The organism is Morganella psychrotolerans, assembly GCF_001676055.1.
Classification (GTDB): domain Bacteria; phylum Pseudomonadota; class Gammaproteobacteria; order Enterobacterales; family Enterobacteriaceae; genus Morganella; species Morganella psychrotolerans_B.
In genome coordinates this window covers 1-57671 of record NZ_LZEX01000011.1, presented here as the reverse complement: position 1 = coordinate 57671, position 57671 = coordinate 1, and the positions used below count along the sequence as shown (strand labels likewise).

The 57671-nt window shown below is 49.0% G+C and carries 49 protein-coding genes, 4 pseudogenes and 1 riboswitch; of the genes and pseudogenes, 25 read left to right on the top strand and 28 right to left on the bottom strand.

What is annotated here, in order from left to right; all coding sequences use genetic code 11:
* Positions 1–464 precede the first annotated feature (464 nt).
* On the bottom strand, positions 465–1835 hold the full coding sequence (gene cpxA, locus AYY17_RS08450) for an envelope stress sensor histidine kinase CpxA (protein WP_067422948.1): 1371 nt from the start codon (positions 1833–1835) through the stop codon (positions 465–467).
* Positions 1832–2533, bottom strand: coding sequence for an envelope stress response regulator transcription factor CpxR (cpxR, locus tag AYY17_RS08445; RefSeq protein ID WP_067422943.1), 702 nt, complete (start codon positions 2531–2533; stop codon positions 1832–1834). The genes cpxA and cpxR overlap by 4 nt, the downstream gene beginning before the upstream one ends.
* A 154-nt stretch (positions 2534–2687) precedes the next feature.
* On the opposite strand from cpxR, the gene AYY17_RS08440 reads away from it, so the two are divergent.
* The 4 genes and pseudogenes from AYY17_RS08440 to pfkA all read left to right on the top strand — a co-directional run bounded on the left by AYY17_RS08440 (position 2688) and on the right by pfkA (position 5387).
* Positions 2688–3197, top strand: a complete 510-nt coding sequence (locus AYY17_RS08440; RefSeq protein WP_067422941.1) for a Spy/CpxP family protein refolding chaperone — start codon at positions 2688–2690, stop codon at positions 3195–3197.
* A 305-nt stretch (positions 3198–3502) separates the two neighbouring features.
* A pseudogene (locus tag AYY17_RS21530) lies at positions 3503–3577 on the top strand (type II toxin-antitoxin system HicA family toxin); the annotation flags it as partial.
* Positions 3578–3602: 25 nt separating this feature from the next.
* Positions 3603–4013, top strand: a complete 411-nt coding sequence (locus tag AYY17_RS08435; protein WP_067422939.1) for a type II toxin-antitoxin system HicB family antitoxin — start codon at positions 3603–3605, stop codon at positions 4011–4013.
* Between the two features lie 396 nt (positions 4014–4409).
* Positions 4410–5387 carry a 6-phosphofructokinase gene (gene pfkA, locus AYY17_RS08430; protein WP_067400951.1) on the top strand — a complete coding sequence of 326 codons (978 nt, stop codon included), beginning with the start codon at positions 4410–4412 and terminating at the stop codon, positions 5385–5387.
* 408 nt (positions 5388–5795) lie between these two features.
* Here the strand turns inward: pfkA and tpiA are convergent, their stop codons facing one another.
* Both tpiA and AYY17_RS08420 read right to left on the bottom strand, forming a co-directional pair.
* Positions 5796–6566, bottom strand: coding sequence for a triose-phosphate isomerase (gene tpiA / locus AYY17_RS08425; RefSeq protein ID WP_082981337.1), 771 nt, complete (start codon positions 6564–6566; stop codon positions 5796–5798).
* Between the two features lie 133 nt (positions 6567–6699).
* Positions 6700–7320, bottom strand: coding sequence for a DUF1454 family protein (locus tag AYY17_RS08420; protein WP_067422936.1), 621 nt, complete (start codon positions 7318–7320; stop codon positions 6700–6702).
* 117 nt (positions 7321–7437) lie between these two features.
* Here AYY17_RS08420 and AYY17_RS08415 point away from each other — a divergent pair, with 117 nt between their 5' ends.
* A complete protein-coding gene (locus AYY17_RS08415) occupies positions 7438–7866 on the top strand; it encodes a DUF805 domain-containing protein (protein ID WP_067400941.1) in 429 nt (142 codons plus the stop codon).
* A gap of 57 nt (positions 7867–7923) precedes the next feature.
* On the opposite strand, the gene fpr is transcribed toward AYY17_RS08415, so the two are convergent.
* Entirely contained in the window at positions 7924–8673 is a 750-nt protein-coding gene (gene fpr / locus AYY17_RS08410) for a ferredoxin--NADP(+) reductase (RefSeq protein WP_067422934.1), read from the bottom strand.
* Positions 8674–9038: 365 nt separating this feature from the next.
* Between fpr and emrD the strand changes: the two are divergent.
* Positions 9039–10225 (top strand): annotated as a pseudogene (emrD, locus tag AYY17_RS08405) (multidrug efflux MFS transporter EmrD).
* 89 nt (positions 10226–10314) lie between these two features.
* Here emrD and glpQ read toward each other — a convergent pair.
* From glpQ to AYY17_RS08385, 4 genes are all read right to left on the bottom strand, one after another.
* The gene (gene glpQ / locus AYY17_RS08400) at positions 10315–11388 is read right to left on the bottom strand and encodes a glycerophosphodiester phosphodiesterase (RefSeq protein WP_067422932.1); all 1074 of its coding nucleotides are present in this window, start codon (positions 11386–11388) and stop codon (positions 10315–10317) included.
* A 44-nt stretch (positions 11389–11432) separates the two neighbouring features.
* The gene (gene glpT / locus AYY17_RS08395) at positions 11433–12785 is read right to left on the bottom strand and encodes a glycerol-3-phosphate transporter (protein ID WP_067422930.1); all 1353 of its coding nucleotides are present in this window, start codon (positions 12783–12785) and stop codon (positions 11433–11435) included.
* Positions 12786–13165: 380 nt separating this feature from the next.
* Positions 13166–14671, bottom strand: coding sequence for a glycerol kinase GlpK (gene glpK / locus AYY17_RS08390; RefSeq protein WP_067422928.1), 1506 nt, complete (start codon positions 14669–14671; stop codon positions 13166–13168).
* Positions 14672–14749: 78 nt separating this feature from the next.
* Positions 14750–15568: an MIP/aquaporin family protein gene (locus AYY17_RS08385; RefSeq protein ID WP_067422926.1), complete on the bottom strand. Its 819-nt coding sequence runs from the start codon at positions 15566–15568 to the stop codon at positions 14750–14752.
* A 314-nt stretch (positions 15569–15882) separates the two neighbouring features.
* On the opposite strand from AYY17_RS08385, the gene zapB reads away from it, so the two are divergent.
* On the top strand, positions 15883–16125 hold the full coding sequence (gene zapB / locus AYY17_RS08380; protein WP_067369231.1) for a cell division protein ZapB: 243 nt from the start codon (positions 15883–15885) through the stop codon (positions 16123–16125).
* A 234-nt stretch (positions 16126–16359) separates the two neighbouring features.
* Here the strand turns inward: zapB and rraA are convergent, their stop codons facing one another.
* The 7 genes from rraA to priA form a co-directional block, all read right to left on the bottom strand.
* A complete protein-coding gene (rraA, locus tag AYY17_RS08375; RefSeq protein ID WP_067422924.1) occupies positions 16360–16908 on the bottom strand; it encodes a ribonuclease E activity regulator RraA in 549 nt (182 codons plus the stop codon).
* A gap of 128 nt (positions 16909–17036) precedes the next feature.
* Entirely contained in the window at positions 17037–17966 is a 930-nt protein-coding gene (locus AYY17_RS08370) for a 1,4-dihydroxy-2-naphthoate polyprenyltransferase (RefSeq protein WP_067422922.1), read from the bottom strand.
* 158 nt (positions 17967–18124) lie between these two features.
* Positions 18125–19459 (bottom strand): HslU--HslV peptidase ATPase subunit, encoded by a 1335-nt coding sequence (hslU, locus tag AYY17_RS08365; protein WP_067400928.1) that lies wholly within the window; start codon positions 19457–19459, stop codon positions 18125–18127.
* Positions 19460–19470: 11 nt separating this feature from the next.
* On the bottom strand, positions 19471–20001 hold the full coding sequence (gene hslV / locus AYY17_RS08360) for an ATP-dependent protease subunit HslV (RefSeq protein WP_067369243.1): 531 nt from the start codon (positions 19999–20001) through the stop codon (positions 19471–19473).
* A 101-nt stretch (positions 20002–20102) separates the two neighbouring features.
* A complete protein-coding gene (gene ftsN, locus AYY17_RS08355; protein WP_067422920.1) occupies positions 20103–20906 on the bottom strand; it encodes a cell division protein FtsN in 804 nt (267 codons plus the stop codon).
* Positions 20907–20994: 88 nt separating this feature from the next.
* Positions 20995–22020 (bottom strand): DNA-binding transcriptional regulator CytR, encoded by a 1026-nt coding sequence (cytR, locus tag AYY17_RS08350; protein WP_067422918.1) that lies wholly within the window; start codon positions 22018–22020, stop codon positions 20995–20997.
* 380 nt (positions 22021–22400) lie between these two features.
* Positions 22401–24602, bottom strand: a complete 2202-nt coding sequence (gene priA / locus AYY17_RS08345) for a primosomal protein N' (RefSeq protein WP_067422916.1) — start codon at positions 24600–24602, stop codon at positions 22401–22403.
* Here priA and AYY17_RS08340 point away from each other — a divergent pair.
* Positions 24601–24879, top strand: a complete 279-nt coding sequence (locus AYY17_RS08340; protein WP_067422914.1) for a hypothetical protein — start codon at positions 24601–24603, stop codon at positions 24877–24879. The genes priA and AYY17_RS08340 overlap by 2 nt on opposite strands.
* A gap of 27 nt (positions 24880–24906) precedes the next feature.
* Complete coding sequence (gene rpmE / locus AYY17_RS08335; protein ID WP_067422912.1) at positions 24907–25122, top strand: 50S ribosomal protein L31; 216 nt, start codon at positions 24907–24909, stop codon at positions 25120–25122.
* A gap of 120 nt (positions 25123–25242) precedes the next feature.
* Here rpmE and metJ read toward each other — a convergent pair whose 3' ends face one another.
* Positions 25243–25560 carry a met regulon transcriptional regulator MetJ gene (gene metJ, locus AYY17_RS08330; protein WP_004236602.1) on the bottom strand — a complete coding sequence of 106 codons (318 nt, stop codon included), beginning with the start codon at positions 25558–25560 and terminating at the stop codon, positions 25243–25245.
* Between the two features lie 195 nt (positions 25561–25755).
* Between metJ and metB the strand changes: the two genes are divergently transcribed.
* From metB to AYY17_RS08300, 5 genes are all read left to right on the top strand, one after another.
* Positions 25756–26916: a cystathionine gamma-synthase gene (metB, locus tag AYY17_RS08325; protein WP_067422911.1), complete on the top strand. Its 1161-nt coding sequence runs from the start codon at positions 25756–25758 to the stop codon at positions 26914–26916.
* An 8-nt stretch (positions 26917–26924) separates the two neighbouring features.
* The gene (locus AYY17_RS08320) at positions 26925–29363 is read left to right on the top strand and encodes a bifunctional aspartate kinase/homoserine dehydrogenase II (RefSeq protein ID WP_067422908.1); all 2439 of its coding nucleotides are present in this window, start codon (positions 26925–26927) and stop codon (positions 29361–29363) included.
* A gap of 750 nt (positions 29364–30113) precedes the next feature.
* The gene (gene ppc / locus AYY17_RS08310; RefSeq protein ID WP_067422903.1) at positions 30114–32747 is read left to right on the top strand and encodes a phosphoenolpyruvate carboxylase; all 2634 of its coding nucleotides are present in this window, start codon (positions 30114–30116) and stop codon (positions 32745–32747) included.
* 174 nt (positions 32748–32921) lie between these two features.
* Positions 32922–33257 (top strand): carboxymuconolactone decarboxylase family protein, encoded by a 336-nt coding sequence (locus AYY17_RS08305; protein ID WP_067422901.1) that lies wholly within the window; start codon positions 32922–32924, stop codon positions 33255–33257.
* A 156-nt stretch (positions 33258–33413) separates the two neighbouring features.
* The gene (locus AYY17_RS08300; RefSeq protein WP_067422899.1) at positions 33414–33989 is read left to right on the top strand and encodes a hypothetical protein; all 576 of its coding nucleotides are present in this window, start codon (positions 33414–33416) and stop codon (positions 33987–33989) included.
* A 156-nt stretch (positions 33990–34145) separates the two neighbouring features.
* On the opposite strand, the gene AYY17_RS08295 is transcribed toward AYY17_RS08300, so the two are convergent.
* From AYY17_RS08295 to argE, 3 genes are all read right to left on the bottom strand, one after another.
* Positions 34146–36122, bottom strand: a complete 1977-nt coding sequence (locus tag AYY17_RS08295; protein WP_067422897.1) for an autotransporter outer membrane beta-barrel domain-containing protein — start codon at positions 36120–36122, stop codon at positions 34146–34148.
* A 300-nt stretch (positions 36123–36422) separates the two neighbouring features.
* A complete protein-coding gene (gene metF, locus AYY17_RS08290; protein WP_067422895.1) occupies positions 36423–37325 on the bottom strand; it encodes a methylenetetrahydrofolate reductase in 903 nt (300 codons plus the stop codon).
* A 276-nt stretch (positions 37326–37601) separates the two neighbouring features.
* Positions 37602–38762 carry an acetylornithine deacetylase gene (gene argE, locus AYY17_RS08285; protein ID WP_067422894.1) on the bottom strand — a complete coding sequence of 387 codons (1161 nt, stop codon included), beginning with the start codon at positions 38760–38762 and terminating at the stop codon, positions 37602–37604.
* A gap of 97 nt (positions 38763–38859) precedes the next feature.
* Here argE and argC point away from each other — a divergent pair, with 97 nt between their 5' ends.
* From argC to argH, 4 genes and pseudogenes are all read left to right on the top strand, one after another.
* Complete coding sequence (gene argC, locus AYY17_RS08280; protein ID WP_067422892.1) at positions 38860–39870, top strand: N-acetyl-gamma-glutamyl-phosphate reductase; 1011 nt, start codon at positions 38860–38862, stop codon at positions 39868–39870.
* 42 nt (positions 39871–39912) lie between these two features.
* A pseudogene (gene argB, locus AYY17_RS08275) lies at positions 39913–40685 on the top strand (acetylglutamate kinase).
* Positions 40686–40734: 49 nt separating this feature from the next.
* The gene (locus AYY17_RS08270; protein ID WP_067400905.1) at positions 40735–41958 is read left to right on the top strand and encodes an argininosuccinate synthase; all 1224 of its coding nucleotides are present in this window, start codon (positions 40735–40737) and stop codon (positions 41956–41958) included.
* 147 nt (positions 41959–42105) lie between these two features.
* A complete protein-coding gene (gene argH, locus AYY17_RS08265; protein WP_067422889.1) occupies positions 42106–43485 on the top strand; it encodes an argininosuccinate lyase in 1380 nt (459 codons plus the stop codon).
* A gap of 53 nt (positions 43486–43538) precedes the next feature.
* Here the strand turns inward: argH and AYY17_RS08260 are convergent, their stop codons facing one another.
* Positions 43539–43769, bottom strand: coding sequence for a helix-turn-helix domain-containing protein (locus AYY17_RS08260; RefSeq protein WP_067422887.1), 231 nt, complete (start codon positions 43767–43769; stop codon positions 43539–43541).
* 204 nt (positions 43770–43973) lie between these two features.
* Between AYY17_RS08260 and AYY17_RS08255 the strand changes: the two genes are divergently transcribed.
* From AYY17_RS08255 to oxyR, 3 genes are all read left to right on the top strand, one after another.
* Entirely contained in the window at positions 43974–44750 is a 777-nt protein-coding gene (locus AYY17_RS08255; RefSeq protein WP_067422885.1) for a helix-turn-helix transcriptional regulator, read from the top strand.
* 82 nt (positions 44751–44832) lie between these two features.
* Entirely contained in the window at positions 44833–46041 is a 1209-nt protein-coding gene (locus AYY17_RS08250; RefSeq protein ID WP_067422883.1) for an MFS transporter, read from the top strand.
* A 111-nt stretch (positions 46042–46152) separates the two neighbouring features.
* Positions 46153–47064 (top strand): DNA-binding transcriptional regulator OxyR, encoded by a 912-nt coding sequence (gene oxyR, locus AYY17_RS08245; protein WP_067422882.1) that lies wholly within the window; start codon positions 46153–46155, stop codon positions 47062–47064.
* Here oxyR and sthA read toward each other — a convergent pair.
* On the bottom strand, positions 47061–48461 hold the full coding sequence (gene sthA, locus AYY17_RS08240; RefSeq protein WP_067422959.1) for a Si-specific NAD(P)(+) transhydrogenase: 1401 nt from the start codon (positions 48459–48461) through the stop codon (positions 47061–47063). The genes oxyR and sthA overlap by 4 nt on opposite strands.
* Before the next feature lie 203 nt (positions 48462–48664).
* Here sthA and fabR point away from each other — a divergent pair, with 203 nt between their 5' ends.
* Both fabR and AYY17_RS08230 read left to right on the top strand, forming a co-directional pair.
* Positions 48665–49321, top strand: coding sequence for an HTH-type transcriptional repressor FabR (gene fabR, locus AYY17_RS08235; protein WP_067422880.1), 657 nt, complete (start codon positions 48665–48667; stop codon positions 49319–49321).
* A 19-nt stretch (positions 49322–49340) separates the two neighbouring features.
* The gene (locus AYY17_RS08230; RefSeq protein ID WP_067422878.1) at positions 49341–49715 is read left to right on the top strand and encodes a YijD family membrane protein; all 375 of its coding nucleotides are present in this window, start codon (positions 49341–49343) and stop codon (positions 49713–49715) included.
* A gap of 96 nt (positions 49716–49811) precedes the next feature.
* Here AYY17_RS08230 and AYY17_RS08225 read toward each other — a convergent pair whose 3' ends face one another.
* The 6 genes from AYY17_RS08225 to trmA form a co-directional block, all read right to left on the bottom strand.
* Positions 49812–50456 carry an energy-coupling factor ABC transporter ATP-binding protein gene (locus AYY17_RS08225; protein ID WP_067422876.1) on the bottom strand — a complete coding sequence of 215 codons (645 nt, stop codon included), beginning with the start codon at positions 50454–50456 and terminating at the stop codon, positions 49812–49814.
* On the bottom strand, positions 50371–51087 hold the full coding sequence (locus AYY17_RS08220) for an energy-coupling factor transporter transmembrane component T family protein (RefSeq protein WP_067422874.1): 717 nt from the start codon (positions 51085–51087) through the stop codon (positions 50371–50373). Before AYY17_RS08220 ends, AYY17_RS08225 begins: the two co-directional genes overlap by 86 nt.
* A complete protein-coding gene (gene cbiM, locus AYY17_RS08215; protein WP_067422871.1) occupies positions 51080–51712 on the bottom strand; it encodes a cobalt transporter CbiM in 633 nt (210 codons plus the stop codon). Before cbiM ends, AYY17_RS08220 begins: the two co-directional genes overlap by 8 nt.
* Before the next feature lie 13 nt (positions 51713–51725).
* Positions 51726–52187, bottom strand: coding sequence for a DUF4198 domain-containing protein (locus tag AYY17_RS08210; RefSeq protein WP_235843682.1), 462 nt, complete (start codon positions 52185–52187; stop codon positions 51726–51728).
* Between the two features lie 51 nt (positions 52188–52238).
* A complete protein-coding gene (locus AYY17_RS08205) occupies positions 52239–52928 on the bottom strand; it encodes a DUF4198 domain-containing protein (protein WP_067422868.1) in 690 nt (229 codons plus the stop codon).
* A gap of 437 nt (positions 52929–53365) precedes the next feature.
* Positions 53366–54463, bottom strand: coding sequence for a tRNA (uridine(54)-C5)-methyltransferase TrmA (gene trmA / locus AYY17_RS08200; RefSeq protein WP_067422866.1), 1098 nt, complete (start codon positions 54461–54463; stop codon positions 53366–53368).
* Positions 54464–54568: 105 nt separating this feature from the next.
* Positions 54569–54747, top strand: a riboswitch (cobalamin riboswitch).
* A gap of 62 nt (positions 54748–54809) precedes the next feature.
* Between trmA and btuB the strand changes: the two are divergent.
* A pseudogene (gene btuB / locus AYY17_RS08195) lies at positions 54810–56698 on the top strand (TonB-dependent vitamin B12 receptor BtuB).
* Entirely contained in the window at positions 56643–57509 is an 867-nt protein-coding gene (gene murI, locus AYY17_RS08190) for a glutamate racemase (RefSeq protein ID WP_067422865.1), read from the top strand. Before btuB ends, murI begins: the two are co-directional and overlap by 56 nt.
* The last annotated feature ends 162 nt before the right edge of the window (positions 57510–57671 follow it).

Below are 57671 nucleotides of genomic sequence, written 5' to 3'. Positions count from 1 at the left end.
ACTGGGTTACGGCTCCCAGAGTGCGCTATTGCGAGTTTATCTTACTGATATCATTGAATAATTTCGTCAGTAAGTGATGTGTTGTTCTGTAACGCACTGATTTACAGATAATTCTCATAAATGGTGTGGATTGAATCATCAGCAACATTTATATTTGCCGCAAAGGCTAGTCTTATTAGGCGTTCAGGTCAAGCATGATAGCACTCGTTCTTCTTTCATTAAACGCACGTTATCCGGTTTAAAGTAATAATATTTTTCATTAATATTGCTTTTTTTGTGATAGGAGATGAAAAAACGTTATTTTTATTTAAGACTATGGATTATTGCTTTTTCTAATCGGTACATGAGCATTCATAGTGGAAACGTTTTTATTGAATATTTACAGGATATTGTTACTCAGGAAAGCATCACCGGAACCGCTGTTCCGGTGATGCTGTTTTTTATTCAACCTTTTCTGATTGCTCTCAGCGTGGATGCAGTGGCAGCCAGATCTCCAGCCGCAGACCGCCGAGCGGGCTGTCATTGGCTATTACTTTGCCGTTGTGCTGGCTGATGGCGGTGCTGACTATCGCCAGTCCCAGTCCGGTTCCGCCGGATTCGCGGTCGCGGGCTTCGTCGGTGCGGTAGAATGGACGGAAGATATGTTCGCGATCTTCCGGGCTGACGCCCGGACCATCGTCATCCACCACAATGGTTATTCCCTGAGTATCCGCACTGAATGCGACCTGAATGCGCTGATTGGAGTAACGCAGTGCATTGCGGACGATATTTTCAAAAGCGCTGCCGAGTGCGGAAGGATTACAGTAAATGGTCCATGGCCCCGGCGGTGAGGTTATCTCCAGCGTTTTATGGCGTTGTTCTGCCTCAAACTTCGCATTATCGAGAATATCATCCCATAACTCATTGGCTTTAATGTTCTGGCGCAGCAGCTCGTTTTTGTGCTGACTGCGGGAGAGCACCAGCAAATCGTTTATCATGCCGTCCAGGCGCTGTGTTTCGGTTTCAATGCGCTGAAGCTCTTTGTTCTCACCGTGCCGGCGGCGCAGTAATGCGGTCGCGAGTTGCAGGCGGGTGAGCGGGGTGCGCAGCTCATGGGAAATATCGGATATCAGCCGTTGCTGTGCATTCACCATGCGTTCCAGCGCACTTATCATCTGGTTAAAGCTGTTGCCGGCAGCAAGAAATTCCTGCGGGCCGGATTCCAGTTCCGGATGCTGGCGCAGATTGCCTTTGGCAACATCATCTGCGGCGTTTTTCAGTTTACGTGCCGGTTTTGCCAGGCTCCAGGCGAGCCAGAGCAGTAATGGCGAGCTGATAAGCATGGTGGCGGCGAGTAACAGGAACGGGCGATCAATCAGGAAATTGATAAAATCAGACTGTGCGGTGTTTGCAGGGCGGATAAGGTAGAGCTGATAGCGGTCTTCGCCGTCACGGACTTCAAATGGCCCGAGAAGCTCAATGCGCCCGTAACGTTTCTTTTTCGGGTTGTCAGTGTTGTCTGACTGTCCCATAAAGTTGCGGATAACCTGGGAGTCATTACGGATAGGCCCGATGATGCGCCCCTCTGTGGTGACAATAATCAGGCGTTTGTCCGGCGGGGTCCATTTCACCAGTGCGCGGGTCAGCCGCCGCCACCAGAGCAGGTCATTCGCAGGATCCTGAGCGAGATCGGATTCAATATGCTGTTGCAGCATCATTCCCTGGCGGTACTCTGCCTCCTGAAGAGGCATGAGTTGCCGGGAATCGAGTTTTGGCACCATCAGCACCAGTAATAACACCAGAGCGAGGGTGAACCAGAAAATCGCGAAAATCCGCGCAGTCAGGCTGCTTATCATGTTGCGGATACCATCAGATAGCCGCGTCCGCGTAAGGTTTTAAACCACGGCAGCCCGTCGGTGCGCTCCGGTAGTTTACGGCGCAGGTTTGAGATGTGCATATCAATGGCGCGGTCAAACGGAGTCAGGCGTTTGCCCAGCACTTCCTGGCTGAGGTGTTCACGGCTGACAACCTGTCCCAGATGCTGTGCCAACAGATAAAGCAGAGTGAACTCGGTACCGGTCAGGTCGAGTACTTCATCAGCAAAGCTCGCTTCCTGGCGTCCCGGGTTGAGTTGCAGTTTATCAACCATCACAACAGATGAGTTGCTGCCGGTATCATTTTGTTGCTGTTCACTCCAGTTGGAGCGGCGCAGGATTGCGCGGATACGGGCGACCAGCTCCCGGTCGTTAAACGGTTTCGGCAGATAGTCATCTGCGCCCAGTTCCAACCCCAGAACGCGGTCTAAATCACTGCCGCGTGCCGTCAGCATAATCACCGGTGTCTGGAAATTCTGGCGTAACTCTTTCAGGGTTTCGATACCGTTTTTACGCGGCATCATAATATCGAGCAATAACAGATCTATGGAATCATCAATAAGGGTCAGAGCCTGCTCGCCGTCATGTGCAATGACAACGTTGAACCCTTCCATATCGAGTAACTCTTTTAACAGCGACGTTAATTCGCGGTCATCATCAACAAGCAGTATCTTATTCATTATTTACGTCCTCCACGAGCAAAATACGACAACAAACGTTTCTATTCCATGACTTTACGTTCTTTTACATGCTCTGACGCATGTTTGCAGCCGGGTGCGTATAGTTAATTCCAACGAGTCAGGTGACACAGGCTCAGAAGTTTAAGGAGTCGATATGGGTAAGATAGCAACAATCACTTTAGCGTCAATCTTTGTGATGCATACTGCGCCGGTTTTTGCGCAGAATACAGAAAGTGATAGCCGGGAAAACGCCGCCCAGTGTCACAGTCAGTATAAAGGTATAACGACATCAGGGGGAGATGGTTATACCTCTATGTTGACCGGCATCCGGTTAACGGAAGAACAACGGATGCAGTTGCGGGATTTGATGGAAAATTACCGCGACCAGTTACACAACGTTCGTAATCTTGCTGAAGATGATATCGCGCTTTATGAACTGGTGAAAGCCACACAGTTTGATGAGGCAGCAGTCAGGTCACAACTGGAAAAAGAGATGCGTAAGCGGTTGGATTATCAGGTTGAGATGATTCGGGTTCATCATCAGATGTACCAGTTACTCAACCCGGAGCAGAAATTGCAGCTTGATGCGACATTTGAGCCGGAAGGTATTCATGCTCAATCAGTACCCCCTGCCGTTACATCAGCGCAGAATACCGCGCAATGAATTTGTCGGAATGAATTTGTCAGAGTAGTGAAGTGTAGTGAGTCGTAGAGCAGTTAAGTAGCACCCAAGAAGTTTTTCCTTGCCATAGACACCATCCCTGTCTTTTGCGCCCCTCGATGAGGGGCTTTTTTTTTTGTCTGAATAAATCCAATAAAATCAATTTTATATGTTTTTTGGGCGGTGGTGGCTCGTATGTAATGTACCGAATGCGGACGGAGTGTGGACACTTTAACCGTTCGTTGAACCCCGAAATATTGCATTTTGGGGTTATTGGAGTTATTATGATTGTTATCAGAACACAACAGGTTACAATACCTCACCCCAAAAAAGATTTACCGGTTGGTACGGTAAAAAGTATCAGAAAACAAGCGGGAATTTAATCTGCTTTATCCGGGAGGCTCAATTATGTTTTATCCTATTGCTATTGAAGCTGGTGACGATAAGCACGCTTATGGTGTGATCATTCCTGATTTACCTGGTTGCTTCTCCGCAGGTGATACCCTGGACGAAGCTATCATTAATGCTAAAGACGCGATTACGGGTCACATCGAATTATTGGTTGAACTGGGTCAGGATATTCCTGCTGTTTCCATGGTCGAAATTCTGGCAAAGAATCCGGATTTTGCCGGTTATACCTGGGCTTTGGTTGATGTGGATTTAACCCGTTTGCTCGGAGGCTCTGAAAAAATTAATGTTACTTTGCCTAAATCGCTGATTGACCGGATTGACCGTTGTGTCGCCACTCATCCGGAGTTTAAAAGTCGTTCCGGCTTTTTGGCACAAGCCGCGCTTGAGCGTATAACGATAACGCGTTAATACATTACATGAAATAAAACTCTGCAAAGGCAGGGTTTTATTTCAAACAATACATAACCGCCTGCGAACTCAATTATCCCCTTATTTACACCGCACCATTTGTGAAATAAATGTTGTAATAACGCTAATTGTTTTTTGTTTTTCGGGTATCCTTAACGGATTATCGGAGTGACGTGTTTATCTGCTTTCCGGTGTCTCAAAATGACAAAAAAATACGCAAAAGCAGGTGCATCCGATAATGTCTTATTTTACTATAAGATTAGGTGAATCAATTCAGCTTTGTGTTATCACACGATACTATGATAATGAATTCCCGAAGCCCTGCCGGGGTGCGTGGTACTATGCCGGTGAGGTTTTTCAGATTAGCAACTATTGCATCTACAATCAGAGGTCATCATGAGCAAGAAGATCAAACGAATCGGTGTGCTGACAAGTGGTGGCGATGCGCCGGGTATGAATGCCGCTATCCGGGGTGTTGTCCGCGCCGCACTGTCAGAAGAGCTGGAAGTTATCGGTATTTATGACGGCTATCTCGGGCTGTATGAAAACCGGATGAAAAAGCTCGACCGTTTCAGTGTCTCTGATGTTATCAACCGTGGCGGAACATTTCTGGGTTCGGCGCGTTTTCCCGAATTTCGTGATGACAAAGTCCGCGAAACAGCCATTGAAAATATGCGCAAAAATGGTATCGATGCATTAGTCGTCATCGGCGGGGATGGTTCTTACCTCGGCGCTAAAAAACTGACAGAAGCTGGTTTTCCGTGCATCGGGCTGCCAGGTACTATTGATAATGACGTAGCGGGAACGGATTACACCATCGGCTATTTCACCGCACTGGAAACGGTTGTGGAAGCAATCGACCGCCTGCGTGATACCTCAACGTCCCACAAACGTATTTCTATTGTGGAAGTGATGGGACGCTATTGCGGTGACCTGACTCTTTCAGCTGCAATCGCCGGGGGGTGTGAATTTATTGTTCTGCCGTCGAATGAAGTGGAATACAGCCGCGATGAGCTGATCGCTGAAATTAAAGCGGGGATTGATAAAGGCAAGCGCCATGCGATTGTGGCAATCACCGAACACGTAACCGATGTGTATGAACTGGCCCGCCAGATTGAGGCAGAAACACATCACGAAACCCGCGCCACAGTTCTGGGGCATATCCAGCGCGGTGGTTCACCGGTCGCGTATGACAGAATTCTGGCGTCCCGTATGGGCGCATACTCTATTCAGTTGCTGCTGGAAGGTTACGGCGGGCGCTGTGTGGGTATTCAGAATGAGAAAATGGTTCATCACGATATTATTGATGCGGTGATGAATATGAAGCGGGTGTTCAAGAAAGATTGGTATGAGACTGCCAAGAAACTCTACTAAAATCCTCGTCATCCTTCAGCCTGTGGCTGTGTTGGCTGCGCTCAGCTAACCGGGTCACATACTTATGTATGCTCCCCGGCTATCCTCACTTTGCCGCCTTGCCACAAACTGAATGATTTAGAGGATTACTCTGATTAGAGGATTGTCCTGATAATTCTTCAGCCTGTGGCCGTGTTGGCTGCGCTCAGCTAACTGGGTCACATACTGATGTATGCTCCCCGGCTATCCTCACTTTGCCGCCTTGCCACAGACTGAATGATTTAGAGGATTACTCTGATAACAGGCTAAATAAAGAGCGGCACTGATCTTTTTCAGGTGAAATGGTTCGGAGTGATTTAGAGGATTGAGTGGCAACAGGCACAAAAAAAGCGGCGATTTCGCCGCTTTTTGCTTTCCGGAAGCCGGAAATTATCTTGCAGCTTTTGCTGCCGCTGCTGCTTTGACGATGACAGCAAAGGCATCGGCTTTCAGGGATGCGCCGCCGACTAATGCGCCGTCAATATCCGGTTGGGTGAACAGCTCTGCGGCGTTCTTGTCATTGACAGAACCGCCGTACTGGATAATAACCTGCTCTGCCACTTTCGCATCTTTCTTCGCGATGTGGCTGCGGATAAATTTATGTACCGCTTGTGCCTGTGCCGGAGTGGCTGATTTGCCGGTTCCGATAGCCCAGATTGGCTCATACGCAATAACCGCACCCATAAAGGCTTCTGCACCCTGAGTATTCAGTACCGCGTCAATCTGGCGTGCGCAGACTTCTTCTGTTTTGCCGGCTTCGTTTTCTGCATCAGACTCACCGATACACAGAACCGGGGTCAGACCCAGTTTTTTCAGAACAGCGAATTTCTCTGCGACTAACTCATCACTTTCACCGTGGTAAGTACGGCGCTCTGAGTGACCGACAATAACGTAATGTGCGCCGATATCTTTCAGCATCTCAGGGGATGTTTCGCCGGTGAATGCGCCGGAGAGATTCAGACCCGTGTCCTGTGCGCCGAGCACAATGGTGGATCCTGCCAGGACGTGTTTTGCCTGAGAGAGATAAAGAGCAGGTGGCGCGATCGCAATATCACATCCGGTGATACCGCAGACTTCCTTACGCAGAGCTGTTATCAGCTCATAAACCATTTTACTGCTGCCGTTCAGCTTCCAGTTACCCATAACTAAGGGATGTCGCATTGTATTTCCTCCAACAGGGATGAGTTTAATGACGTGAGCTTCATTACCATTGTCCGCGCAGAGCGGCGAACAGGCAAACAGGGGGACAGTATAGTAAAACCAGCGCGAAATAGCTTTGCTTTTCCGTCGTGGTTTACTGTCCGGCTTTACTATTAGATAGTGAAAGCTTAATCGGTTCAATAGCGAAAGTTACTCCCTTTTCACTATCAACTACCAGAAGATAGCGCAATGCGCCGAATTGCGAGGCATAGGTACCCGGCTGAAAGTCTGTTGCCAGCGCCCGGCTCAGTGCGGTATCAATATTATTATTGTTAAGTGTGGGTTCGAACTGAATAATCAAGGCCTTAATATAGGCGAGCATCCGCGTGCGGTTTGCTTTGCTTTGTGAGCTGTCAGCAGCAGGAAGCAGGGTCAGCTGCAGGCTCTTGATTTTTTCGCTGTCGCGTTCCAGTACCGCAGAGGAATAGATATACGGGCTTATCCGGGTGGCGGCGCGCAGATAGCTGGCGGTAATGTCGTTTGATGCCACGACTTTGTATTCGCGCAATGGCAGCGCCGGGTTGTTGCGGTTAAACTGTTCGCGCATTACGGGGATAGTTGTGTCGAATGTCGGCGCATCCGGTTGCAGCCAGAGCGTTTCCGGCGCACAGGGGATAGGAAGCAGTACAGTATCGACCGCAAAACCCGGTATACTGAACAGCAGTAAACTTCCCGGTATAAGGGCGGTCAGCGCGAGTTTTTTTGCGGCTTTCATAGCTTACTCCCGGTTGTCCGTCAGCGATATATACCCAACGTCATTCAGGATGCAGCCAACGAACCTGCAGGTTGAATGAATAAGGGCATAACCAGTGTACACGATTAGGAAAGAGAAATGACACTACAACAATGGGCATTTTCGTTTCACGGGCGGATCAGCCGCAAAGCATTTTGGGCGGGGATCGGACTGTGCGGTGCAGTGCTGTTTCTCCTGATGTCAGCACAGGGGCTGTTTCAGTTGCCTGTTGAAATTATTATGGTGCCGGTGGTGATTGTCCTGTATCCCGCGGCCGCCATTTTTACCAAACGTCTGCATGATCGCAATAAGCGCGGCGGCTGGTCATTATTGCTGCTGGTGGCATGGGGGCTGACCACGCCGGACTGGAGCATTGCCGGTGATTTTATGCAGTGGGCGCTGGGGCGTTTTCTGCCGGTCTTTATTGTGATGATGATGGTACTGGACTGCGGCGTGTTTAAAAGTGTGGATGAAGGCAACCGGTTCGGAGAAGAGACTGATTCGGTTGATAAAATCGATAACCGCTGATGTTATCTGTACGATGAATACTGATAGCGCCATCCGTGGCGCTTATGCATGATCTGGTTACCAGTATTGCTCGCTGGTAATATGCCCCGGCTTACGGCGCAGGTGTTTGCGCATTCCCCGCTCTGTTTTCAGCAGGTTTTGGGTATCTTTTACCATCTCCGGGTTACCGCACAGCATGACGTGGCTGTTTTCAGCCGTTAACGGCAGACCTGCCGCGGCTTCCAGCGCTCCGGAGGTAATCAGTGCCGGTACGCGCCCGTGCAGTGATCCTTCTGTCATTTCACGGCTGACAACCGTCACAATGCGCAGCTTGTCGCTGCCGGTTTTTTGTTGTAATTGCTGCATCAGCGGCAGATAACTCAGGTCGGCGGCATAACGCACGGCATGAACCAGTACAATATGGCGGAAGCGTTCCAAATCCTGACCGTATTGCAGAATAGATAAAAAAGGTCCGATAGCGGTACCGGTGGAGAGCATCCAGAGGGTGTCGCAGTCCGGCACTTCATCCAATACAAAAAAACCGGCAGCTTCATCAGTGATCAGAAGCTCATCCCCGGGTTGTAATGCAGCGAGGCGCGGGCTGAGTTTGCCGTCCCCGACACTGACCAGGTAAAATTCAAGGTCATCATTATCCGGCGCATTAACATAAGAATAGGCGCGCTGAATACGCTCGCCGTCAATTTCCAGACCCAGTTTGGCGAATTGTCCGGCAGTAAACGGGCGGATAGGTGCTTTAACGTGCAGGCTGAATAAAGTATCTGTCTGGTTGGTGATGCGGGTGACACGTCCTGTGATCCAGTTTGACATCCGTAACCTCCGTCAATTAACAGGTAAGTAGTATGCAAACCAGTGTAATAAGGCAACGGGGAAAAATGTATCGATTAAATGTGTTAGCTGATCCTATCGCATGAATACGATAAGGCAGAGCAAACTGTACAGCTAAGTTGCCGGAAACAGCAGAAAACAGGGCTGTTCCTGTCAAAAATAAATGTGTGAACTACCTCCCAAAATTTTTTAATTTTGCTATTTTATACAGCATCGTAAATATGAAGAATCTCAGCATCGCAATTATGGATGTTGTTCCTGTGTTGTTCCTGTGTTGTACCTGTGTTGTACCGGTATTAGCACCGGTATTGCACCGTCCCGGTGACAATTTAAAGACTGATAATAAAATGAGAAAACTGGAAAACTTTCATCTGCTGGTCATGCTGATTGCGTTGATTGCTGTCGGACAAATGACGCAGACTGTGTATGTGCCTGTGATAACGGATATTGCACTCGATTTCGGCGAGCCTGCGGGCGCCGTACAAAGTGTGATGGCGGCGTATTTGTTCACTTATGGTGCGTCACAGCTTATCTACGGGCCGATTTCCGACAAAGTCGGACGCCGGCCGGTGATCCTGACCGGGCTGGTTATCTATATTATCGCCACCACAGCCGCCCTTTTTTCACCGAACCTGACCATGCTGGTGGTCGCCAGCGGCTTACAAGGGCTGGGAACCGGGGTCGCCGGGGTGATGGCGCGCACCATGCCGCGTGATTTATATACCGGGATTTCATTGCGTTATGCCAACAGCCTGCTGAATATGGGGATTCTGGTCAGCCCGCTGATAGCCCCGATGCTCGGCGGTGCGCTTGCCGCATTCTTCGGCTGGCGTGCCTGTTATGCTTTCCTGCTGGTTCTGGGTCTGGCGGTGGGTTACAACATGTGGCACAAACTGCCGGAAACCCGTCCGGCAATGAAAGAAAAACCGAAAATGTGGGCGTCATTCCGCCTGTTACTGACTAACCGGACATTTGTTCCGTATCTGGTGATGTTAATTTGTGGTCTGGCGGGTGTTGCGGTGTTTGAAGCCTCCAGCGGCGTGCTGATGCGCGATGGTCTGGGGCTCGGCAGCATGGCGGTGAGTGTCCTGTTTATTTTGCCGATACCGGCGGCATTTTTTGGTGCCTGGTTTGCCGGGCGGGACAGTAAATCATTCAGTTTTCTGGTCTGGTGTGCGGTGATTTGCTGCCTGAGTGCCGGGGTGCTGATGTGGATCCCGGGGCTGCTGGGTATCATGAATGTCTGGACATTACTTATTCCGGCATCGGTATTCTTTTTTGGTGCCGGGATGTTGTTTCCGCTGGCAACCACCGCGGCAATGGAGCCATTCCCGTATCTGGCGGGAGCGGCGGGCGCGCTGGTGGGCGGCCTGCAAAATGTGGGGTCCGGTGTTATTACCTGGATTTCATCCCTGATGCCGCAGGGCGGGCAATCAAGTGTCGGGCTGCTGATGGTGATTACCGGGGTGGTCATGGTGCTGTGCTGGGCGCGGTGGCTCACCGGATGCAGCGTCAGGAACCAATGGCATCCTGATTATTGTTAAGCAGTGAAAAGCATAACGGGCACTATCATCAGTGCCCGTTATATTTTACGGCGGAAAAACTATTTTTATGGCTGAGACGCTATTGCTGTTTTTGCAAAAACTGCACGCCTTTATCCGGGAAGTCGGTAAATAGTCCTTCTGCACCGGCTTTGTTATAAATCACATCAAATAACTGATCGACGTTTTCCGCATACGGCGGCAGGGCATCAGCGCGGACAGTAAACGGGTGAATAGCCAGGTGGCTGTTGTGAGCATCCTGTGCCATCGGTGTCAGTGTGATATGACCGGCTTTGGAATCTTTATTGATAAGCATGTGATAATCAGGTCCGATTCCGTCCGCATACGCGGCGATTTTGCTCATTGCACCCGGCGCCATCATCCAGTCATAATTATAATTTACCCACTTACCGTCAGCGTTCTGCTCAAACGTTTCCTGCCAGTCCGTGTAGGCAATAAGCTGCACCAGTTTCAGATCCATTCCCATCTCCGGCAGCAGTTCCTGTTTAATCCGTTTCAGCTCATTCGGATCAAAACATTGCAGGTAAACCGGGGAATCTTTGGTTTGATAACCATAGTCTTTCAGCACTGACAGCACTTTACGGGTGATATCTTTACCTTCCTGACGATGGAACCACGGCGCTTTGATTTCAGGATAGATGCCGATATTTTTCCCGGTTGAATGATTCAGACCCTGAATAAACTCCAGCTCTTCCTGAAAAGAGTGAATACGAAAATCTGATTTTCCCATCGGGAAACGACCGGGGTAGTTTTGCACTTGTTTACCGTCTTTGATATCAAACCCTTCAGTGAATTTCAGGGATTTGATCTCCGCGAGGGTGAAATCGATAGCATAATAACGACCATCCGCCCGTGCTCTGTCCGGGAATCGCTGAGCCACATCGGTCACGCGATCCAGATAATGATCATGTAAAACGACCAGCTCGTCGTCTTTGGTCATCACCAGATCCTGCTCCAGATAATCCGCACCCTGAGCATAAGCCAGCGCTTTGGCAGGCAGTGTATGCTCCGGCAGATAACCGCTGGCACCCCGGTGAGCAATCACAATTTTACTGTCAGCCGCAAAAGCGGCGGTGCTGCAAAATACAGCGCCCGCAAGGGCGCTGATAAGACAAAACTGACGGGACAAATTCATAACGGTGTTCTCCTTAACAAGATGTATACCCAACGGATCCGTTATTATGCCTTTGCGTTGATGGCGTCTTCATGATGTTTTTTCTCACCGCGCATGACAACGAACAGTAAGACCACGGCGAGTACACTGCCGCCAATCATCACACCAAAACCACCATCCCAGCCGAAATAGTCGACAGTGAAGCCAACAATGGTACTGGCTGCGACGGAACCACCCAGGTAACCAAACAGACCGGTAAAGCCGGCGGCTGTCCCTGCTGCTTTTTTCGGTGCGAGTTCAAGCGCATGTAAGCCGATAAGCATAACCGGTCCGTAAATCAGGAAGCCGATGGTTATCATGCACGCGATATCAATGGATGGATTTCCCGGCGGGTTCAGCCAGAACACCACAGTGGCGATTGTCACCAGGGCCATAAAGAACATCCCGGTTGCACCACGGTTACCTTTGAAGACTTTATCTGACATCCAGCCGCAAAGCAGTGTCCCCGGGATCCCCGCCCATTCATACAGGAAATAAGCGACAGAATAGCCTTTGATATCAAAATGTTTAACTTCCTGTAAGTAGGTCGGTGACCAGTCGAGCACACCATAACGCAGGAGGTAAACAAACACGTTGGCGATAGCGATATACCACAATAATTTGTTCGGCAGAATATATTGCATGAAGATCTGTTTTGCGGTCAGCTCTTCTTCACTTTTTGCTGTGTAATCATCGGGATAATCATTTTTATATTCTTCAATCGGCGGCAGGCCACAGGACTGAGGTGTATCACGCATTAACGCGAACGCAAACAGCGCAACCAGGATGGCGGCGAAAGCCGGCATATAGAATGCGGATTTCCAATCACCAAACCAATACATTCCCAGCAGCATCAGCATTGGCGGCAAACCGCCACCGACGTTATGCGCGCAGTTCCAGACGGAGACAATACCGCCGCGCTCTTTCTGGGACCACCAGTGAACCATGGTGCGCCCGCACGGCGGCCAACCCATTCCCTGGAACCATCCGCAGATAAATAACAGCATAAACATCACCCAGATACTGGATGTTGCCCACGGCACAAACCCCATAATCAGCATAATGGCTGAAGCGAGAATAAGCCCGGTCGCGAGGAAATAGCGGGGGTTTGCGCGATCAGAAAAAGAACCCATAATAAATTTGGATATCCCGTAAGCGATTGAAATCGCAGACAGTGCTGTTCCCAGCTCACCCTTCGTAAATCCTTGTTCAATCAGGTTTGGCATCGCCAGCGCGAAGTTTTTCCGCACCAGATAATAGGCGGCGTAGCCAAAAAATATCCCTATAAAGATCTGCCAGCGCAAGCGGCGGTATGTCGGATCAATACGATCAGCACTGAGCCGCTTAATATGTGGCGCAGGTTTAAACAGGCTTAGCATGTGCGTCTCCTTCGCTAAGATTTTTATTAGTTTGTTATAACGGGATATCCCTGCATGGTGACCGGTTTTTCCGTTACTGATTTTCCTTTGCGGGCGAATAATATTCGTTTTTGTTCGTTATTACTGTGAATCATGGCACACAGTGTTACATATTGATTACACATAGTGATTTTTTGTGATCAATGATCGGTATTTATAGGTTTAATCTGTTTTTGTTGGCCTGATCGGGCTCTGGCGGGGTTTTGTTCTGTTGGTGATTATTTATTTCGCGCATTATTTATTTTGAACATTATTTGTTTCATTCATTATTTAGTAAATAAAAAAACCGCCGGTATAAACCGGCGGCAGAGTAAAGCGTAAAAAAATAATAAAGTGCAGAATTAACTGTGATCTTCCCAGTCCTGTGCGCGGACAACCGCTTTTTTCCAGCCACTGTAGCGGACATTCCGCTCAGTGGTTTCGATGCCGGGACGGAATACTTTTTCAATGGTGGATTTGGCTTTAATCTCTTCCAGATCCTGCCAGAAACCGACGGCTAACCCGGCAAGCAGGGCTGCACCCAGCGCCGTACTTTCACGGATAAGCGGGCGCTCAACAGGGGTGCCCAGAATGTCGGACTGGAACTGCATCAGGAAATTATTTGCGACAGCGCCGCCATCCACACGCAGCGCTTTCAGGCGGGTACCGGCATCTGCCTGCATCGCTTCCAGTACATCACGGGTCTGATACGCAATGGATTCCAGGGTCGCGCGGATCAGGTGATTACTGTTCACACCCCGTGTCAGGCCGAAAATCGCACCACGGGCATACGGATCCCAGTACGGCGCACCCAGCCCGGTAAATGCAGGGACAACATACACGCCGTTACTGTCTTTGACTTTAGTTGCAAAGTATTCGGAGTCAGTGGCATCTGCGATAATTTTAAGCTCATCACGCAGCCACTGAATGGATGCGCCGGCCACGAATACCGCACCTTCCAGCGCATAATTCACCTCACCGCGCGGGCCGCAGGCGATTGTTGTCAGCAGACCATGCTCAGACCGGACCGCTTCTGTGCCTGTGTTCATCAGCAGGAAGCAGCCGGTGCCGTAGGTATTTTTTGCCATGCCGGACTGCACACACATCTGGCCGAACAGCGCGGCCTGCTGGTCACCGGCCATACCGGAGATAGGAATACGTGTACCGCCTTTCCCGCCGATATTGGTTTTGCCGTAAATTTCAGATGAAGCTTTGACTTCCGGAAGCATAGTCCGCGGGATGCCGAACAGATCCAGGATAGTCTGATCCCACTCCAGAGTGCGGATATTATAGAGCATGGTACGTGAGGCGTTTGTGTGGTCAGTGACATGCACGCGCCCCTGCGTCATACGCCAGACCAGCCAGGTATCAACAGTACCGAACAGCAGTTCACCTTTTTCGGCTTTTTCGCGTGCGCCTTCGACATTATCGAGGATCCACTTTACTTTAGTGCCTGAGAAATAGGGGTCGATTACCAGTCCGGTATTTTTCCGGATATATTCGACCATCTCCTCATCCTGCTTCAGATGAGTACAGTAATCCGAGGTACGGCGGCATTGCCATACAATAGCGTTGTAAACCGGTTTGCCGGTCTCTTTTTCCCAGACAATGGTGGTTTCACGTTGGTTGGTGATACCGATAGTCGCGATTTCATCTGTGTGAACATCGGTTTTCGCCAGTACTTCTGTTAATACAGAGCTTTGTGTCGCCCAAATCTCCATCGGGTCATGCTCTACCCAGCCCGGTTTCGGGTAGATTTGAGTAAACTCACGTTGAGCTATTTCGATAATATTAGCGTCACGATCAAAAAGTACCGCCCGTGAACTGGTGGTTCCCTGATCCAGTGCGACGACATACTTTTTTTTCACGGGTGATTGTTTCTGTTGTCATATTAAAACCTATTTTATTTTTGAGTGAACAAACACGCGGTAATGTACCGTACGCGATTATTTTTCATCCTTGATTTCACACACTTCACAAGGCAGGTGGCGGCCGATCAGTTTGCGGTAACCAAACGCGCCGAGTAATCCGCCGACAACCGGAGCCAGCATAGGGACAAGGAAATACGGAATATCCCGCCCGCCGGTGAAGGCAATATCTCCCCAGCCGCCCAGGTAAGCCATCACTTTAGGACCAAAGTCACGTGCCGGGTTCAGGGCAAAGCCGGTCAGTGGTCCGAATGAACCGCCGATAACGGCAATCAGCAGACCAATCAGCAGCGGCGCAAGAGGACCGCGCGGTACACCGTTGCCGTCATCTGTCAGCGCGAGGATAAGGCAGACAAGGATAGCGGCGATCACCACTTCAATAAAGAAAGCCTGGCCGACACTGACAGGTGCTGCCGGATAGGTTGAGAATACCCCGGCGGTGAAGAGGCTTTCCTGTGTGCCACGGACAATATGATGTACCTGGTCATAATCAAGGAAGACATTGTAATACATGGCATAGACCAGTGCGGCGGCGGCAAATCCGCCGAGGAACTGCGCCACAATATAGGGCAGAACTTTGCGGCGCTCAAAGCAGGCAAACAGCCAGAGTGCCAGAGTAACGGCCGGGTTCAGGTGCGCTCCGGAGATACCGGCAGTCAGATAGACGGCAAGCGCGACACCCAGCCCCCAGATAATACTTACTTCCCATAATCCCAGTTGTGCTCCTGCAATGCGGGCAGCTGCCACGCAGCCTAAACCAAAGAATACCAGTAATGCGGTGCCCAAAAATTCGGAGAGACATTGTCCGAAGAGGGTAGGAGATTTCATTAGACTCATAGTATCAATCCTGATAATGCAGAGAAGGTGAAATAAGTGTGAATTATTAACAAATCATGTTCTTCGTGTATAAGACATATGTCTTAGTGTGAATTTATCGTTAATGAGCGGAAACGAGAAATAACGAAATCAAAATCTGCGTGTCTCGTCAACAAATTGAGCGATTTCGCTTATTATGTAACAAACAGACAACAAAAATCTGTGATAACAGCCGGATTTTATTCTGCGGAAGAATCAGGAATACACGGGATGTGACTGGACACATTGATAACACCTACTTACAATCAGTGCATCGCTTACATGGAGGACGCAAGATGTCATTTGAAGTATTTGAAAAGCTGGAAGCAAAAGTCCAGCAGGCAATCGACACCATCACATTGTTACAGATGGAAATCGACGAATTAAAAGAAACAAACACCAACCTGAACCGGGAAGTGCAGAATGCAACGGGCCAGCACGAAACGCTGGTACGTGAGAATGAGCAGCTGAAGCAGGAACTGAATGGCTGGCAGGAGCGTCTGCGGGCGTTGTTGGGTCGTATGGACGATGTCCAATAATTACGCGTCATCCTTCGCTCTGTAGCTGCGTTGGCTTTGTTCGGCTACCCCGGTCACATACTGATGTATGCTCCCGGGGATATCTTCACTTCGCCGCCTTGGTACAAAACGAATGATCTAGCGCAGTGTTTGGAAATGATTCAGGCGTGTTCTGAAAATTGATATCAGCTGCGTCAGAAATGCAAAAGGGCGGAATATCCGCCCTTTTTGATGTTTGTGTTCCGCAAATGTTAATTAATTTGCGGTAAGCTCATCTTCACCGTCTTCATCATCGCTTTCTTCATCATCTTCCGGCGAGTCCAGCGGGACGTCAGATAAGATAATCCCGGTGTTATCTGCATACAGATAATCGCCGGAGAAGAATGTCACGCCACCGAAATTGACGCGGATATCACTCTCACCGATGCCTTCAGTGACACATCCGGCAGGGATCGCGGCCATTGCCTGGATACCGATATCCAGTTCAGACAGGTCATCAACCTGGCGGACAGCACCATAGAGCACAATTCCTTCCCATCCGTTCTGTGCTGCGAGAAAAGCCAGCTCTGCATCAATCAATGCGCGACGGACAGAACCGCCTCCGTCGATAAGCAGGATGCGTCCTTCTCCGTTTTCTTCCAGGAGATCAAAGAGCAGTCCGTTATCTTCGAAACATTTAACGGTGGTAATTTGTCCCCCGAATGATGAACATCCCCCGAAGTTGGAAAACAGGGGTTCAACGACATTCACATTTTCCTGGTAAATGTCACAAAGCTCGGAGGTGTCGAAGGTATCATTTTTCATAGGATTTTATGTCTGGTTGCTGCCGGATAGGATCAGTATAGCCCCTTCCTGCTGCTGTTTGCAAAATCAACAGCGGGCCGCTTCCCGATCTGAATCAAGGAAGCGGCATATTTAGGCGTATTCTGTGTTTACAGACGCGACCACACCAGCCCGGCTGAGAATAATATATTCACCAGCAGTGCGGCTTTGACCATTTGCTCCAGTAACGGGCGCATGCCGACGGCACTCATATCACTCAGCACCCGTCTGATATGCATAAACAGAACCGGTGCAGAGAGCAGGAACAGCCAGCTGTGCCAGCCATGCATATACAGCAGTGTGAAGAGGATAAGACAGAGAAATGCACTAATAATCAGTGCAGTATGGTAATAGCGCGAGTTAAGCGGTCCCAGGCGGACAGCCAGGGTATTTTTACCGGCAATAATATCATTTTCGATATCACGCATATTATTAATATTCAGTACGGCAACGGATAACAGACCGCAGGCGGTTGCCGGCAGGATAGTCAGTGAACTGAAATGACCCGCCTGAAGGTAATAAGCACCGATGACACTCAGCCAGCCGAAGAAGATAAGTACTGAAATATCGCCCAGACCCAGATAGCCGTAGGGTTTTTTCCCGACGGTATAGGTGATTGCGGCGATAATCGCCGCCACACCCAGCCCCAGAAAACCGACAATATCTTCCGGTTTTTCACAGGCGACAATAATCAGCGCCAGTCCGGAAAGACAGGCGAGGGTGACGGTCAGGATCAGCGCTTTTTTCATCTGTGCGGCGGTGATAACGCCTTTTTGCATACCCCGCAGCGGTCCGAGGCGGGCTTCGGTATCACTGCCTTTTATCGCATCACCGTAATCATTGGCCAGATTCGAGAGAATTTGCAGAATACCGGTGGTGACAAGTGCCAGCAGTGCGACCGGAAATTTAAAATGACCGGTCCAGTATGCCAGCGCAGAGCCGGTAATAATGGCAATTACCCCGAGAGGTAATGTTTTGGGCCGCAGGCTTTCTAACCAGGCTTGAGTACGACTGACCGCAGGTGGGGGGGAGGCTGACATTGACGCTCACTTACTTTTTTCAGAATTTGATAATAACGACAAAAAATAACGGGAGATATACCCTAATGACGTTGGGTATAAATATCCCCCGTTATTGTCTTTTATTTCAGACCACCGGCGGGGCGGTCTGAATGACATTGAGTCTAATTATTATCGAATTACAGAATAAAGCGACTTAAATCTTCATCTGCAACCAGCTGATCCAGGTGATCTTTCACATATTCTGCATTGATCTCAATGGATTGCCCCTGTATTTCACTGGCATTGTAGGAAATATCTTCTATTAATCGTTCCAGCACCGTATGCAAACGACGGGCGCCGATATTTTCGGTGGTTTCATTCACCTGCCATGCAGACTCCGCAATTTTACGGATACCATCCGGTGTAAAGGAGATATTCACGCCTTCTGTTGCCATCAGGGCTTTGTACTGAACCGTCAGCGAGGCATTCGGTTCGGTCAGGATACGCTCAAAATCTTCTGTGGTTAATGCCTGTAACTCCACACGGATCGGCAGACGGCCCTGTAACTCAGGGATAAGGTCTGACGGGCTGGAGATCTGGAATGCACCGGAGGCAATAAACAGAATGTGATCGGTTCTTACCATGCCGTGCTTGGTGGAGACAGTACAACCTTCAACCAGCGGCAGCAGGTCGCGCTGAACACCTTCACGGGACACATCCGGACCGGAGGACTGACCGCCGCGCTTACAGATTTTATCGATTTCATCGACAAACACGATCCCGTGCTGTTCGACGGCTTCAATTGCCTGCTCTTTCAGCTCTTCCGGATTGACCAGTTTTGCGGCTTCTTCTTCGATAAGCAATTTGAAGGCTTCTTTGATCTTCATTTTGCGTGGTTTTTGTTTCTGACCGGCCAGGTTCTGGAACATGGATTGTAACTGATTCGTCATCTCTTCCATGCCGGGAGGTGCCATAATTTCAACACCCATTGAAGTGGCAGAGACTTCAATTTCAATCTCTTTGTCATCCAGCTGACCTTCACGCAGTTTCTTGCGGAATGCCTGACGGGCAGTTGATGGCTCCGCCGGGCTGTCGGTCTGGCCCCAGTTATTTTTTGCCGGCGGAATAAGCACATCCAGAATACGCTCTTCGGCCATTTCTTCGGCGCGGTAGCGGTTTTTCTCAATGGATTGCATACGCACCATTTTGATGGCGGAATCAGTCAGGTCACGGATAATGGAATCGACTTCCTTACCTACATAACCGACTTCAGTAAATTTAGTGGCTTCCACTTTAATAAACGGTGCATTCGCCAGTTTTGCCAGACGACGGGCAATTTCAGTTTTACCGACACCGGTCGGGCCTATCATCAGAATATTTTTCGGTGTTACTTCATGGCGCAGCTCGGCATCAAGCTGCATACGGCGCCAGCGGTTACGCAGTGCGATAGCAACGGCGCGTTTAGCTTTATCCTGCCCGATAATATGGTTATCAAGCTCACTGACGATTTCGCGTGGAGTCATTTCGGACATAAAATCGATCCTTATGATTTTGAAGATAATTCTTCAAAATTCTGATTATGGTTGGTGTAGATACAGATATCACCGGCGATAGTGAGAGCGCGCTCTGCGATTTCGCGGGCGCTCAAATCGGTGGTTTCCAGCATGGCGCGGGCAGCAGCCTGGGCGTACGGGCCGCCGGAACCAATAGCAATCAGATCATTTTCAGGCTGGATAACATCGCCCTGACCGGTGATGATCAGCGATGCTGTTTCATCTGCCACGGCCAGCAGCGCTTCTAATTTGCGCAGCATGCGGTCTGTCCGCCAGTCTTTTGCCAGCTCAACGGCCGCTTTTGTCAGGTGTCCCTGATGCATTTCAAGCTTGCGTTCAAATAGTTCAAAGAGTGTAAAGGCGTCTGCGGTGCCCCCGGCGAAACCGGCAATAACTTTGTCGTGATAGAGGCGGCGGACTTTACGGACATTACCTTTCATGACGGTATTACCCATTGTCGCCTGCCCATCACCACCAATTACGACCTGGCCATTACGGCGAACACTTACGATTGTTGTCATGAATCAGCCCCTGGTTGTGCTAAAAAAAGATGAGAAGACACCACCGGGCTCTGCCCGGAAGTGTTGAATTAACTTTAGATATGGGGGAGGGTTGAAGGTTTTCAACCCCCGGCGGAGCGAAGAATACAATTTGTTACACCGGCATCAGAAGCGCGGTTTTTGACAGATTGAGCAGCAGACTTATCATACGGCCCGAGCATTACCCGATACCAGCCCCCGCCTTGTGAGACCCGACTTTCAAGCCCTGAAAATGCAAGACTGGCGCGGACACTCTCCGCCTGCTCTGTTTCCCGGAATGACCCGCACTGGATTAACCAGCGTTCAGCTTCCGCTTTCGGTTTTTCCTGTACCGGCTGCGGTTTTGGTTTTTCTGCGACCGGCGGTGCGGTACGCGCAGTCTCTGTCTGCATCCGCAGCGGCTGATTCGGCTCAGTGATAATTACCCTGGAGCGCGGAACTTCGCCATTTGCAGGTACACCCTGTAGCTGAACCGGCGCCTGCTGCATATCGGATTGCATCTGCTCCAGTAACTGGCGCTGTTCCTGCGTCAGCTTAGCGCCGGGGTCTATCTGATTTACCGGCGGCTGTGTGCTGTTGTAATACTGCTCCGGAACGCCCGCTTCACGGTTTTCCAGCTCTTTAATATAGCGCCAGCGCTCTTCCGGAATCGGCGGAAGCCCGTTATTTGTGCTTTGCTGATGTGCCGCAGGCAATGCACCAGCCGCATCGGACGGATTTTTTTTGTTATGGACCAGATAAAAAAGACCGCCGACAAACAAGATAACCAGTGCCGCAGCAATAACTAACGTCGTAAAAGGCAGACCTTTAGCCTGACCTTTTTTCCGTGATTTACTTTTTTTACGCGGTGCTGAGCGACCACGTCCCACATAATCTCGTTGTGCCACTATTTCAATTCGCTAAATGAGTCGACTAAGGAAACGTAAGAAAACATATAATTCAGCGTTACATGTTACTGAATATGGCGGTTTTTGCCTAGCTTTTAGGCGTACAAGCACTTTCTCTGATGATTAAATCAGAATCCAGAAGCCGTGATCCCTTAGCAACGGTGCGCCCCTGCAACTGTTCCAGCAGCAATAAAAAAGATTGTCGGCCTATCTCATAGCGGGGTTGTGCAATGGTTGTCAGGGTCGGCGAGCAATATTGTGCCGCCGGTAAATCATCGAAACCCACCACAGAAAGATCCCGCGGGAGTGTCAGCCCCTGTTTTCTGGCAGCCCAGAGAACACCAATTGCCATAATATCATTGTGACAAAAAATAGCGGTGGGCGGTTCCGGCAGCGCCAGCAGTTGTGCGGCACAGGCGGCACCACTTTCGTGTGTAAAATCCCCGCGGACCAGGTATTCTTTGCGCACCGGCATTCCCATCCGGCGCATTGCCTGAATATACCCCTCGATACGGTACTGGCAGAGCGGTAAATCTTCAGGACCGGAAATACAGGCTATCCGCCCGTGTCCCAGTTGCTGCAAATAGTGAGTGGCATTAAACGCCGCCGTCAGGTTATCAATATTGACGGTCGGCAGTTCCAGTTCCGGTGCAAATTCATTTGCCATCACCATCGGCGGAAGATGGCGCTGTTCATCATGACGGTCAAACGGCACATTGGAGCCGAGTAACACCATGCCGTCTATCTGCTTGGTGACGATCAGGTTAAGGAATGTGTGTTCCGGTTTGTGCTGATAACGGCAGTCGCCAATCAGTACCAGATACCCGTGCTGCGCGGCAATTTCTTCAATTCCGACAATAATATCAGTAAAAAACGGGTCGCCGATATCCGGCACGATAACCAGAATGGTGCGGGAATCATTGCGCTTTAATCCCCGGGAGAGATTATTCGGATAGTAACCGACTTCCAGAACGGCATTTTCAACTTTCTGCCGGGTTTGCACCGACACTTTTTCCGGGTTCATCAGCGTCCGTGAAACTGTCGCGGTTGAGACGCCGGCAGCGTTAGCGACATCTTTCATGGTCGCGCCGGTATCATTGCGGCGTTCATCCATCGTTAGTTCCTTTATTTACCCTGTAAGTGAATTATCTGTGCGGTTTTTGTGATCGTTTTAATCCGCTGTTTCTGTCACATGCCTGTGAAAAACCGCCTGAGCTTCATAAGTAAAACGCAGGCGGCTTATTAATTGTTCTATACCCTTATTCATTCAAACTGCAGGTGCGTTGGCTACGTTCAGTTAGCCGGGTCACATACTGATGTATGCTCCCCGTCTATCTTCCCTTGCCGCCTTCCTGCATCTTGAATGACGTTGGGTATATATTCAGCGTTATTCTAAACCCTTTGTAAAACTAATCCGTTACCTGGTTTGCATAAAACTGTGAGATATCTCAATTTTTTCGATATTACACGCATTCCCGTCCGGTAAGTAAAGTATCAGCCATCAGTCGGATCCACATCAACATTCCAGCGGACTTTCCGGCTTTCGGGCAACTGCTGAATCTGCGGGATAGCCTGTGCGACAATTTTTTGTAACTGGCTGCGTGACGGGTGCTGTAACAGCAACTGCCAGCGGAAACGCCCGCCGCGCTTAGCCTGAATTGCCGGCAGTGGTCCCATCAGCCAGAAATGTTCATCCCGCAGAGGGTGTGATTCAAACAACTGACGAACGGTTTGCAGGAATGCGCCGGCGCGCTGGTTATTCTGATCTTCCGCGCGGATCATCACCTGGCTGGTATAAGGCGGCAGACAGACACTCTGGCGCTCATTCAGTGCCTGCACTGCAAACGCACCATAGCCTTTGTCCAGCAGAACCGTCAGCAGCGGGTGTTCCGGGTGGTGGGTCTGTAAAACCACTTCCCCGCGCTTTCCGGCACGACCTGCCCGTCCGGAAACCTGGGTGTATAACTGTGCAAAACGCTCGGCTGCACGGAAATCCCCGGAGAACAGCGCGCCATCCACATCCAGCAGTGCAACCAGCGTCACATCCGGAAAGTGGTGACCTTTTGCCAGCATCTGTGTGCCGATGAGGATCCGCGCACCGCCCTGATGAACCGCCGCCAGGTGCTGTTCAAGCTCACCTTTGCGGCTGGTGGTATCGCGATCCAGCCGGGTCACCGGAATATCCGGAAACAGCGGCGTGATGCCGTCTTCCAGTTGTTCGGTTCCCAGCCCGACCGGTACTAATTGTGTGGATCCGCATTTCGGACACTGTTTCGGCACCGGGCGCTGGCTGTCACACTGATGGCAGCGCAGCATGCGATGGTTCTGATGCAGTGTATAAAAGTGATCGCAGCGCGGGCATTCTGCTATCCAGCCGCACTCATGACACAGCAGCGTCGGCGAATAGCCACGGCGGTTGAGAAACAGAATGACCTGATTATCCGCCGCCAGATGATGACGGATCCGCTTTATCAGCGGCTGTGATAAGCCGGTTGTCAGCGGAAGACCTTTCAGATCAAGCAGATGCTGATCAGCCAGCTGTGCATTTCCCGCCCGTTGTGTCAGCGGCAGCAGACGGTATTTTTTTTGTCTGACATTACACAGTGTTTCCAGGGAAGGTGTGGCGGTTCCCATTACGATAGGAATATTATTTTTCTTGGCGCGGAATACGGCGAGGTCACGGGCATGATAGCGCCAGCCATCCTGTTGTTTGTAAGAGCCGTCATGCTCTTCATCAATAATAATAATGCCGAGGGAGGCAAACGGCGTGAACAGCGAGGAGCGGGTACCGATGACAATTGCGGTATCGCCCCGCTTTGCCCGCAGCCAGACCGCCAGGCGCTCGCTGTCATTCATGCCGGAATGGAGGATATCCACCGGTGCCTGAAAACGCGCGCGGAAGCGGGAAATGGTTTGCGGGGTCAGCCCGATTTCCGGCACAAGAACCAGCGCCTGATGACCTTCCGCCAGCACATTTTCCAGCACGCTCAAATAGACTTCTGTTTTACCGGAGCCGGTTACACCATCCAGCAGCCACGGTGAAAACTGATGCTGCTCCGCGCGGATAGCGCCGACTGCGGTTGCCTGTTCAGTATTGAGTTTCAGGCGCTCGCCGGTGACGGCAAAATCCGGCCGCCAGTCTTTTGCTTGCGGTTGTACATCATTGAGAGTGATCAGGGCTTTCTTTTTAAGTCCCTGTAACGCGCTGTCGCTTAATTCATATTCGCCGGTCTGATGGCGGTAAACCGGCTGGCGACGCAGGCAGGCCAGCGCCTGCTGCTGTTTCGGGGAACGTTTGAGAGTATGGATATCAATCTCTGTCCCTTCCGGGGTAACCTCCCAGCGCCACAGCGGTGTGAATGCAGCTTCTTTGCCCTGGCGCAGCAGGATAGGCATGGCGTGAAACAGCACTTCACCTAACGGATAGTGATAATACTGTGCTGCCCAGTTCAGCAGCGGCCATAAATCGCCCGGAAACAAGGTGTCGTCGTCCGGACACTCAGTGACCGCTTTGAGTTTCTCCGGGCTGAAGGTACTGCTCTCTGCCAGTTCCGCAACAATCCCGACTGCCTGCTTTTGTCTGCCGAACGGCACAATGACCCGCGCACCCGCCACGGGACGCGGCAGGTTATCAGGCAATAAATAATCAAACGTTTGTGTCAGAGGGACTGGCAAGATGACCCGGACGACTGTCATGATAATTTCCACAATAGGCAACAGGGCTGCGCGCGCAAAAGCACAACAGCCGGAAAAAGCGCAAAAGCGTCTGAATAATCACCGGATTTTAGCGCACCGCCCGGAAATTTCGACTGTTTTATCGGATGTATCACATTCAGAATACCACGAAAAGCCGCCGGATTTCATTGCATGGTTCCCGGATATTCTGTATGATCCGCCGCCTTTGGTAATTAAAATACCAGCGACAATCTATCATCAACACGACGTGTGGTGTCCGGCAACAATGACCGGATAGCGACGCGGCCTTAACTGAGGTTTTCCCATGAAAAAAGGTATTCACCCTAATTACGCAGAAGTCACTGCAACCTGTTCTTGCGGCAACGTAATGAAAGTTAACTCAACTGCAGGACACGACTTCAACCTGGACGTCTGTGGCGAATGTCACCCGTTCTACACCGGCAAACAGCGTGATGTTGCAAGCGGCGGCCGTGTTGATCGCTTTAACAAACGTTTCAGCGTACCTGCTGCGAAGAAATAATGATACAGCGCAGATTTGCGCGCTGAATCTGATAAAAAACGCCCTGAATGAAAATATTTCACAGGGCGTTTTTTTATGTCATTCTTTTAGTTGTTGTAACACGTAACACGCGGATAAAAATCAATATTCCCACGTATCCGGGTCAACCCCATGCTGGCGCATAATCTCTTTCGCCACTTCCGGGATTTCATCGCTGCGCTCTTTACGCAGGTCATCATCATCCGGCAGCGGTTGTCCGGTAAAAGCATGCAGGAACGCTTCACATAACAGTTCACTATTGGTGGCATGGCGCAGGTTATTCACCTGGCGGCGCGTACGCTCATCCGTTAAAATTTTCAGTACTTTCAACGGAATAGAAACTGTGATCTTCTTTACCTGCTCACTTTTTTTGCCATGCTCAGCATAAGGGCTGATATATTCGCCATTCCATTCAGCCATGAATTACCTTGCTATATTAGTCAGTTTAGGAGGAGCCGGGCACGGGATCGCACCAGACTGATAGCATTATTATCCCACTTGTATATCTAACCGTAAAGCAGGATGGATGTCCAGACATATTGACGTCTAAATAAGCTGAGGATATGCTGATATCTCATTCAGGTCATTGACCAGGTTATTGAGAGGAACAGCGGTATGACGCGCAAACCCGCCACTGCGGCAATACATAACGGACTTAATGAGGAGCACCAGTTTGGCTGTGTTGTGCCGCCGGTTTATCTCTCATCAACCTATAATTTTCCGGAATTTGGCCGCCCGCGTGAGCATGACTATTCGCGCCGTGGCAATCCCGGACGGGATATTACCGGGCGCACGCTGGCAGAGCTGGAAGGCGGTGCCGGGGCTGTCGTGACCAGCAGTGGTATGTCGGCGCTGCATCTGCTGTTTACGGTTTTTTTGTCACCGGGCGATGTGATCGTTGCACCTCATGACTGTTACGGCGGTACTTACCGGCTGCTGGACAGTTGTCAGCAGCGCGGGCATTTTTCTGTCCGTTTTACGGATATGAATGATGATGCCGCGCTTAGTGCTGCACTGGCGGAAAAACCAAAACTGGTATTGATTGAAACGCCGGGTAATCCGTTGCTGCGGATAACGGATATTGCAGCGGTCAGTGAAAAGGCACATCAGGCGGGTGCGCTGGTTGCGGCAGATAATACGTTTCTGAGCCCGGTGTTACAGCAGCCGCTGGCGCTGGGGGCGGATTTTGTTATTCACTCCTGCACAAAATATCTGAACGGGCATTCTGATGTGGTGGCGGGCGTGGTGATTGCGGCGTCAGAAGAGCATACCGAAACACTGAGCTGGTGGGCGAATAATATCGGCGTTACGCTGGGCGCGTTTGACAGTTATCTGCTGCTGCGCGGAATACGCACACTGGTTCCGCGTATCCGGTTGCAGGAGGAAAATGCCCGCGCCATTGTAGCCTGCCTGGCACAACAGCCTATGGTGAAAAAAATTTATTATCCGGGACTGGAGACACATCCCGGGCATGCACTGGCCGCAAAACAGCAGAAAGGATTCGGCGCAATGCTCAGTTTTGAAATTAATGGGGACATTGCGACGATTTCCCGCTTTTTATCTCACCTGTCTCTCTTTACACTAGCAGAGTCATTAGGTGGTGTGGAAACACTGATTTCTCATGCGGCGACCATGACACACGCAGGTATGCCGGAGCAGGCACGTAGGGCTGCGGGAATTTCAGATACATTATTACGTATTTCTGCGGGGATCGAGGACAGCGGTGATTTGACTGCGGCCCTGGAGCACGCATTTCAGTCAGTGACTAAGGGGTAAGGGTAACCATGAGTGCTTTGGCGATTGATGAGTCAGAAAAAGGGCGTCAGTTACATAAATTCGGCGGCAGCAGCCTGGCAGATGCAACATGCTATCTGCGCGTGGCGAATATTATGGCAAATTACAGCGAACCGGATGATTTGATGGTGGTGTCCGCAGCGGGCAGTACAACGAATCAGCTGATTAACTGGGTAAAACTGAGCCAGAGTGATCGCCTTGCTGCTCATCAGGCACAGGAAACCTTACACCGCTATCAGACCTCCCTTATCTGTGACTTGCTGCCTGAGATTCAGGCAAACGTACTGATATTTCAGTTTACGGATGATATTAACCGGCTGGCAGCACTGCTGGAAAATCCGCTGACAGATGCGGTTTATGCTGAAGTGGTCGGTCACGGCGAAGTCTGGTCAGCCCGGCTGATGGCGCAGGTACTGCAGGAGCAGGGCATGGCGGCACAATGGCTGGATGCGCGGACATTCCTTTGCGCAGAGCGCGCGGCACAGCCCGAAGTGGATGCGGCACAATCACAGCCGCTGCTGGCGGAACTGATGGCACGTCATCCGGGTAAGCGCCTCGTGGTGACCGGGTTTATCTCCCGTAACCGGCAGGGTGAAACAGTACTGCTCGGTCGTAACGGCAGTGACTATTCTGCAACTCAGGTTGGTGCGCTGGCGGGTGTGAAAAAAGTCACTATCTGGAGTGATGTGGCGGGGGTCTACAGCTCAGATCCGCGCAAAGTCAAAGATGCCTGTCTGCTGCCGCTGCTGCGCCTCGATGAAGCCAGTGAACTGGCGCGCCTTGCCGCCCCGGTGCTGCATACCCGTACCCTGCAGCCGGTCTCTGCCAGTGATATTGATCTCCAGTTGCGGTGCAGTTATCAGCCGGAGCAGGGCTCGACAAAAATTGAACGCGTGCTGGCCTCCGGAACCGGTGCGAAAATCGTGACAAATCATGATGATGTCTGTCTGATTGATATCCGTCTGCCCGTCGGGGAAAATGCAAAAGAGCGCTATAAAAGTATTGATCTGCTGCTTAAACGCAGCCAGATCCGCCCGCTGGCTGTCGGGTTACATAATGACGATAATCTTATTCAGCTTAGTTATACATCAGAAATTGCGGACAGCGCATTGCATGTGCTGGAGAGCGCAGGATTGCCCGGCACACTGACTTTACGTGACGGATTTGCGCTGGTGGCACTGGTTGGTGCGGGTGTGTGCAAAAATCTGCTCCATTACCACCGTTTTTATCAGCAGCTCACCGACCAGCCGGTGGAGTTTATCTGGCAGGCAGAAGACGGTATCAGCCTGGTGGCTATTCTGCGCACCCGCCAGACCGGGCATGTTATTCAGGGATTACATCAGAGCTTGTTCCGCGCAGAGAAACAGATTGGCCTGATGGTCTTTGGTAAAGGCAATATCGGCAGCCGCTGGCTGGAATTGTTTGCACGCGAGCAGCGTAATCTTTCCGCCCGCAGCGGGTTTGAATTTATCCTCGCAGGGGTTGCGGACAGCAGCCGGGCGCTGCTCAGCTATGACGGGCTGGATCCGAGCCGTGCGCTGGCATTCTTCAATGAAGAAGCCGAACCTTTTGCCGATGAAGAGTCGCTGTATCTGTGGATGCGCAATCATCCGTTTGATGATCTGGTGATTATTGATTTAACTGCAAGCCAGACACTGGCAGACAATTACGCCGATTTTGCAGCATACGGTTTTCATGTTATCAGTGCCAATAAAATAGCCGGAGCGGCAAAAACCCGGGAATACCGGCAGATCCGCGATGCATTCCGTAAAACCGGGCGTCACTGGCTGTATAACGCAACCGTCGGCGCGGGGTTGCCGATCAACCATTGCGTACGGGATCTGCATGAAAGCGGCGACAGTATTCTGGCGATCAGCGGGATCTTCTCCGGCACGCTTTCCTGGTTGTTCCTGCAATTTGACGGCTCAGTACCGTTTAGTGAATTGGTCGAACAGGCATGGCAGCAGGGTCTGACAGAGCCGGATCCGCGGATTGATTTATCCGGGCAGGATGTTATGCGCAAACTGATTATCCTGGCGCGTGAAGCAGGGTATGAAATTGAGCCGGAAGATGTCCGCGTGGAATCGCTTGTACCACCGGAGGCACGCAGCGGCAACACCGATCATTTCTTTGAAAATGTGACAGCAATGAATGAGCAAATGATCTGCCGTCTGGAAGCTGCCCGTGAAATGGATATGGTGCTGCGCTATGTGGCGCGCTTTGATGCAAACGGCAAAGCGCGGGTTGGTGTGGAAGCTGTGCGTCCGGATCATCCGTTGGCATCACTGTTGCCGGGAGATAATATTTTTGCGGTTGAAAGCCGCTGGTATCGTGATAACCCGCTGGTTATCCGCGGACCGGGTGCCGGGCGTGATGTTACCGCCGGTGCGATTCAGTCAGATTTAAACCGGCTGGCGCAGCTGCTGTGATGTATACAGGCCGGGTGTCATTCAGGATGCAGCTGACGAATTTGCAGTTTGAATGAATAAGGTGATAGTCCAAAAAAGAACAATAAAAGATAATTTGTTGCTATAACGGGAATTGTCTTATTAAAATTACTGTTTAGTCTTGATATAAATAGCACATGGTGATGTTTCAGAACGGACATATAATCGTCATGGATGATGGCCACGACAGGATGTTGTGGTAAATGGATATGCACCGGATGTGCTTTTTCTGACAGGATGTCAGCCTGAGGACAGAAACGAACCCGACGGGATACAATTAACGGAATTAATTGTATCCCGTTATTATTTTCAGCCCCGCCACCGCACAGACCAGCCTTCTGCTTACCCCCCGCTGAATTTTTTACCCGGATCCTGATTATTTATTTGTGTGCTGAATCGTTATTATTTTTGCCTTAATTCGCGATATCTGTCTGCCGGTTCAGTGTTTCCCTTTCATTATGCTGGTCAGACAGGGTTTTACCCGATATTGCGATGTCAGCCGGTGTTGCGGATTACATCTTCTGCGCAATTAAATCTGATAAAGTCCTTTCAATGCCGGTTTTTTTTGATATGAATATAGGGCAAGAGATAATTGCAAGGGAACGGCGTCACAAAATAAAAAATTAATCCGCCGTATAAAATCACGAAGATGTACAGGCTCGATAACTGCCGGATGAAGGTTCCTCAACCGGCAGTCATAGGATTCTGCCGTCAATAAGGGCCAGAGGTCGTATGAATCAACAATATTCTGCAATGCGCAGTAACGTCAGTATGCTCGGCAAGCTTCTCGGAGACACCATCAAAGAGGCGCAGGGTGAGGATATTCTGGAAAAAGTAGAATCCATCCGCAAGCTGTCCAAAGCATCACAGGCCGGTAATGAAATTCAGCGCCAGAAATTGCTGCTGACACTGCAAAATTTATCCAATGATGAACTGCTGCCGGTTGCCCGTGCATTCAACCAGTTCCTGAATTTAACCAACGTGGCTGAGCAGTATCACAGCATTTCGCCGCACGGCGAAGCCGCCAGTAACCCGGTGGCGCTGGCCTCGTTATTTGATCAATTGAAAGCAAAAAACTTCAGCAATGAAGAGATGCGCAAAGCGGTTGATTCGCTTTCCATCGAGCTGGTTCTGACCGCGCACCCGACTGAAATTGCCCGCCGCACATTGATTCATAAGCTGGTGGCGGTGAATACCTGCCTGGCTCAGCTGGATCATGATGATTTGGCGGATTATGAGCACGACCGCATTATGCGCCGCCTGCGTCAGCTGGTCGCCCAGGCCTGGCATACAGATGAAATCCGTAAAGATCGCCCGACGCCGATTGATGAAGCGAAATGGGGCTTTGCGGTTGTTGAAAACAGCCTGTGGGAAGGTGTACCGGCATTTCTGCGCGAGTTCAATGAGCAACTGGAAGCCTCACTGGATTATAACCTTGCCGTGGAAGCCGCCCCGATCCGCTTTACATCCTGGATGGGCGGTGACCGCGATGGTAACCCGAATGTGACAGCCGATATTACCCGTCATGTCCTGTTGCTGAGCCGCTGGAAAGCAGCCGATCTTTTTTATAATGATATTCAGGTGCTGGTGTCCGAACTTTCCATGAGTGAGTGCTCACCTGCATTGCGTGAGCGCGTGGGTGAGGATGCCGCAGAGCCGTACCGCGTGATAACCAAACAGTTACGCGCCCGCCTGAAAAGCACACTGGATTATCTGGAGCGCCGTCTGGCAGGGGAACTGGTTATTGAGCCGGATAACCTGATGACGGACAACGAAGATCTGTGGGAGCCGTTGTATCTGTGTTACCAGTCTCTTGTGCAGTGCGGCATGAAGATTATTGCTAACGGGCAATTACTGGATACACTGCGCCGGATCCGCTGTTTCGGGCTGCAACTGGTGCGTATTGATGTGCGCCAGGAAAGCACCCGCCATACAGAAGCACTTTCTGAACTGACACAATTTCTCGGACTGGGTGATTACGCAGCCTGGCCGGAAGCGGAAAAACAGGAATTTTTACTGCGCGAGCTGCAATCCAAACGTCCGCTTGTGCCGCTTAACTGGCAGTGCAGCAATGAAACCCGTGAAGTGTTTGATACCTGCCGCGTGATCGCCGAATCACCGGAAAATTCTGTGGCATCTTATGTTATCTCAATGGCGAAAGTGCCATCTGATGTACTGGCGGTCAAACTTCTGCTTAAAGAGTCAGGCTGCCCGGTCACATTACCGGTGGCGCCGCTGTTTGAGACGCTTGATGACCTGAATAATGCGGAAAGCGTGATAACCCGCCTGCTGAGCATCGATTGGTATCGTAACCTGATCAATAACCGGCAGATGGTGATGATCGGCTATTCGGATTCCGCCAAAGATGCGGGTGTTATGGCAGCGTCCTGGGCACAATACCGCGCACAGGATGCACTGATTAAAGTCTGCGACCGGGAAGGTGTGACACTCACCCTGTTCCACGGACGCGGGGGCACTATCGGACGCGGGGGCGCACCTGCACACGCAGCACTGCTTTCACAGCCGCCGGGAAGCCTGAAAGGCGGACTGCGTGTCACTGAGCAGGGCGAGATGATCCGCTTTAAATTTGGTTTGCCACAGGTCACTATCAGCAGCCTGGCGATGTATGCCAGTGCCAGCCTGGAAGCTAATCTTCTGCCGCCGCCGGAGCCAAAACCGGAATGGGCCGTGATTATGGAAAGGCTCTCAGAAGTATCTTGTGACATGTATCGTGACTATGTCCGCGAGCAGCCGGATTTTGTCCCGTACTTCCGTTCGGCAACACCGGAGCAGGAACTGGCTAAATTGCCGCTGGGTTCGCGTCCGGCAAAACGCCGTCCGACCGGCGGCGTGGAAACTCTCCGTGCTATTCCGTGGATTTTTGCCTGGTCGCAAAATCGTCTGATGCTGCCGGCCTGGCTGGGTGCGGGTGCTGCATTGCAGACAGCGGTGGATGAAGGTAATCAGCGCGTACTGGAAGAGATGTATCACCAGTGGCCGTTCTTTAAAACCCGGGTCGGGATGCTGGAAATGGTGTTTGCAAAAGTCGATTTATGGCTGGCGGAATATTATGACCAGCGCCTGGTGGAGCCACGTTTGTGGCCGTTGGGTCAAAAATTACGTCAGCAGTTATCGCAGGATATTAAGAGTGTCCTGACCATCTCCAAAGATGAGTGTCTGATGGCTGATCTGCCATGGATTGCCGAATCAATTGCACTGCGTAATGTTTATACGGATCCGCTGAATGTCCTTCAGGCAGAGCTTTTGCATCGTTCACGCGAATGTGAACAGTCCGATCCGCAGGTAGAACAGGCACTGATGGTCACTATCGCAGGTATTGCTGCCGGAATGCGAAATACCGGCTGATTACAGCCATATTTATACTATCTCCCCGAAAATGGTCGCAATTGCGGCCATTTTTTTATCCCGGAAAATTGGGTTGATATCTTAATTTGTCGTAGCTATCACATATAATATTAAAAAAAACATTATATAATAATGTATATTGTATTGGCCTATCTATAATAAGGATAAAAATTGATGTCTTACTACAAAGAAGTGATAAATGATATTTCCGGTAATATGCAGGAATTTGGTAAACAAGTTCCGGATGTGATGAAAGCGTTTTCTGCTCTTATCGGCAGCAGTACAGCAGACGGCGCATTAGATAAAAAAACCAAAGAGCTGATTGCTATCGGGATTGCGGTGGCAAACCGTTGTGATGGTTGCATTGGTTTTCATACCAAAACCCTGGTCGATCTGGGTATTACAGAGCAGGAACTGGCGGAAGCGCTGGGTGTTGCGGTTGCTATGGGCGGCGGGCCGTCAATGATGTATGCGGCGAATACCCTGAAAGCCTTTAAAGAATTTTCGTAATCAGGTCATTCTTCACTCTGTGTTTACCGGACGGGTTACATGCTGAGGCGTGCCACCCGTATTTTTCAGTCATAAGTAAATGGTGATTTATTAAAATACGGTGTCCGGTTCGTTCCTTATTATTAGCCTGATTTTTATTAAATGAGGAATGAAAAAATGCAATTAAGTGCAATAGCGCAGCAGCCGGCTCATGAAACACCGGTAAATCAGATTACAACGGACAACCGTCATTTTCTTCAGACAGTAGCGGATAAGTTTGTTTCTGTTGTGAACAGTTGTAAGACATTCTCCACAGGGTGCAGCACACAGAAAGACCATAATATAATGAAAGCGTGCGGCGCATTGTTGGCGAAAGCGCTGGTGAAACCGGAATACTACACATCAGGCTTTACAGGGAAATGCGCAGCAAAACTCGACATGGAACTGCCCGATAAGATCCTTGCCAGAAGTGAAACTGGTGTACCCGGCAGTGCATCTATTGGCAAATTGTCTGCTCTGAAAGCATCAGAGTACTCCGCACAGGAATTGTATGACATGCTAAGCAAGCAACTACATAAGCCGGACACATCACCAGAGATGCAGGGAAAAATACGGGCAGTACTGGAGATGGCAGAAAAGGGCTCAGGCAGTGAACATATCCGGCGGACAGAATACGCAGAGATAGTTGAACGCTATGCGGATAATATAAAAAAAAGACGTTATTTCCGGCATATTATTGGCACATGCGATTAATTGTGATCAAGGTGGTCCGTTATTATACAGGGCTGAAGTTAATCAACTGGAGTCTGTGCAAAACAATTCATAGAATAAGTATTGATACCGGTTGTTATTATTTAGCTGTCAAACTCCCGGCGAAATTCACCGGGAGCTTGGTTCTGTGCCGGGATATCAAAAACGCACACGGAAACCGACATCTGCACGCAGAGGAGTTTCTGTTTTGTTACCATTCAGGTAGTTGATTTCAGTATAGAATGCAGCCTGTGGTGTGATCTGTGCATCCAGACCTAAACCGTATTTACCGGTGCTGCCGGAGAAATCGTTACTGACTGTCTTGGTGCGGTTAATTGTCACATCATTCTCTTTTGTGAATTCATGGACAATTGCCAGGCGGGCATAGGGTTTCAGTACCGCACTGTTTACATCAAATGAGGTGCTGATCAATGTCCCCGCTTCACCCTGTAAACTGTCTGCGCTGTGAACATCTGCACGCATACCGTTATTCAGCTCATAATCTGCACTGCCGATGCGGGCATATTGCAGTTTGCCGTAAGGCTGCACAGTCAGTGCCGGAACAACTTCGTAGTTAAATCCGCTCTCAATTGTCGCGGTGAATGCGTTTTGGTGATAATCACCACGCGCAGAACTGCCGTTTTTCATCCGACCGTTGTTTTCATTATCCAGACGGTTACCTTTGAGCATTCCGTCGGCATAGAAACCATTGTCATGCAGATAAGTTGCATAGAGCCCGCCGTGGTAACTTTCAACTGTTCCGCTGCCATAGCTATCTGTGCTGACTTTTGTCCGGCTGAAACCGGTGAATACGCCGACAAGCACAGTGGAATCATCCAGGCGGAACGGTTTATCGACCCCGATTTGTACGCCATCGAGTTTGTTTTTAAATGAGGTGTTGAGTTTATCATTCAGGCGGGTGTCATCGTGCAGGTAGCGTGTCCATAATCCGTAGCCATGTTGCGGATTGCTGTAGTAATTCCCCAGACGCTGTTGCAGAGAAACTGATTCTGCCTGTAATACCTGGCGCGGTGCGGCAGCCATTGCCATAACACCTTTGGCGCTGTAGCTCAGAACCGGTGCGGTTGTACCGTTATCACCGTTGCCATTGCCGTTATCAGTCCCGGTATCCGTGTCTTTATCGCCTTTGCGTTTACCCTGTAAATACCAGTCAGTTTTTTCACCATCCTGTTTTTTCTTCAGAGCGTACTGATAAGTTCCTGCTTCAACAACACCATCATCATTGGTCAGACGGAATACCGCATCACCGCTGTTGACGTGAACGACATTCAGGCTGGTGATTTTTGTTGGTTCTTTGCCGGTATCTTCAACTTCAATTCCAAATTTTCCTGTGGCACTTTGGCTGATATTAATAAAGTCACCCCAACTGTCAGCCAGTTGAGTGGATATATAGAAATCCCCCTGCCCGGAAAGATTTTTAATTTCCAGTCGGTTTGCCTGTGCTGCCGGTTGGTAAGTTGTCATACCCAAACGTCCGCCTGCCATTTCCAGCTTATCAATAGTAGTTACAAAAGCAGGACCGGGAACTGACGGAGTCGGGGCAATATTGTTTTCAGGTTGACCACTCCAGTCACTCTGAATATCCAAATCGCCAATGAGTTTTGCATGTTCAATATAAATATTTGCCGGAGAGAGTGGATTATTTGTTGATACATCCATGCCGGTATTGTCATTGTTATCAATACCGACATCAGCCCCTTTTTCAATCAGCAGAAGGCCTTTGGATTGGCTGTTAAGACTGAGGTCAAGGCTTCCGCCGTTACGTACAGTTGTATCCCGTATTATTCCTGCGGATACAATCATTTCCCCGCCATTCAGAATGGTTGTTTTATTTGTTGTGCCCTTTTCATCAACCTCAAAACGACCGTCAGTATCAATGGTTGTATTTTCTGCATGACCGCCGTTATAAACCCGGATGGTGCCTTCATTTTTTACAACACCATTTTTAATGATACCCTTTTGTGATACGGACTGCGTCTTATCAAAAGATACTATTTCCCCTGTAACAGTTCCATTAGTTACTTCTTCAGTAAAATGTGCCGGTGCTGCCACTGCCCCGACAGAATACCCTGCCAATGCGGCTTCAATTAAACACACTAAAACTAATTTTTTCATATTGATTCTGACCTGCGGATGTTGTGCGGCGGAGTCCGTCACACTGAGAGAAAGTGAAATACGATAAATTTTCTTATGAAATGACTGCGTATTTTCAGCTTGTTTGGCAGGAAGGTGAATAGGTGGTTTTACGTAAATTCGCCTTGGGTGAGATAATCAGTAAGATGTGCTGTAGCGATGATGATACTCAGATATTTGAGTTGAGCGGGTGAAATAAAAATCAACTATACAAAATAATTTAACGATATCCGTGGTTACCCAATGATATCGCTATAATTATTTGTGATGCTAATGATTTTCTTATGCCACACAGGCTACAGCAGGGCGGACACCTAAAGTATGGCAGATTGCATAGGTCAGTTCCGCGCGGTTCAGAGTGTAAAAATGGAAATCTTTCACGCCTTCGCGGCTGAGAATTTTTACCATCTCCATGGCAACGGATGCGCCGACCAGCTTGCGGGACTCCGGGTCATCATCCAGCCCTTCAAACATGTTACCGAGCCAGCCCGGAATGCGTACGTTGGTCATACCGGCAAAACGCTGTAATTGTTTGAAATTGGATACCGGCAGGATCCCCGGAACAATTTCCACATCAATTCCTGCGGCAGCACAGCGGTCGCGAAAGCGCAGATAAGTGCTGACATCAAAGAAAAATTGCGTAATAGCGCGGTCTGCCCCGGCATCGATTTTCTTTTTGAGATTAATCAGATCTGCCTGCGCGCTGCGCGCTTCCGGATGCACTTCCGGGTAAGCAGCGACGGAAATATCAAAATCGGCGACTGATTTTAACAAACCGACCAGGTCAGCGGCATACATATCCGGTTTGCGGCTGTTATCCGGCAAATCACCGCGTAGTGCCACAATATGGCGGATGCCGTTATCCCAGTAGTCTTTTGCGATGGTTTTCAGTTCATCGCGGGTGGCATCAATACAGGTCAGATGCGGCACGGCAATCAGCCCGGTTTTTTCTTTGATCCCTTTGATCACGGAGTGTGTGCGGTCACGTTCGCCGGAATTTGCCCCGTAAGTCACAGAGACAAATTTAGGTTTCAGAACACTGAGGCGCTCAATTGACTGCCACAGTGTATTTTCCATTTCCGGTGTACCCGGGGGGAAAAACTCAAAAGATACTTCCACGCGGCCGGCTAATTCCGCCAGGTTTTGGTTCAGTGCCTCGTGCTGGTCAACGTGTAAAAAACTCATCTCTGCCCCCGCTGTCATCCGTCCGTGATGAATATCCCTTTATTTATTCAAACTGCAGGTTTGTTGGCTGCATCCTGAATGACGTTGGGTATATGTTCCGGCACGTGATTATTTGAATGTCTATACGTTTAGACGTCTGGATGTAGATTAAGGGATGGATCGGTTAAACGTCAACCATTAATTGACACAGTGCGGGTGAGGTTTTCGCAATAAGATGATGAAGAAAATTCATGATGGGATAAAGATGCGGACAGGCAATGCTGTCCGCAGAGAAGGTTACTCAGCCGTTTTCAGGCAGAAATGGGTAACGAGTTGGGTCAGCAGTTCGCGGGTTGGCTCAATAAAACGGGTATCGAGAAACTCATCAGGCTGATGCGCCTGCTCAATTGACCCGGGACCGAGCACCAGTGTCGGGCAGAGATCCTGAATAAACGGCGCTTCAGTACAATAATTCACTGTCTGCGCTTTCTCTCCGAGCAGGTTTTCAATCACCCCGACCATTTTGTGATCCGTCGGGCAGGCATAGCCCGGAATCGGCTCATGCAGTGCTTCAATCGCCAGACGTCCCGGCCAGCGCTGTTTGACCGGCTCCAGTGTTGCATTCAGCATCTCATCAATATCACTGAGCGTCATGCCCGGCAGCGGGCGGATATCCATATGTAATTCACAGCAGCCACAAATCCGGTTTGCTGCATCACCACCGTGAATATGACCAAAGTTCATGGTCGGATACGGAATAACAAAGGCCGGGTTATTAAATTTTTCTTTCAACTGATTACGAAGACCCATCAGATGCGTGATTGATTCATTCATCAGCTCAATGGCATTCACGCCACGATCCGGATCACTGGAGTGGCCTGACTGCCCGGTAATACGGATAGCATTGGAAAGGTGCCCTTTGTGTGCGCGAACCGGTTGCAGCGAGGTCGGCTCGCCGATAATAGCGAAAGACGGGCGGATAGCTGCATTCGCGGCAAAATAGCGCGCGCCGGCCATGGTTGTCTCTTCATCCGCGGTCGCGAGGATATACAAAGGATGCTGTAAATCACGCACGTTAATATTACGTACCGCATCAAGGATAAACGCGAAAAACCCTTTCATATCTGCGGTACCCAACCCGTAGAGCTTGTTGTCCTGCTCTGTCAGCGTGAAGGGATCTTTGCTCCAGCGCCCTTCATCAAACGGCACGGTATCGGTATGGCCGCACAGTAATAATCCGCCCTCACCGTCACCCATACTGGCTAACAGATTGAATTTCCCCCGGGTTTCCGGCACCGGCTGAACTTCAACATCAAATCCCAGGGTTTCAAACCAGGCGGCTAATAAATTAATAACCGTCCCGTTGCTTTGATCCGCCTCAGACTCTGTCGAACTGATGGAAGGTGCAGCAATCAGCTGACGATAAATCTCAATAAATGCAGGTAATTTAATATTCACTGTTGACAGCCTTTATCCATAATAGTATCAATATTCATGCAGTTTATGTGAATAAAAATACATTGTTTGTGTTTCAGGTACAAGGTGAAGATGACTTATGTTGAAAACACTGATTATCGGGGCCAGCGGATACACCGGCGCAGAGCTTGCCGCGTATATCCAACGCCACCCGCAGACGGAACTGACCGGCCTGATGGTTTCTGCCAACAGTACGGATGCCGGTAAATGTTTTTCGGATTTACATCCGCAGCTCAAAGGTCTGGTGGATTTACCCATTGAGCCGTTAACTGACCCGCAGGCGGCAGCACAAAAAGCCGATGTGGTTTTTCTGGCAACCGCACATGAAGTCAGTCATGACCTTGTGCCAATCTTCCTGGCTGCCGGATGCGTGGTATTTGATCTTTCAGGTGCTTACCGCGTTCAGCAGGATGATTTTTATCCACAATACTACGGATTTGAACACAAACATACCGCGTTATTAGCACAGGCGGTGTACGGTTTGGCGGAGTGGGCGGGTGACAAAATCCGTAAAGCACAACTGATTGCAGTACCGGGGTGTTATCCGACCGTTTCTCAGTTAGCCCTGAAACCATTACTGGAAAATGAATTGCTGGATCTGACTCAGTGGCCGGTAATTAACGCCACCAGCGGTGTCAGCGGAGCAGGACGGAAAGCGGCATTAGGCAGCAATTTCTGCGAAGTGAGCCTGCAACCTTATGGTTTATTTACACATCGTCATCAGCCGGAAATTGCCGCACACCTGGGCACTCAGGTGATTTTCACCCCGCATCTCGGCAACTTTAAGCGGGGAATTCTGGCGACCATCACCTGCAAACTGAAAAGCGGTGTAACGGCGGCACAGATAAGTGAGGCATTTCATCAGGCGTATGACGATAAACCGTTAGTGCGTCTGTATGACAAAGGTGTTCCGGCGCTGAAAGGTGTGGTCGGACAACCATTTTGTGATCTGGGCTTTGCTGTGCAGGGTGAGCATTTGATTGTGGTCGGTACGGAAGATAACCTGCTTAAAGGTGCCGCGGCACAAGCTGTTCAGTGCATGAATATTCGTTTTGGCTTTAATGAAACACTGTCTCTGCTGCCACAGTGAGCTGACAGAATTTATCAAACATTTATCTGACGGAAAATGAAAATGGAACCCTTAGTCATCAAGTTAGGCGGCGTGTTACTGGACAGCGAAGAAGCTCTCGGGCGTTTATTTACCGCACTGGCGGCATACCGCGCATCACATGACCGCGCACTTGTGATTGTACACGGCGGCGGCTGTGTGGTGGATGAACTGATGGCAAAATTACAGTTACCGGTGGTGAAAAAACAGGGACTGCGTGTTACCCCGGCGGATCAGATAGATATCATCTGCGGTGCGCTGGCGGGCACGGCAAACAAAACTCTGCTGGCGTGGGCAACCCGTTATCAGCTCAATGGCGTCGGGTTATGTCTCGGGGATGGTCAGAGTGTCAGTGTCACGCAACTCAATGATGAGCTCGGACATGTCGGGCTGGCGCAACCGGGCAATCCTGTTTTACTCAATACCCTGCTGGGCGGCGGTTTTTTGCCAATCATCAGCTCTATAGGTATCACAGATGACGGGCGGCTGATGAATGTAAATGCAGACCAGGCGGCGACCGCTATCGCCAAAACTCTCGGGGCGGATTTGGTACTGCTTTCTGATGTCAGCGGCATTCTTGATGGTAAAGGGCAGAAAATTAACGCGCTGGATGGTGAGCACGCACAGAAACTTATTGATGACGGCATTATCACGGACGGCATGATTGTCAAAGTGAATGCCGCGCTGGAAGCCGCAGAAACACTGGGGCGTCCGGTTGATATCGCCTCCTGGCGGCATGCAGACCAATTGCACCAATTATTCGATGGCGAAGCATCGGCACGCGGATCTCCGCGTAATCAGGATCATCCCGCTGCGGCGGATAACATATGTTGAAAGGACAAGGTAATGACACAGGCAAAGAAAACAGGCATTAAAAAAATCGTACTGGCTTATTCCGGCGGTCTGGATACATCAGCGATCATTCCGTGGCTGAAAGAGCATTACGATGACTGCGAAGTGGTGGCATTTGTCGCCAATATCGGTCAGAGCGCGGAAGATCTGGAAGGCGTGGAAGAAAAGGCGCTCGCTTCCGGTGCATCATCCTGCTATGTGGCGGATCTGCGTGAAGAATTTATCAAAGATTATGTTTATCCGGTGCTGAAAAGCGGCGCGCTGTATGAAGGTAAATATCTGCTGGGTACGTCTATGGCGCGTCCGATTATCGCCAAAGCCCAGGTAGAGCTTGCGCTGAAATTAGGTGCAGATGCGCTGGCACATGGTGCGACCGGTAAAGGTAATGATCAGGTGCGTTTTGAAGGCACTTATACCGCACTGGCTCCGCAACTGAAAGTGGTTGCACCATGGCGTGAGTGGGACTTGCGTTCCCGTGAAGCACTGCTGGATTATCTGAAAGTCCGTAATATCCCGACTACCGCATCACTGGAAAAAATCTACAGCCGTGATGAGAATGCCTGGCATATCTCCACCGAAGGCGGCGTGCTGGAAAGCCCGTGGAATGTCTCAAATAAAGATTGCTGGGTGTGGACGGTTGATGCACAGGATGCGCCGGATGAGCCTGAACTGGTGACTGTGACCATCAAAGCGGGCGAAGTGACCGGCGTGAACGGCAAAGCGTTGTCACCGTTTAACTGCCTGGATGCACTGAATACACTGGGTGCGAAACACGGCATCGGGCGTATCGATATTATCGAAAACCGTCTGGTGGGTATGAAATCCCGTGGTTGTTATGAAACCCCGGGGGGCACCATTATGATGGCAGCACTGCGCGGGCTGGAAGAAATTATCCTCGACCGTGACTGTTTCAAATGGCGTCAGCAGATTGGTCTGGAAATGTCTTATGTGGTGTATGACGGACGCTGGTTTGCGCCGCTGCGTCACTCTATTCAGGCGGCAGCGGATTCACTGGCGGCAGATGTCAGCGGCGAAGTGGTACTGAAACTGTATAAAGGTCAGGTCACGGCGATTCAGAAGCAATCGGCGAACAGTCTTTACTCAGAAGAGTTTGCGACATTCGGCGAAGATGAGGTTTACGATCACAGCCACGCGGGCGGCTTTATCCGTCTGTACTCGCTCTCCTCACGGATCCGTGCGCTGAAAGAACAGAAATAATCAGTAAAAACAGGGATTTTATGCACAGGGACGTGCAGGCAATATTTTGCTATCTATATAATTTATACCCGACGTCATTCAGGATGCAGGCAACGAACCTGCAGTTTGAATGAATAAGGGTATATCAAAAAATAAAAGGGAAAGAGTATGGCACTCTGGGGCGGACGTTTCAGTCAGGAAGCCGATCAACGGTTCAAACAATTCAACGACTCACTGAGATTCGATTATCGTCTGGCGGAGCAGGATATCACCGGCTCGGTCGCGTGGTCGAAAGCGCTGGTGACCGTCAATGTACTGACAGTACAGGAGCAGGCGGCGCTGGAGCAGGCACTGAATGAACTGCTGGCAGAAGTACAGGCAGATCCCCGAGCCATTCTCAGCAGTGATGCGGAAGACATCCACAGCTGGGTGGAAGGTAAACTTATCGGCAAAGTCGGTGATTTGGGGAAAAAACTCCATACCGGGCGCAGCCGTAATGACCAGGTCGCAACCGATTTAAAACTGTGGTGCAAAGCGGCCGTCGGACAGATTTTAGCGGCATTGCAGGAATTTCAGCAGGCGCTGGTACTGACCGCAGAGCAGAATCAGGATGCCGTAATGCCGGGCTACACGCATTTACAGCGTGCGCAGCCGGTTACGTTTGCACATTGGTGCCTGGCGTACAGCGAAATGCTGGTGCGGGATGAAAGCCGTGTGCGCGATGCACTGGCGCGGTTTGATTACAGCCCGCTCGGTTCCGGCGCACTGGCAGGAACGGCGTATGCGATTGACCGTGATCAGCTTGCGGACTGGCTGGGTTTTGCCGGTGCAACACGCAACAGTCTCGACAGCGTATCTGATCGCGACCATGTACTGGAATTACTAAGTGATGCCGCCATCAGTATGGTGCACCTTTCCCGTTTCGCGGAAGATATGATTTTCTTCAACAGCGGCGAAGCGGCATTTATTGAGCTGTCTGATCGCGTGACATCCGGCTCTTCCCTGATGCCACAGAAAAAGAACCCGGATGCCCTTGAGCTTATCCGTGGTAAATGCGGGCGGGTGCAGGGTGCGCTGAGCGGCATGATGATGACACTGAAAGGTCTGCCGCTGGCCTATAACAAAGATATGCAGGAAGACAAAGAAGGGCTGTTTGATGCACTCGACACCTGGCTGGACTGTCTGCATATGGCAGCATTAGTATTGGAAGATATTCAGGTAAAACGTCCGCGTTGCGAAGAAGCGGCCAAACAGGGCTATGCTAATTCCACTGAACTGGCTGATTACCTGGTGGCAAAAGGTATTCCGTTCCGTGAGGCGCACCATATTGTCGGTGAAGTAGTGGTTGGCGCGATAGCAAAAGGTCTGGCACTGGAAGAGATGCCACTCACTGATCTGCAAAAATACAGCCCGGTGATTGAGCTGGATGTGTATAACATTCTCTCACTGCAATCCTGCCTGGCAAAGCGCTGTGCAAAAGGCGGAGTATCACAGGCACAGGTTGCCGCTGCCGTCAGTGAGGCAAAAATCCGCACCGGATTAGTGTAATTTCTGCTTTTCTGCCCGAATCACATAATATGATGTGATTCGGGCATTTTTGTTTATGGCCATCGGCTTATTTTATACAGGTAACGCGAAGGCCAGATTTCAGCAGGCGATATATTCAGAAAATCTGCAATAATTTTCTCTCCCTTAGGCCAGCGCCGCGCCAGTGCATTACTCAGTGTTGATGCACTTAAACCGGCATTTCGTGATAACGCCGCCAGTGTTGTTCCTCTTTTTCGTATTGCTGCAATAATATCTGCGGGATGCCAATCTTGTTGTCTGTTCATATTTATTATTTTCTCAATTAATGAATTTAAATTTAATGTAATAAGAATTAAATATCATGATAATTAGTGATGTTAATATAGACATTAAAAGGATAGGTTAAATATTAAAAATTAAAATGCGGGTAAATTGAGTGTTTTAATTTTCATTTTACTATGATAAACATAAAGCCAGATGGTCGTGTGTTTACTTGCATAGGAAATAATATGGATATTAAAAGTGCTGCGCTTGAAAATGCGTGTGGTAATCTTGTGGATGATTTTTCAAAATATTTTGATTGGGATAATATCGGCATTAATTATACGGTGATTAATGTTAAAGATAAAACAAGTTCAATCCTATCCAGTGACTATGAATGGGTTTTAAAGTATTGGGGAGAAGATTTTGATTTATTATTAAATGAAAGGCTGAATATAGGGATTCAGTATTGGAATAATTACGCTGATAATTTTACTAATATACTGAAAAATGTAAAAAACAATGCATTTAAAGTTGATTTTTGTATGAAGTACGGCGATACGCTGGAATTGATGTCTATCAATGCGGGAGGGGTATTATCTGTCGCAGATATGATGGACGTATATAAATGGAAGCCGGTTATATCTGATTACGCCGGACGTATCTGGAAGAGAAATGAAGAATTAATATTACCGCTGCGACCTGAAATCAGACAGGGTTCTGATGAAATTAACACCGTAGAAAATAATCCTACAGACTTATTAGATGTTCATCAATATATGCGCTTCGGTAATATCCGTTTTACCCGTAAAGAAATTCTTACCATCCGGCTTTTACTATCCCATCGTAAAATAAAAGAAATCAGTGCTGTTCAGGGCTGTTCTGAAGCCTCAGAGCATAAACGTATTCAGCGTATAAAAGAAAAATTAGGCTGTCCTCATGCATCTTCCGGCGGTGTATTTAATGCACTGAAAGAAAATGGTATCACGCTGGCCTGTTTAGACACGTTAGTTAATTTACCGTAAAAGATTATCAATATAAAAAATAATGCAATAACAATACGGGCTGTCCGGTAGCCCGTATATAGCAAAATAAAGGAAGCAGGGAATGAAATGGAGATATCGGCTGGGAGCCGTGGCAGGGAATGCATTGGAATATTATGATATTGCAGTTTTTGCCGCTATTTCAGTTTACCTTAGTGCAGAGCTTGAGAAACAGGGTTATGAATCCGCAACAGAAATGGTTTGGGGAATATTTGCACTGCGTTTTCTGACTCGTCCTGTCGGTGGTTATATTATCGGGCGTTATGCGGATAAACGAGGAAAAAGATCAGCCTTAATACTCACCAGCCTGATTACAGGAACCGCAACACTATGTATGGCATTATTACCAATACATATATTGGGTGGGTATACCCCGGTGGCTATTTTAGTATTACAGATGGTGATTTCGTTCAGCTTCGCCGGAGAAAATCCGGCTCTGGTCACTTATCTGTTTAGTACAGCCAAAGAAAATGAACACTCACGGTTATCAGGGTTGATTGTCGGCAGTTCGGTACTCGGAGTTATTGTGTCACTTGGTTTGGTATTATCGCTGGAAAAAATACTGGATCCGGTTGTGATGCAGACATTTGGCTGGCGAATTCCGTTATTTCTCGGGGTGATTAACATTCTTATGAGTTTTTGGTTCCGTAGCCGGTTACCAACACTGGCGGTCAGTCCGGAATGGAAAAAACGGATAAATATTCGGCAGACGATAATTATATTTTTTATGACCGTTCCCGGTTCAGCGGTTTTTTACTCCTGTAATATGTCATCATCTCTGATGAAAACGCATATACAAGCTGAGGCACTGCAGGAGATTTATGGAATCTTATCGTCGGGTTTATATTTATTTTGTATGTTTATCTGTAGCTGGCTAACGGATAAATACAGCTCAGCTGAAAGAGTATTTAAAATAGGTGTATCCGGAGTTGTGCTTCTTTCCATTCCGCTCTATTTTTTACTGAGCAGCCAGTCTGTCTGGTTAGTTATTTTTGCTCAGCTGATTCTGACGATGAATGCATCTATGTTGTCATGCACTTTGTCATCAGTCAGCGCTTGTATTGTAAAAGGGCATACCACAACACTCAGTGTCGGATATAACGTATCATCAACCGTTATCGGCGGATTAACCCCGTTAATTATCGGTTACCTGGTAGGGTTTAATCTGACCTATGCCGGTGTATATATTGCAATATCCGGATTAACCGTCGTACTCTCGTATAAGTTAATGAGAACTAACAAGATAAAGAGATATACCACACAAACTGAATAGGTATTTTCTTATCCGTTGCCGGTACTGCGATTTAGACTCGACTAACAATTTAGTTGCGTTATGATGGATATCAATTGATTTTATCTATTAATCGCAGACGGAGATACAGGCATGAATATCCGGGATTTGGAATATCTGGTTGCACTTTCAGAGCATAATCACTTTCGCCGGGCGGCTGATGCATGTCACGTCAGCCAGCCGACCCTGAGCGGACAGATTAGAAAACTGGAAGATGAGCTGGGTGTGATGCTGCTGGAGCGAACCAGCCGCAAAGTCTTATTTACCCAGCAGGGTATGTTGCTGGTGGATCAGGCCCGGACCATTCTGCGTGAAGTGAAAATTCTGGAAGAAATGGCCTCACTTCAGGGCGAAAGCATGGCCGGTCCGCTGCATATCGGGCTGATCCCGACTATTGCACCGTATCTGCTGCCGCATATTATCCCTGAGCTGCACCGGCTCTGGCCGAAACTTGAAATGTATCTTCATGAAGCACAAACGCAACAGTTGCTGGCGCAACTCGACAGCGGAAAGCTCGATTGCGCGATACTGGCAAGAGTGAAAGAAACCGGCGCATTTATTGAAGAGCCGCTGTTTAATGAGCCGATGAAACTGGCGGTTTATGATGATCATCCGTGGGCGGCACGACAGGATGTGGAAATGCATGAGCTGGCGGGTGAAAAATTGCTGATGCTGGAAGACGGACACTGTCTGCGTGACCAGGCAATGGGGTTCTGTTTTCAGGCGGGTGCGAAAGAAGATACCCATTTCCGGGCAACCAGCATGGAAACGTTGCGCAATATGGTTGCGGCGGGCAGCGGGATCACTTTACTGCCGGATCTGGCTATTCCACCGGAGCATAAACGCGATGGCGTGTGTTATCTCTCCTGCTCTGAGCCGGAGCCTTTCCGTGAAGTGATTCTGGTTTATCGTCCCGGCTCGCCGCTGCGCAGCCGTTACAGCCAACTGGCAGAAGCGATCCGTGCAAAAATGTGTGCGTATTATCAGCAGGAACTGCCGGTTTAAAATAACCGGTTCAGTCCGTTAAGGGCGGCAACACGGTAAGCTTCCGCCATGGTCGGGTAATTAAAGGTGGTATTCACGAAATAATCGAGCGTATTACCTTCCCCTTTTTGTTCCATAATTGCCTGACCAATATGGATAATTTCTGCCGCCCGCTCGCCGAAGCAGTGAATGCCGAGGATCTGGCGGGTATCGCGGTGGAACAATATTTTCAGGCTGCCGACATCCAGACCGGCAATTTGTGCCCGCGCCAGATGTTTGAACTGCGCCCGGCCCACTTCATACGGAATTTTCATCGCAGTCAGTTGCTGCTCGGTTTTTCCGACAGAACTGATTTCCGGGATGGTGTAAATACCGGTCGGGATATCTTCAATCAGATGCAGCGGTGCATCGCCATCATGGGTGATAGCACGGGCAGCAATCCGCCCCTGATCATAAGCTGCAGAGGCAAGACTCGGGTAGCCGATCACATCCCCGACCGCATAAACCGCCGGATTACTGGTCTGATAGGTATCATTAACACTGATAAGCCCGCGGCTGTCGGCACTGATCCCGACATGCTCAAGCCCCAGACCATCCGTATTACCGGTTCGTCCGTTGGCATAGAGCAGACAGTCTGCTTTTACTTTTTTGCCGGAGCGGAAGTGAACAATCACACCGTCATCCGTGCCTTCAATCCGCTCATATTCTTCGTTCTGACGGATAACCACGCCATTGTTCCAGAAATGATAAGTCAGCGCGTCTGACATCTCCTGGTCAAGAAACGCCAGCAACCGGTCACGGGTATTGATTAAATCCACTTTTACACTCAGCCCGCGAAAAACAGAGGCGTATTCACAACCAATCACACCGGCACCATAAATAATGACATGGCGCGGTTCATGTGTCAGAGAGAGAATAGTGTCACTGTTATAGATACGGGGGTGACTGAAATCCACATCCGGCGGGCAGTAAGGTCTGGAGCCGGTGGCGATAATAGTGTGAGTTGCGCTGAGAATATCACAGCTGCCGTCCGCATAACGGACACGGATATCACCGGTGTCTGTAAATGCAGCTTCGCCATAGAACATGGTGCAGCCGTTGCGCTCATAAAAACCGCGGCGCATTCCGGTTTGCTGGGTTATCACGCGTCCGGCGTGTGCCAGAATGTCAGAAAAAGAGGATTTCAGAATCCGGGAGTTATCACTGTACAGCGGATTCTGGTTAAATTCGATAATACGGCTGACGGCATGGCGCAGCGCTTTGGAAGGAATGGTGCCCCAATGGGTGCAACCGCCGCCGACATTGTTGTAGCGTTCAACAACGGCAACGCGTTTTCCCTGTTTTACAAGCCCCATTGCCACACCTTCGCCGCCCGGACCGGAGCCGATGACAATTGCGTCAAACTGGTTCTGTTGCATATAAGAGATAACCTGTTTATACATAAGTTAATAACATCATCTTAACATCAGAAGATAAATCAGCCTACATTATGTAAGGTTGATGCATCACAGTTTGAAGAATTTTTTCATAAGAAATTGTGCCGCCATCAACTAATCATCACTGTAAATAACATTAAGTTTGCTATATTGATCTGTCTGAATTAATTGAGAGCCAAAATTCTGTGAGTAACGTGATTGGTGTAAGAGCAAAACAAAAAGAAAAAACCCGCCGGGCTCTGATTGAAGCGGCCTTCAGTCAGCTCAGCGCAGAACGCAGCTTCACCAGTCTGAGCTTACGCGAAGTCGCCCGTGAGGCCGGGATTGCACCGACCTCATTTTACCGCCATTTCAAAGATGTGGATGAACTTGGCCTGACGATGGTTGATGAAAGCGGGCTGATGCTGCGCCAACTGATGCGCCAGGCACGTCAGCGTATCGCAAAAGGCGGGAGTGTGATCCGGACATCAGTTGCGACATTTATGGAGTTTATCGGTAATAACCCCAACGCTTTCAGGTTACTATTGCGTGAGCGATCCGGCACATCTGCCGAGTTCCGTGCGGCGGTCGCACGGGAAATCCAGCATTTTATTGCTGAACTGGCAGACTATCTGGAACTGGAAAGCAAAATGCCGCGCCAGTTTACGGAACTACAGGCGGAGTCGATGGTAACCATCGTCTTCAGTGCCGGTGCGGAAGCACTGGATATTGATTTTGATAAGCGCGCGCATCTGGAAGTACGGCTGGTCTTACAACTGCGGATGATTGCCCGTGGTGCGTATTACTGGTATCGCCGCCAACAAGAGAAAACAGATGACACTGATGACAGCCTTTTAACTTAACACTACCAGGGAGAATGCTATGACGGAACAGTACCGCCGTGACAAAGGAACTTTATTGCTCGCGTTTATTGTCGGGCTTACCGTGCACGGTACATTTTCAGTTTTATTTAACTCATTAGTTCAGTTTTCGATTTTTCCGGTCATTGCACTTTGCCTGGCTGTGTATTGCTTCCATCAGCGCTACCTTAACCAGATGCTGCCTGAAGGCATGCCGAAATTGGTGACAGGTACGTTTTTCCTGGGGTTGTTCAGTTATAATGCGTTACTGCGGGTGGAGTATCCGGAAGCCGGATCAAACTATTTATCAGCCGTATTTATTGTGATTATCGCACTGTGGTTATACCGGTCGATGAAACTGCGCCGTGAAACCGGTCAGGATGAAGTAACGGAATAACCGTTTCTGATTGCTGCTGATAAAAGACAAAACAAAGAAAACAGAAAAGCCGATCATTTTATCTTGATCGGCTTTTTTAGTGTCAGAAGCAGGCTGTCAGGGACGGCAGGGAAACGGGAGAGTCCGGTGTGCCATTGATTCAGTAAACTGTCTGTTGTGGGAGGCAATAATCATCGGCAGATTCAGCCCGCGGAGAATACTTTCCAGCCGCTGAATATTTTTCTCATTCAGACCATTAGTCGGTTCATCCAGCAATAATATTGACGGCGACATGGCAAGCACGCCTGCCAGCGCGGTAAAGTTTTTCTCGCCCCCGGAAATCTCCGTCACCGCCCGGTCTTTCAGATGGATAATATCCAGCATTTCCAGGCAATCTATGGCGCGTTCCCGTGCTTCATCCTGTGTCATTCCCATATTCAGCGGGCCGAACATTACATCATCCAGTACGCCCGGACCAAATAGCTGGTCATCCGGATGCTGGAACAATAATCCCAGCGGACCGCGGATGTCTGTAAAATCATCTTCTGACTGACGGAGTTGGTCAAATACGGTGATTTCACCACTGAACGGAATAAAGCCGAGCAGGGTATGTAACAGTGTGGATTTTCCGCTGCCGATATCGCCGCACAGGAACAATCGTTCTCCGGCGTTCAGGTCAAAGTTCAGATCCTGAATTATCGGCGCAGTGTTGCGACGGACAACAAGGTTTCTGACCTGAACTAACGGGCTTTGGGGAGTCATTAACACACCTTTTTGTCGTGATTGAAGATGGACGCGCATAAAAACCACGGGCTTTCAGTGCCATTTCTGTGGTTTCCGCTTTATGCATAGCTTTGATAAGCAGCAGGGCGACTAACTGGGACAGCATCATAAATGTCCGTTTGTTCATCCCTTTTTTAAATCCCCGCGCTTTCATAGCGGTTTCAAGCTGTTGTTTGGTTTCACTGAAAATCGCAATATAGCGGATTGTCAGGATAAACAGTTTGATGAGCTTATCCGGCAGAGGATAGCGTTTTACCGCACAGGCCAGATCAATATCGGTCATGTTGGTCAGCATGGCGGAGACAAACAGCAAAATAGCATTCATCTTCAGGGTAATTTGTGTCGCCAGAAAAATGCCTGCCGGTGACTGTACAATTCCCTGACTCTCTATTTTCCACGGCAGCGTCAGCCAGATGAATAAAACAAAGATATTCAGCTTGATAACCGTCAGCAGCGAGTGACCTAACTGACGGCGGCGGCAGATAATAAACAACACAAAGGCAGCGGACAGACCGGCTGTCAGCCAGTCGGTCTGCCGGATACCACTGAGAAGAAATGCCCAGAGAACAGCAATAAGTAAACGCCGGTGCGGGGCAAGCCACTTATCCATAACTGTGCTGACCAGTTTGATTGACCGCCAGGGATGCCGGACGCATTTTTGCCAGTGCGAGCAGGATCCCGACACTTATCAGCGAGTCCGTCACAAAGATAGGCAGGTGCCCGATAAACAGCAGCCAGACCAGATCGATGTACGATTTTCCGCTGTCGAGTACCAGTGCCAGGGAGGTCAGACACACAGTTCCCAGTGTCCCGAGCATGCCCGCCATAATACCGAGGTAGATTAATCGCCCGCGGCTCAGACCCGGATGCATTGAGTTACGGAACAGATAATAGACCAGCAGCGCCGGAATCGAGATATTACACAGGTTTACACCGAGCACCGCGAAGCCGCCGAAGGAGAAAAACAGCACCTGCAGCGCCAGCGCGATAAGAAAAGCGGGAAATACCGCCCAGCCGAGAAACAGTCCTGCCAGCCCGTTTAAGATCAGATGCACACTACTGACCCCGATAGGCACATGAATAGTGCCGGCAACAAAGAACGCCGCACCGAACAAGGCCGCCAGAGACAAGCGCGACGTATCCAGCTGACGAACGCCGATGGCGACACCCGCCGCCGCAACCAGACCGGCACCGGCAAGAACAGGAAGATGTAATACGCCTTCTGATAAATGCATGTCAGTCCTCCTGTTATGCGGCTTTAGCGGCCTGTTTGGTGAGTTCACGGGCACGGAAGAAGGCAATCACACCAAAAATCCCCACAATATAACCAACGCCGCCTAAAATATTTTGCAGATAAATTTTATTTTTTAACTGATCAATATCCTGACGGATTTGAATATAACCGGAAGATGAATCACTACTGCTGTTGGTCGCTGAAATAACCGGAACGTCAGTTTCAACTTTATGACCTTCATCGCCTTCAACATATAAAACATATTCACCGGTAGCGGGTACTTCGATTTTAAAATAGCCTTTATCATCCGTTTTACCGGATATTTCATCATCCTGGTGACCTTTCAGATAGGTGCCGACATAAGTATCTTTTGCCGGTGACATATCTGAATAATAGGATTGCCCGCTGATCACATTACCTTCTAATTGTGCCACAACGTGCATGGAGTGAGCTTGTGCTGTTGTTGCCAACAGCACCCCGTTAATTAATAAGGCAATAAATAAGTAAATAGACTTCATAACGTTTAATTACTCTGCATCAAATGATAAGACATATTCTAATTGCTGGAATCCATATTCTTTGTTATCCGGTGTATCCAGTTTATATTCGGCATACACTTTGTTTGCGCCTTTTTCAGCTTTGAATTTTGCGAGGCCGTCTTTATTGGTTAATACACCCGGATCTTCTTCACTTTTGGCAATCTTCATGCCTTCCAGCGGCTGGCCATCTTTCAGCGCTTTGATTTCAAATTCCTGACCGGCAACCGGTTTGGTCATCGGCACCAGCTCGTAAGGTGTGTTGAAGGTCTTAGTGGCATTACTATCCCACTTAACAATGTTCTTACTGAATTTAATCGGATTTTTACTGAACTCAGCATCCGGTACTTCAATTTTATTTTTTTCAACAGTACGTCCGTTCTTTAATTTACTCCAGACGCCATTGTCATAGCCTAATAATATAATTGATGCATTTTCCGGCATGGCAAAGTACGCTTCACCATCTTTAAATGTAGTACTGATACTTTCTGTCTTGCCATCCTGCATAACAGCCTGAACAGGTTTTAATTTATTTTCAGGATATTTTTCAGTCGGGTTATGACCAAAGCGGACAACATATTCAGCGCCGTCAGATTTTTCAATCCAGATATTATGTGCACTTGCCTGAAAACTACTGAATAACAGAGCGGCTGAAATTAACGTGATTTTCTTCAGAGACATAAAAATACCTTTTGATTAAGTGGTGAGATTATTTGACCAGGAGTATAAGTCAGTAAAAATAAAAATAAGACCTAAAATTCAAAGGAATAATTAATATCTGGAATGGCTCACAGTAAATTGTTAAATATTTATATACCCAAATGGATTTCTTTAATTGGTTTAGGCCGGTTGTTAATATATTGCGGCAAGGTTATTTTTTGTATAGGAAATGTTGAAAAAACAGAGGGCATCCGTTGAATGAATATATAAAGAATTCAAATACACCTTTATGATGAAAATTACGCCGGTTAATACATTGCTTAGTGAATCACACTGAAAAAGAAAGAAAAAAACAGAGCTGACCAGATATCATCAGGGGATAGTTGAAATAAACTCATAAACTAAAAAAGTTCTTGATCATAAATCAAGAACTTTTCAGGAAGACTATTAACAAGTGATCAGCGCCGGATCAATAAAACGCCGCTTTCCATGTGATGAGTGTACGGAAATTGATCAAACAGGGCGAGGCGTTCAATTCTGTGGGTCTGGCTCAGTGTCTCCAGATTTTCACATAAGGTTTCCGGGTTACAGGAAATATAGAGAATACGGTCATAGCCCTGCACCAGTTTAACGGTTTCTTCATCCAGCCCGCTGCGTGGGGGATCGACAAAAATCGTATTGCACTCGTAGGATGTCAGGTCGATATCCGCAAGACGGTGAAATTCACGCGCGCCCTGCATTGCTTGTGTGAAATCTTCCGCAGACATCCGGATAATCTGCACATTATCAATATGGTTCGCTTCTATATTATATTGCGCTGCTGCAACAGATGGTTTGGCAATTTCAGTTGCCAGTACGCGGCGGAAGTTGCGCGCCAGTGCCAGAGAGAAATTACCGTTGCCGCAGTAAAGCTCCAGTAAATCCCCCTGTGAGCCTTGCGTGGCAGAGAGCGCCCACTCCAGCATATGAATATTTACCGCCGCATTCGGCTGTGTAAAGCTGTTTTCGACCTGGCGGTAAATCATCTCTTTACCAGCGACCGGCAGTACTTCATCCACATAATCATTATCCAGCATGATTTTGGTTTTTGACGCCCGGCCAATCAGCTGGATATCAAACCCCAGGGTCTGTAACTGTGCCCGCAGCGCTGTCGCGGCTGCCGTCCAGCTATCATCCAGTTTTTTGTGATAGAGCATGGAGACAATAATTTTATTGCTTCGCGTTGACAGATAATCAATCTGGAAAAGCTTGTGGCGCAGCAGATGTGTCTCTTTTATTAACGGCAGAATGGCCTGCATCATATTGTTGATAAGCAGGCTGGCTGTCGGAAAGGTATCAATGCGGATGCGCTGCTTGGTCTGCGGATCAAACATGATATGCCAGAGATCATCCTCTTCGTGCCAGATGCGGAATTCAGCCCGCATCCGGTAGTGAGAGACAGGGGAAGCAAACACGTCCACATCCGGTGCCTGAAAAGGGCTCATCATGTCTTGCAGACGGTTTGCCTTTTCTGAGAGTTGTTTTTCGTAGTTTTCAATGGGTAACGTGTTTTGCATGAATCAATCCCGGTTTGCTGATCACAAAAAATGTTAGCGTCTTAATAATTAAAGTGTTCTGTCCGACATTTCAGAAACCCTGCTATGGACAGTGTCAGAAGCGTGATCGTAGCATGATAACTCGGTTTCTTCATAAGAATGAAAAGGGAATCCGGTGAAATTCCGGAACTGGCGCGCAGCGGTAATGGTAATAGCAACGTAATGACACTGTCGTAAGACGGGAAGTGGTTGCGGGTAATAATACCCACCTGAGTCCGAAGACCTGCCGAAGATTTGTCGTCCGTGATGCTTACGCTACAAAGCTTACGGGTGGCATCCTCTTTATATGTATGTGGGTGCTTTGGAAATGAATATTACTTTACCTTGCGCGCTGTCCGCCACCGGACTGGCCGTTCTTTCTGCGTTATCTTTTTCTGTTTCAGCTAACACAATGATGATCAAATAATTGTTTCCGCAAACCGCTTCCAACAGCCGGTTTCCTCTGTATTAGCCCCTGTTACCGTTGTTACCCGCGAAGAAATTGACAAATGGCAGTCAAATTCCGTGGTGGATGTTCTACGCAGATTACCGGGCGTGGATGTGGCGCAGAGCGGGGGGATGGGGCAGAAGAGCTCTGTTTTTATCAGGGGAACGGATGCAAAACATCTTCTGGTATTAATAGATGGTGTCAGACTGAATAATGCCGGGATTGCCGGAGAACCTGATTTAGGACAGTTTCCGATAGCGCTGGTTCAGCGGGTGGAATATATCCGTGGTCCGCGTTCTGCAGTTTATGGCTCTGATGCCATCGGTGGTGTATTAAATATTATTACTCTCCGTGATGATATTGGCTCAAACGTTACTGCTGGTATTGGATCTCACGGTTATCAAAATTATACCGGGACAACCCAGCAACAGATTGGTGAGAATACGAGGGTTACAGCCGCCGGCTCTTATACCTATTCTAAAGGCTTTGATATCCGCAATGACTATGATGGTTATGTGACACCGAGTGGTCGTGATTATGGCTTTATGAATAAAACCTATTGGCTCGATGTGCACCATAAACTGGATGATCGTTTTGCTGTATATGGCAGAGCTTACGGATATGATAATCGCAGTAAATATTTCGCATTTAAATCAGAAAAAGGGTCAGCGCTTGCTGAAGCTGCGGGTGATCGCCGTGAGCTGGAGAACCGGACTTATGATGCGGGTGTGACTTTTAATCAGGATGATTATTCATCTCAATTAGTAATGAGCTATAGCCATGTTAAAGATTACAACTATGACAACCGCTACGGGCGTTATGGTGATGGTGCAACACTGGATAATTCAAAGCAGTATTCTGCTCAGTGGGGAAATAACTACCGTATCGGATACGGCAGTATTAATGCGGGTATTGACTATCAGAGACAGGATGTTGAACCCGGCACCGCGTTTACGGATGAAAGCAAATCAGTTTCAAATACCGGACTCTATTTTACCGGGCAACAGGAATTAGGTGACGTAATTCTTGAAGCAGCGGTTCGTTCAGATCATCATTCAGAATTAGATTGGCATACAACATGGCAGACCAGCGCTGGCTGGGAATTTGTTGATGGCTACCGCGTTACCGGCTCCTATGCCACTGGTTTTAAAGCCCCGACAATGGGACAACTTTATGCTTATAATTCAGCATGGAATCTAAAAGGTAATCCGGATTTAAAGCCGGAGGAAAGTAAGCAGTGGGAATTAGGCCTGGAGGGATTAACCGGTCCGTTATCATGGAAATTAAATGGCTATCACAATGATGTTGATAACATGATTGATTTCTATAGTGACCCAATTACATATGCAGGTACTTATTACAATATTAAGAATGCAAAAATAAAAGGTGTCGAATGGACGGGGGAACTTGATACCTGGATTTTCCATCATCAGATGACTTATCAATATCTGGATGCAAAAGATAAAGATACTGATAAACGTCTGGCTCGCCGCGCACAGCAGCAGGTGAAATATCAGCTTGACTGGATGGTGGCGGATGTTGATATGGGGCTGACGTATCAATATATAGGTAAACGTTATGATGATGCGGCAAATAAAACTAAACTGGGTGGTGTAAGTCTTTTTGATATCACTGCCGCATATCCGATCACTGACCATCTTACAATTCGTGGTAAAGTAGCTAACCTGCTTGATAAAGACTACGAGACGACGTATGGCTACCGAACCGCTGGCCGTGAATACTTCCTTACCGGAAGCTACAACTTCTGATCCGAAAACCCGCCCGACAGTGCTGCTGTTTGACTCCGGCATGGGCGGCTTATCTGTTTATCAGGAAGTAAGAAAATTACTTCCTGATCTCCACTATATATATGCATTCGATAATGAAGCCTTTCCTTACGGTGAAAAAACCGAAGCTTTTATTGTTGAACGTGTGACTAACATTGTACGACAGGTCGTAAAACAACATCCGCTGGCTGTCATTGTTATCGCCTGCAATACCGCAAGTACCATTACGCTGCCTGCGCTGCGGGCAATGTCGGACATCCCGGTTGTCGGCGTGGTTCCTGCCGTGAAACCGGCAGCAAAACTGACCCGCAATGGTGTGGTCGGGCTGCTGGCAACAAGAGCCACTGTTAAACGGGCGTATACGCGGGAGCTTATCGACCGCTTTGCCTCTGAATGTCAGGTAACATTATTAGGTTCTGCGGAACTGGTCGAGCTGGCGGAGCGCAAATTGTATGGTGATGCTGTTCCTGCTGATGTACTGGCGGAAATCCTGGCGCCCTGGCTTAAAATGAAAGAGCCGCCGGACACTATTGTTCTGGGATGTACTCATTTCCCGTTAATCGCGGAAGAATTGATAGCGGCGTTACCGGATGGTACCCGGCTGGTTGATTCCGGTTCGGCAATTGCCCGCCGCGTGCAGTGGTTAATTAATAATAATGAGAAGCCTCATCACTCTACAGCAGAAGAATGCATTGCTTATTGTTTGCGGAATGACGAGTCTGCACAGCAATTGTTGCCGGTTTTGCAGCAATTCGGGTTCGAATCGCTGAAAAAACTAACAATTACAGAGTGATTTGCTGCATTAAACAGCAGTCAGTATATTTTTATAAATTAGCCCTTGCGGTCAGACAGAAACTCCCTATAATGCGCCCTCACTGACACGGAACAACACGCTGACAAGCGCGCCGACAGTAGAGAAAAGCGAAAAAAGTTGAAAAACAACGCTTGACTCAAA

What these genes read in the sequence shown, in the direction of transcription:
- cpxA (WP_067422948.1), bottom strand. Translation starts at nt 1,835, where the DNA reads ATGATAAGCAGCCTGACTGCGCGGATTTTCGCGATTTTCTGGTTCACC.
- cpxR (WP_067422943.1), bottom strand. Translation starts at nt 2,533, where the DNA reads ATGAATAAGATACTGCTTGTTGATGATGACCGCGAATTAACGTCGCTG.
- AYY17_RS08440 (WP_067422941.1), top strand. Translation starts at nt 2,688, where the DNA reads ATGGGTAAGATAGCAACAATCACTTTAGCGTCAATCTTTGTGATGCAT.
- AYY17_RS08435 (WP_067422939.1), top strand. Translation starts at nt 3,603, where the DNA reads ATGTTTTATCCTATTGCTATTGAAGCTGGTGACGATAAGCACGCTTAT.
- pfkA (WP_067400951.1), top strand. Translation starts at nt 4,410, where the DNA reads ATGAGCAAGAAGATCAAACGAATCGGTGTGCTGACAAGTGGTGGCGAT.
- tpiA (WP_082981337.1), bottom strand. Translation starts at nt 6,566, where the DNA reads ATGCGACATCCCTTAGTTATGGGTAACTGGAAGCTGAACGGCAGCAGT.
- AYY17_RS08420 (WP_067422936.1), bottom strand. Translation starts at nt 7,320, where the DNA reads ATGAAAGCCGCAAAAAAACTCGCGCTGACCGCCCTTATACCGGGAAGT.
- AYY17_RS08415 (WP_067400941.1), top strand. Translation starts at nt 7,438, where the DNA reads ATGACACTACAACAATGGGCATTTTCGTTTCACGGGCGGATCAGCCGC.
- fpr (WP_067422934.1), bottom strand. Translation starts at nt 8,673, where the DNA reads ATGTCAAACTGGATCACAGGACGTGTCACCCGCATCACCAACCAGACA.
- glpQ (WP_067422932.1), bottom strand. Translation starts at nt 11,388, where the DNA reads ATGAATTTGTCCCGTCAGTTTTGTCTTATCAGCGCCCTTGCGGGCGCT.
- glpT (WP_067422930.1), bottom strand. Translation starts at nt 12,785, where the DNA reads ATGCTAAGCCTGTTTAAACCTGCGCCACATATTAAGCGGCTCAGTGCT.
- AYY17_RS08385 (WP_067422926.1), bottom strand. Translation starts at nt 15,568, where the DNA reads ATGAGTCTAATGAAATCTCCTACCCTCTTCGGACAATGTCTCTCCGAA.
- zapB (WP_067369231.1), top strand. Translation starts at nt 15,883, where the DNA reads ATGTCATTTGAAGTATTTGAAAAGCTGGAAGCAAAAGTCCAGCAGGCA.
- rraA (WP_067422924.1), bottom strand. Translation starts at nt 16,908, where the DNA reads ATGAAAAATGATACCTTCGACACCTCCGAGCTTTGTGACATTTACCAG.
- AYY17_RS08370 (WP_067422922.1), bottom strand. Translation starts at nt 17,966, where the DNA reads ATGTCAGCCTCCCCCCCACCTGCGGTCAGTCGTACTCAAGCCTGGTTA.
- hslU (WP_067400928.1), bottom strand. Translation starts at nt 19,459, where the DNA reads ATGTCCGAAATGACTCCACGCGAAATCGTCAGTGAGCTTGATAACCAT.
- hslV (WP_067369243.1), bottom strand. Translation starts at nt 20,001, where the DNA reads ATGACAACAATCGTAAGTGTTCGCCGTAATGGCCAGGTCGTAATTGGT.
- cytR (WP_067422918.1), bottom strand. Translation starts at nt 22,020, where the DNA reads ATGGATGAACGCCGCAATGATACCGGCGCGACCATGAAAGATGTCGCT.
- AYY17_RS08340 (WP_067422914.1), top strand. Translation starts at nt 24,601, where the DNA reads ATGATAATTTCCACAATAGGCAACAGGGCTGCGCGCGCAAAAGCACAA.
- priA (WP_067422916.1), bottom strand. Translation starts at nt 24,602, where the DNA reads ATGACAGTCGTCCGGGTCATCTTGCCAGTCCCTCTGACACAAACGTTT.
- rpmE (WP_067422912.1), top strand. Translation starts at nt 24,907, where the DNA reads ATGAAAAAAGGTATTCACCCTAATTACGCAGAAGTCACTGCAACCTGT.
- metJ (WP_004236602.1), bottom strand. Translation starts at nt 25,560, where the DNA reads ATGGCTGAATGGAATGGCGAATATATCAGCCCTTATGCTGAGCATGGC.
- metB (WP_067422911.1), top strand. Translation starts at nt 25,756, where the DNA reads ATGACGCGCAAACCCGCCACTGCGGCAATACATAACGGACTTAATGAG.
- AYY17_RS08320 (WP_067422908.1), top strand. Translation starts at nt 26,925, where the DNA reads ATGAGTGCTTTGGCGATTGATGAGTCAGAAAAAGGGCGTCAGTTACAT.
- ppc (WP_067422903.1), top strand. Translation starts at nt 30,114, where the DNA reads ATGAATCAACAATATTCTGCAATGCGCAGTAACGTCAGTATGCTCGGC.
- AYY17_RS08305 (WP_067422901.1), top strand. Translation starts at nt 32,922, where the DNA reads ATGTCTTACTACAAAGAAGTGATAAATGATATTTCCGGTAATATGCAG.
- AYY17_RS08300 (WP_067422899.1), top strand. Translation starts at nt 33,414, where the DNA reads ATGCAATTAAGTGCAATAGCGCAGCAGCCGGCTCATGAAACACCGGTA.
- AYY17_RS08295 (WP_067422897.1), bottom strand. Translation starts at nt 36,122, where the DNA reads ATGAAAAAATTAGTTTTAGTGTGTTTAATTGAAGCCGCATTGGCAGGG.
- metF (WP_067422895.1), bottom strand. Translation starts at nt 37,325, where the DNA reads ATGAGTTTTTTACACGTTGACCAGCACGAGGCACTGAACCAAAACCTG.
- argC (WP_067422892.1), top strand. Translation starts at nt 38,860, where the DNA reads ATGTTGAAAACACTGATTATCGGGGCCAGCGGATACACCGGCGCAGAG.
- AYY17_RS08270 (WP_067400905.1), top strand. Translation starts at nt 40,735, where the DNA reads ATGACACAGGCAAAGAAAACAGGCATTAAAAAAATCGTACTGGCTTAT.
- argH (WP_067422889.1), top strand. Translation starts at nt 42,106, where the DNA reads ATGGCACTCTGGGGCGGACGTTTCAGTCAGGAAGCCGATCAACGGTTC.
- AYY17_RS08260 (WP_067422887.1), bottom strand. Translation starts at nt 43,769, where the DNA reads ATGAACAGACAACAAGATTGGCATCCCGCAGATATTATTGCAGCAATA.
- AYY17_RS08255 (WP_067422885.1), top strand. Translation starts at nt 43,974, where the DNA reads ATGGATATTAAAAGTGCTGCGCTTGAAAATGCGTGTGGTAATCTTGTG.
- AYY17_RS08250 (WP_067422883.1), top strand. Translation starts at nt 44,833, where the DNA reads ATGAAATGGAGATATCGGCTGGGAGCCGTGGCAGGGAATGCATTGGAA.
- oxyR (WP_067422882.1), top strand. Translation starts at nt 46,153, where the DNA reads ATGAATATCCGGGATTTGGAATATCTGGTTGCACTTTCAGAGCATAAT.
- sthA (WP_067422959.1), bottom strand. Translation starts at nt 48,461, where the DNA reads ATGCAACAGAACCAGTTTGACGCAATTGTCATCGGCTCCGGTCCGGGC.
- AYY17_RS08230 (WP_067422878.1), top strand. Translation starts at nt 49,341, where the DNA reads ATGACGGAACAGTACCGCCGTGACAAAGGAACTTTATTGCTCGCGTTT.
- AYY17_RS08225 (WP_067422876.1), bottom strand. Translation starts at nt 50,456, where the DNA reads ATGACTCCCCAAAGCCCGTTAGTTCAGGTCAGAAACCTTGTTGTCCGT.
- AYY17_RS08220 (WP_067422874.1), bottom strand. Translation starts at nt 51,087, where the DNA reads ATGGATAAGTGGCTTGCCCCGCACCGGCGTTTACTTATTGCTGTTCTC.
- cbiM (WP_067422871.1), bottom strand. Translation starts at nt 51,712, where the DNA reads ATGCATTTATCAGAAGGCGTATTACATCTTCCTGTTCTTGCCGGTGCC.
- AYY17_RS08205 (WP_067422868.1), bottom strand. Translation starts at nt 52,928, where the DNA reads ATGTCTCTGAAGAAAATCACGTTAATTTCAGCCGCTCTGTTATTCAGT.
- trmA (WP_067422866.1), bottom strand. Translation starts at nt 54,463, where the DNA reads ATGCAAAACACGTTACCCATTGAAAACTACGAAAAACAACTCTCAGAA.
- murI (WP_067422865.1), top strand. Translation starts at nt 56,643, where the DNA reads ATGGCTACCGAACCGCTGGCCGTGAATACTTCCTTACCGGAAGCTACA.